This is a genomic window from Mesorhizobium sp. WSM4844 (assembly GCF_055811775.1).
In genome coordinates this window covers 1-57,671 of record NZ_JBVVQB010000018.1, presented here as the reverse complement: position 1 = coordinate 57,671, position 57,671 = coordinate 1, and the positions used below count along the sequence as shown (strand labels likewise).

The 57,671-nt window shown below is 62.9% G+C and carries 48 protein-coding genes and 2 tRNA genes (1 of these 50 running past the window's edge); 22 read left to right on the top strand and 28 right to left on the bottom strand.

What is annotated here, in order from left to right:
* Nucleotides 1–334, bottom strand: the 5' end (the start) of a protein-coding gene (locus tag AC0L2A_RS16515; protein ID WP_473609670.1) for a KpsF/GutQ family sugar-phosphate isomerase. 668 nt of this gene lie to the left of the window's left edge; the window shows 334 of its 1,002 coding nt (coding positions 1–334); it begins with the start codon at nt 332–334; its stop codon lies off the left edge, out of view.
* Between the two features lie 162 nt (nt 335–496).
* Between AC0L2A_RS16515 and AC0L2A_RS16510 the strand changes: the two genes are divergently transcribed.
* Nucleotides 497–2,227, top strand: coding sequence for an outer membrane beta-barrel protein (locus AC0L2A_RS16510; protein ID WP_473609668.1), 1,731 nt, complete (start codon nt 497–499; stop codon nt 2,225–2,227).
* Between the two features lie 69 nt (nt 2,228–2,296).
* Here AC0L2A_RS16510 and galU read toward each other — a convergent pair whose 3' ends face one another.
* Nucleotides 2,297–3,202 carry a UTP--glucose-1-phosphate uridylyltransferase GalU gene (gene galU, locus AC0L2A_RS16505; protein WP_473609667.1) on the bottom strand — a complete coding sequence of 302 codons (906 nt, stop codon included), beginning with the start codon at nt 3,200–3,202 and terminating at the stop codon, nt 2,297–2,299.
* A 211-nt stretch (nt 3,203–3,413) separates the two neighbouring features.
* Here galU and AC0L2A_RS16500 point away from each other — a divergent pair, with 211 nt between their 5' ends.
* Both AC0L2A_RS16500 and AC0L2A_RS16495 read left to right on the top strand, forming a co-directional pair.
* Nucleotides 3,414–4,637 carry a lytic murein transglycosylase gene (locus AC0L2A_RS16500; protein WP_091594951.1) on the top strand — a complete coding sequence of 408 codons (1,224 nt, stop codon included), beginning with the start codon at nt 3,414–3,416 and terminating at the stop codon, nt 4,635–4,637.
* Between the two features lie 127 nt (nt 4,638–4,764).
* On the top strand, nt 4,765–6,000 hold the full coding sequence (locus AC0L2A_RS16495) for an SGNH/GDSL hydrolase family protein (protein WP_473609665.1): 1,236 nt from the start codon (nt 4,765–4,767) through the stop codon (nt 5,998–6,000).
* Between the two features lie 110 nt (nt 6,001–6,110).
* On the opposite strand, the gene AC0L2A_RS16490 is transcribed toward AC0L2A_RS16495, so the two are convergent.
* Together AC0L2A_RS16490 and gltB are read right to left on the bottom strand one after the other, a co-directional pair.
* Nucleotides 6,111–7,565, bottom strand: a complete 1,455-nt coding sequence (locus AC0L2A_RS16490; RefSeq protein ID WP_023798073.1) for a glutamate synthase subunit beta — start codon at nt 7,563–7,565, stop codon at nt 6,111–6,113.
* A 144-nt stretch (nt 7,566–7,709) separates the two neighbouring features.
* Nucleotides 7,710–12,458, bottom strand: coding sequence for a glutamate synthase large subunit (gene gltB, locus AC0L2A_RS16485; protein WP_473609664.1), 4,749 nt, complete (start codon nt 12,456–12,458; stop codon nt 7,710–7,712).
* Between the two features lie 603 nt (nt 12,459–13,061).
* Between gltB and AC0L2A_RS16480 the strand changes: the two genes are divergently transcribed.
* Complete coding sequence (locus AC0L2A_RS16480) at nt 13,062–14,114, top strand: threonine aldolase family protein (RefSeq protein WP_473609663.1); 1,053 nt, start codon at nt 13,062–13,064, stop codon at nt 14,112–14,114.
* A gap of 71 nt (nt 14,115–14,185) precedes the next feature.
* On the opposite strand, the gene AC0L2A_RS16475 is transcribed toward AC0L2A_RS16480, so the two are convergent.
* The gene (locus AC0L2A_RS16475) at nt 14,186–14,650 is read right to left on the bottom strand and encodes an Hsp20 family protein (protein WP_473609661.1); all 465 of its coding nucleotides are present in this window, start codon (nt 14,648–14,650) and stop codon (nt 14,186–14,188) included.
* A 565-nt stretch (nt 14,651–15,215) separates the two neighbouring features.
* Between AC0L2A_RS16475 and AC0L2A_RS16470 the strand changes: the two genes are divergently transcribed.
* Nucleotides 15,216–16,190 carry an alpha/beta fold hydrolase gene (locus AC0L2A_RS16470; RefSeq protein ID WP_473609660.1) on the top strand — a complete coding sequence of 325 codons (975 nt, stop codon included), beginning with the start codon at nt 15,216–15,218 and terminating at the stop codon, nt 16,188–16,190.
* A 115-nt stretch (nt 16,191–16,305) separates the two neighbouring features.
* On the opposite strand, the gene AC0L2A_RS16465 is transcribed toward AC0L2A_RS16470, so the two are convergent.
* The 3 genes from AC0L2A_RS16465 to AC0L2A_RS16455 all read right to left on the bottom strand — a co-directional run bounded on the left by AC0L2A_RS16465 (nt 16,306) and on the right by AC0L2A_RS16455 (nt 19,169).
* A complete protein-coding gene (locus tag AC0L2A_RS16465) occupies nt 16,306–16,848 on the bottom strand; it encodes a DUF1579 domain-containing protein (protein WP_473609659.1) in 543 nt (180 codons plus the stop codon).
* 122 nt (nt 16,849–16,970) lie between these two features.
* Complete coding sequence (gene hisN, locus AC0L2A_RS16460; RefSeq protein WP_473609657.1) at nt 16,971–17,744, bottom strand: histidinol-phosphatase; 774 nt, start codon at nt 17,742–17,744, stop codon at nt 16,971–16,973.
* A 468-nt stretch (nt 17,745–18,212) separates the two neighbouring features.
* Nucleotides 18,213–19,169, bottom strand: coding sequence for an N-formylglutamate amidohydrolase (locus AC0L2A_RS16455; RefSeq protein WP_473609656.1), 957 nt, complete (start codon nt 19,167–19,169; stop codon nt 18,213–18,215).
* Nucleotides 19,170–19,316: 147 nt separating this feature from the next.
* Here AC0L2A_RS16455 and cpdR point away from each other — a divergent pair, with 147 nt between their 5' ends.
* Nucleotides 19,317–19,679, top strand: coding sequence for a cell cycle two-component system response regulator CpdR (cpdR, locus tag AC0L2A_RS16450; protein WP_006199474.1), 363 nt, complete (start codon nt 19,317–19,319; stop codon nt 19,677–19,679).
* A 119-nt stretch (nt 19,680–19,798) separates the two neighbouring features.
* Nucleotides 19,799–19,873, top strand: a tRNA-Val gene (locus AC0L2A_RS16445).
* A 536-nt stretch (nt 19,874–20,409) separates the two neighbouring features.
* Here AC0L2A_RS16445 and AC0L2A_RS16440 read toward each other — a convergent pair.
* From AC0L2A_RS16440 to AC0L2A_RS16425, 4 genes are all read right to left on the bottom strand, one after another.
* The gene (locus AC0L2A_RS16440) at nt 20,410–20,925 is read right to left on the bottom strand and encodes a hypothetical protein (protein WP_473609654.1); all 516 of its coding nucleotides are present in this window, start codon (nt 20,923–20,925) and stop codon (nt 20,410–20,412) included.
* Entirely contained in the window at nt 20,922–21,083 is a 162-nt protein-coding gene (locus AC0L2A_RS16435) for a type I restriction-modification system subunit M N-terminal domain-containing protein (RefSeq protein WP_473609653.1), read from the bottom strand. Before AC0L2A_RS16435 ends, AC0L2A_RS16440 begins: the two co-directional genes overlap by 4 nt.
* A 501-nt stretch (nt 21,084–21,584) precedes the next feature.
* Nucleotides 21,585–22,547, bottom strand: a complete 963-nt coding sequence (gene fcl / locus AC0L2A_RS16430) for a GDP-L-fucose synthase (protein ID WP_473609652.1) — start codon at nt 22,545–22,547, stop codon at nt 21,585–21,587.
* A 143-nt stretch (nt 22,548–22,690) separates the two neighbouring features.
* Complete coding sequence (locus tag AC0L2A_RS16425; RefSeq protein WP_473609650.1) at nt 22,691–23,845, bottom strand: dihydrodipicolinate synthase family protein; 1,155 nt, start codon at nt 23,843–23,845, stop codon at nt 22,691–22,693.
* 242 nt (nt 23,846–24,087) lie between these two features.
* Here AC0L2A_RS16425 and AC0L2A_RS16420 point away from each other — a divergent pair, with 242 nt between their 5' ends.
* From AC0L2A_RS16420 to AC0L2A_RS16360, 13 genes are all read left to right on the top strand, one after another.
* Nucleotides 24,088–25,131 carry a LacI family DNA-binding transcriptional regulator gene (locus AC0L2A_RS16420; RefSeq protein ID WP_473491118.1) on the top strand — a complete coding sequence of 348 codons (1,044 nt, stop codon included), beginning with the start codon at nt 24,088–24,090 and terminating at the stop codon, nt 25,129–25,131.
* Nucleotides 25,128–26,147: a Gfo/Idh/MocA family protein gene (locus AC0L2A_RS16415; protein ID WP_473609649.1), complete on the top strand. Its 1,020-nt coding sequence runs from the start codon at nt 25,128–25,130 to the stop codon at nt 26,145–26,147. The genes AC0L2A_RS16420 and AC0L2A_RS16415 overlap by 4 nt, the downstream gene beginning before the upstream one ends.
* 10 nt (nt 26,148–26,157) lie before the next feature.
* Entirely contained in the window at nt 26,158–27,759 is a 1,602-nt protein-coding gene (locus AC0L2A_RS16410) for an acyl CoA:acetate/3-ketoacid CoA transferase (RefSeq protein ID WP_473609648.1), read from the top strand.
* On the top strand, nt 27,752–28,528 hold the full coding sequence (locus tag AC0L2A_RS16405; protein WP_473609646.1) for an enoyl-CoA hydratase/isomerase family protein: 777 nt from the start codon (nt 27,752–27,754) through the stop codon (nt 28,526–28,528). The genes AC0L2A_RS16410 and AC0L2A_RS16405 overlap by 8 nt, the downstream gene beginning before the upstream one ends.
* Nucleotides 28,529–28,548: 20 nt before the next feature.
* The gene (locus AC0L2A_RS16400; protein WP_473609645.1) at nt 28,549–30,060 is read left to right on the top strand and encodes an aldehyde dehydrogenase family protein; all 1,512 of its coding nucleotides are present in this window, start codon (nt 28,549–28,551) and stop codon (nt 30,058–30,060) included.
* Between the two features lie 59 nt (nt 30,061–30,119).
* Nucleotides 30,120–31,373, top strand: coding sequence for an ABC transporter substrate-binding protein (locus AC0L2A_RS16395; RefSeq protein WP_473609644.1), 1,254 nt, complete (start codon nt 30,120–30,122; stop codon nt 31,371–31,373).
* Nucleotides 31,374–31,538: 165 nt separating this feature from the next.
* Nucleotides 31,539–32,495: a carbohydrate ABC transporter permease gene (locus AC0L2A_RS16390; protein WP_091600425.1), complete on the top strand. Its 957-nt coding sequence runs from the start codon at nt 31,539–31,541 to the stop codon at nt 32,493–32,495.
* The gene (locus AC0L2A_RS16385; RefSeq protein ID WP_091600410.1) at nt 32,492–33,436 is read left to right on the top strand and encodes a carbohydrate ABC transporter permease; all 945 of its coding nucleotides are present in this window, start codon (nt 32,492–32,494) and stop codon (nt 33,434–33,436) included. The genes AC0L2A_RS16390 and AC0L2A_RS16385 overlap by 4 nt, the downstream gene beginning before the upstream one ends.
* A gap of 4 nt (nt 33,437–33,440) precedes the next feature.
* A complete protein-coding gene (locus AC0L2A_RS16380; RefSeq protein WP_091600409.1) occupies nt 33,441–34,556 on the top strand; it encodes an ABC transporter ATP-binding protein in 1,116 nt (371 codons plus the stop codon).
* A 5-nt stretch (nt 34,557–34,561) separates the two neighbouring features.
* Nucleotides 34,562–36,064: a GMC oxidoreductase gene (locus tag AC0L2A_RS16375; protein ID WP_473609642.1), complete on the top strand. Its 1,503-nt coding sequence runs from the start codon at nt 34,562–34,564 to the stop codon at nt 36,062–36,064.
* Between the two features lie 208 nt (nt 36,065–36,272).
* Complete coding sequence (locus tag AC0L2A_RS16370) at nt 36,273–37,034, top strand: 3-ketoacyl-ACP reductase (RefSeq protein WP_473609641.1); 762 nt, start codon at nt 36,273–36,275, stop codon at nt 37,032–37,034.
* Nucleotides 37,035–37,046: 12 nt separating this feature from the next.
* Nucleotides 37,047–38,675, top strand: coding sequence for a GMC family oxidoreductase (locus tag AC0L2A_RS16365; RefSeq protein ID WP_091600406.1), 1,629 nt, complete (start codon nt 37,047–37,049; stop codon nt 38,673–38,675).
* Nucleotides 38,676–38,685: 10 nt separating this feature from the next.
* Nucleotides 38,686–39,000 carry a Dabb family protein gene (locus AC0L2A_RS16360; protein ID WP_091600405.1) on the top strand — a complete coding sequence of 105 codons (315 nt, stop codon included), beginning with the start codon at nt 38,686–38,688 and terminating at the stop codon, nt 38,998–39,000.
* 130 nt (nt 39,001–39,130) lie between these two features.
* Here the strand turns inward: AC0L2A_RS16360 and AC0L2A_RS16355 are convergent, their stop codons facing one another.
* From AC0L2A_RS16355 to AC0L2A_RS16290, 14 genes are all read right to left on the bottom strand, one after another.
* Nucleotides 39,131–39,976, bottom strand: coding sequence for an EamA family transporter (locus tag AC0L2A_RS16355; RefSeq protein WP_091600404.1), 846 nt, complete (start codon nt 39,974–39,976; stop codon nt 39,131–39,133).
* A 7-nt stretch (nt 39,977–39,983) separates the two neighbouring features.
* Nucleotides 39,984–40,898: an endonuclease/exonuclease/phosphatase family protein gene (locus tag AC0L2A_RS16350; RefSeq protein WP_091600403.1), complete on the bottom strand. Its 915-nt coding sequence runs from the start codon at nt 40,896–40,898 to the stop codon at nt 39,984–39,986.
* Nucleotides 40,899–40,993: 95 nt separating this feature from the next.
* Nucleotides 40,994–42,544: a cation:proton antiporter gene (locus tag AC0L2A_RS16345; RefSeq protein ID WP_091600402.1), complete on the bottom strand. Its 1,551-nt coding sequence runs from the start codon at nt 42,542–42,544 to the stop codon at nt 40,994–40,996.
* 195 nt (nt 42,545–42,739) lie between these two features.
* The gene (locus tag AC0L2A_RS16340; RefSeq protein ID WP_091600424.1) at nt 42,740–43,804 is read right to left on the bottom strand and encodes an ABC transporter ATP-binding protein; all 1,065 of its coding nucleotides are present in this window, start codon (nt 43,802–43,804) and stop codon (nt 42,740–42,742) included.
* A gap of 31 nt (nt 43,805–43,835) precedes the next feature.
* A complete protein-coding gene (locus AC0L2A_RS16335) occupies nt 43,836–44,627 on the bottom strand; it encodes an ABC transporter permease (RefSeq protein WP_027153283.1) in 792 nt (263 codons plus the stop codon).
* A complete protein-coding gene (locus AC0L2A_RS16330; protein WP_027153284.1) occupies nt 44,624–45,613 on the bottom strand; it encodes an ABC transporter permease in 990 nt (329 codons plus the stop codon). Before AC0L2A_RS16330 ends, AC0L2A_RS16335 begins: the two co-directional genes overlap by 4 nt.
* Nucleotides 45,614–45,770: 157 nt before the next feature.
* Nucleotides 45,771–46,877, bottom strand: coding sequence for an ABC transporter substrate-binding protein (locus AC0L2A_RS16325; RefSeq protein ID WP_091600400.1), 1,107 nt, complete (start codon nt 46,875–46,877; stop codon nt 45,771–45,773).
* A gap of 243 nt (nt 46,878–47,120) precedes the next feature.
* Nucleotides 47,121–48,293, bottom strand: coding sequence for an iron-containing alcohol dehydrogenase (locus AC0L2A_RS16320; RefSeq protein WP_473609639.1), 1,173 nt, complete (start codon nt 48,291–48,293; stop codon nt 47,121–47,123).
* 18 nt (nt 48,294–48,311) lie between these two features.
* Nucleotides 48,312–49,751 (bottom strand): aldehyde dehydrogenase family protein, encoded by a 1,440-nt coding sequence (locus tag AC0L2A_RS16315; RefSeq protein WP_473609638.1) that lies wholly within the window; start codon nt 49,749–49,751, stop codon nt 48,312–48,314.
* Nucleotides 49,729–50,142: a type II toxin-antitoxin system VapC family toxin gene (locus AC0L2A_RS16310; protein ID WP_473609636.1), complete on the bottom strand. Its 414-nt coding sequence runs from the start codon at nt 50,140–50,142 to the stop codon at nt 49,729–49,731. Before AC0L2A_RS16310 ends, AC0L2A_RS16315 begins: the two co-directional genes overlap by 23 nt.
* On the bottom strand, nt 50,142–50,594 hold the full coding sequence (locus AC0L2A_RS16305; protein WP_473609635.1) for a DUF7662 domain-containing protein: 453 nt from the start codon (nt 50,592–50,594) through the stop codon (nt 50,142–50,144). The genes AC0L2A_RS16310 and AC0L2A_RS16305 overlap by 1 nt, the downstream gene beginning before the upstream one ends.
* 60 nt (nt 50,595–50,654) lie before the next feature.
* Nucleotides 50,655–52,025 carry a glutamine synthetase family protein gene (locus AC0L2A_RS16300; protein WP_473609634.1) on the bottom strand — a complete coding sequence of 457 codons (1,371 nt, stop codon included), beginning with the start codon at nt 52,023–52,025 and terminating at the stop codon, nt 50,655–50,657.
* 94 nt (nt 52,026–52,119) lie between these two features.
* Complete coding sequence (locus AC0L2A_RS16295) at nt 52,120–53,634, bottom strand: amino acid permease (RefSeq protein ID WP_473609632.1); 1,515 nt, start codon at nt 53,632–53,634, stop codon at nt 52,120–52,122.
* Between the two features lie 21 nt (nt 53,635–53,655).
* On the bottom strand, nt 53,656–54,477 hold the full coding sequence (locus tag AC0L2A_RS16290; RefSeq protein WP_473609631.1) for an N-formylglutamate amidohydrolase: 822 nt from the start codon (nt 54,475–54,477) through the stop codon (nt 53,656–53,658).
* 152 nt (nt 54,478–54,629) lie between these two features.
* Between AC0L2A_RS16290 and AC0L2A_RS16285 the strand changes: the two genes are divergently transcribed.
* Together AC0L2A_RS16285 and AC0L2A_RS16280 are read left to right on the top strand one after the other, a co-directional pair.
* Nucleotides 54,630–55,457, top strand: coding sequence for a MurR/RpiR family transcriptional regulator (locus tag AC0L2A_RS16285; protein WP_473609630.1), 828 nt, complete (start codon nt 54,630–54,632; stop codon nt 55,455–55,457).
* 182 nt (nt 55,458–55,639) lie between these two features.
* The gene (locus tag AC0L2A_RS16280) at nt 55,640–57,193 is read left to right on the top strand and encodes a Fic family protein (RefSeq protein WP_473609628.1); all 1,554 of its coding nucleotides are present in this window, start codon (nt 55,640–55,642) and stop codon (nt 57,191–57,193) included.
* A gap of 164 nt (nt 57,194–57,357) precedes the next feature.
* Here the strand turns inward: AC0L2A_RS16280 and AC0L2A_RS16275 are convergent.
* Together AC0L2A_RS16275 and AC0L2A_RS16270 are read right to left on the bottom strand one after the other, a co-directional pair.
* A tRNA-Met gene (locus tag AC0L2A_RS16275) sits at nt 57,358–57,434 on the bottom strand.
* Nucleotides 57,435–57,671 (bottom strand): hypothetical protein (locus tag AC0L2A_RS16270; RefSeq protein WP_473609627.1); only part of this gene is annotated, 237 nt, incomplete at its 5' end. It lies immediately after the preceding tRNA gene.

The following is a 57,671-nucleotide window of genomic DNA, read 5'->3' as shown; positions in this document are numbered from 1 at the left end:
ATATGGCGATGATGGCGTCGTCCCTGGCGATCATGCCGAGATCGCCATGATTGGCTTCGGCAGAATGGACGAAGAAAGCCGGCGTGCCGGTCGAGGCGAGCGTCGCCGCGATCTTTGAGCCGATATGGCCGCTCTTGCCGACGCCGGTGACGATGACGCGGCCGGCGATATGCGACACCATATCGACGGCGCGCGCGAACGGTTCGGTCAACCCGTTCTCGAGCGCGGCCGCCAGCGCCGCGACACCGGCCTGCTCGGTCGCTACCGTTCTAAGCGCCGAGGCGATCGAAGCCTGCCCATTGAGCCGCTTCTTGTCTGGGGATCCCGCATGCATGGCTGATGCGATTAGCGCTTTGCTGCGCGCCTGTCCAACGGAATTGCCATCCGTTAGCCGTCAAGTGGGCTTTGATCGACCGCCGCCTCAACCCAACGTTAACCATCTCCGTTTACGGTTCGGTAAGTATGGCGCGCGTGCGCCGCGCAAGCAGTGGTAGCGATGTCCGGGGCCCCGCCTGAAAAGAAAAGAAGACGAAACGGCAAGGCGGTCTGCGCCTTGCTGCTGGCGACCAGCGTCTTCGCCTTGCTGCGGCCTGCGCAGCCCTATGCCCAGGTAACCGAGCTGCGCGGCGAGGTTTCGGAATCGGCGATTCTGGACGACCAGCAGCGCAAAACCAGGCAATTGAGCATCGCCCCGGATCAGACGGCGCAGGCCGGTGCAACCATCCAGAGCACTGCGCCGACGCCCACCTATCAGCCGGCCAGCCCGGGCGCCGTGCAGGACGACGACGCGGCACCCGCGACCGGCAGCATTTTTGATCCGCCGGAAGCAACCGACGATCCGTTTGCGGACGCACCGGTTCCCGTCCCGCCGCGCCGGCCATCGAGCGCAACCCAGAGCGCAGCCGATCAGGACGAAGCCGCCGAGACACAGGCCGCCACCGCGACGACGGCCCCGACGGATGACGAGGACACCGCCGAGACGGACCCAATCAATTCCCGTGCCGTGACCATCGATTCCGCCGACAGGCAGCAACTCGATCCGGGCGCCGAGCGCGCCGAAGCCATCGAAGGCCGGGACAGGAGGGCCGAGGACGACCCGTTCGCCGCCAGCGGCATCAAAGTCGGCTCCTTCGTGATCAGGCCGACGCTCGAGCAAGGCCTGAAGGCCTCATCGAATGCCGATTCAAGCAGCGAAGGCAAGCCGGCCCTGCTGTCGGAAACGACGCTGCGCTTCAACGCCATCTCAGACTGGCGGGAGAATTCGGCTATCGTCGACGGCTACGGCACCTTTCTCAAGACCCTATCGGGCGACGAGGTTGAGGAGGCGCGCGGCCGTGTCGAAGGCACGCTCAATGTCGACTTCGACAACGATCTGCGCGCTATCGCCAAGCTCGGTTACGAGGCGGCGCCGGAATCGGCTTCCTCGCCGGTCGTCATCGAAGGCACCGCCGAGCAGCCGGTGCGCCAGACCATTGATGGCAGCCTGGCGGTCGAGAAGGATGCCGGCAAGATGCGCTTCGCCCTGACCGGCGCAGTCGAACACGACATCTACGGCGACGCCAGGCTTTCGACGGGCGGAACGCTGTCGCAGAAAGACCGCGATTCGACGCTCTATACCGCCACCTTGCGCACCGGCTATGAGATTTCGCCCGCCATCATCCCTTTCACCGAGGTCGAAATCGGCCGCCGGGTCTATGATTTGCGCGTCGACAGCAATGGTTTCGAACGATCCTCGACGCGGCTTGGGGTTCGGGCCGGCGCCGAGCTCGACCTCGGCGAGAAGCTTGCCGGCGAGTTCTCGGCCGGCTGGCTGCGCGAGGCGATCGACGATGACCGCCTGCCGGCAATTTCGGGCGCCACGGTGAACGCCGACCTCAGATGGTCGCCGCAACGCGGCACCACGATCGGCCTCACCGGGCAGACGATCGTCGAGGGCATGACAACCGCCGACGAAAGCGGCACCATCCTTTACTCCGGCCGCCTCACCGCCGAGCGGGAAATCCGTGCCAACCTGGTCGGCAACGCAGCTCTCGGGGTAGACTGGCGCGACTACATCGGGTCGGACGGCCATGATCTGACGCTGAGCGCCGAGGTCGGACTGACATGGTGGCTGAACCGATATGCCGGACTGACCACCCGCGCCAGAACTGAAAAACAGACCAGCAACATCGAGGGCCGCGACTACACCGCCCACAGCATCTTTGTCGGGGTGACGCTGCAGCCTTAAACCAAGCCGCCGCGCACCCTCGGTTCAGGCCCGAGGGCATGCTTTTGCGCGCATGCATTAGCCCGGGGGTTAGAACGCCGCGCCCCGCTGCTCTGACGGTTTCATCTCGTCGAGAAGCTTGCTGATAACGCCTGCCATGCGTCCGTTCATGTCGCTGCGCCACAGCGCGAAGGCGACGTTGGCCTCGACAAAGCCTTCCGGCGATCCGCAATCGAAGGTGCGCCCCCGGTAGTGGCAGCCATAGAAGGGCTGCTGCTTCTCCAGCTTCAGCATCGCATCGGTGAGTTGTATCTCGTTGCCGGCGCCCTTCTCCTGGCCTTCGAGTATCCCAAATATCTCCGGCTGCAGGATGTAGCGCCCGTTGATGTATAGGTTGGAGGGTGCCGTGCCGGTCTTCGGCTTTTCCACCATGCCGGTAATGCGGAAACCGTGATGCGTATCCTCGCCGCGGCCGACGATACCGTATTTATGGGCGTCGGCGGGGTCGCATTCCTGAACCGCGACGATGTTGTTGCCGGTCTCGGCATAAAGCTCGACCATCTCCTTCATGCAGCTTTTTTCGGACTGCATGATCATATCGGGCAAAAGCAGCGCGAACGGCTCGTCGCCGACCAGCTCGCGGGCACACCAGACGGCATGGCCAAGGCCAAGCGGCACCTGCTGACGGGTGAAGCTGGTCTGCCCTGGCGAAGGTTGCAGCCGCTGCAGGCGGGCGAGCTCGTCGTCCTTGCCGCGTTGGGCGAGCGTGTCATAGAGTTCGAACTGAACGTCGAAATGGTCCTCGATGACCGCCTTGTTGCGTCCGGTCACGAAGATGAAATGCTCGATGCCGGCTTCGCGTGCCTCGTCGACCACATACTGGATGACTGGCCTGTCGACGACGGTCAGCATTTCCTTGGGTATGGCCTTGGTGGCCGGGAGAAAACGCGTGCCGAGGCCAGCGACCGGGAAAACTGCCTTGCGAACTCTCTTCATGCTATCAAATATCCGCTTCTAAGGCTGTTCGGCAATCCCGCTTCAAGACATTTTCGTGCCGGAATCTGGGATTATGGAACGGCTGGTCAGAAAAATCTGTAGTCCGTAAAGCACCAACCCGCCTTTTCGTTCCCAACGGCACCTATGGTAAACTAAATGCTAACCGGGTTCGGCGATGAATGATCTTCCTGTGATGAAGAAGGAGGAAAAGATGTCCGTTCGCGACGCCGCAAAGCGCTTCACCAGCATCGTTGCGGCCGCCAGTCTGTCGCTTGCCTTGCTGATGCCCACCGGATCGGCTTTTGCCGACGCCGGTTTTCGGCAATGGGTGGCGAGCTTCCGCGCCACCGCGGTGCGGAGCGGCGTTTCCGGCGCCGTTTACGACCGCGCATTCGAGGGCATCAGCGATGCCGACCCGGTCGTGCTGGAAAAAGCGCGTTATCAACCCGAATTCACCGCGCCCGCCTGGGACTATTTCGACAACCGCGTCCATGACCAGTCGGTCGCTGTTGGCAAGCAGATGGCCAGGAAGTGGAAGCCGTGGCTGGACAGGATCGAGGCAAGATACGGCGTCGACCGTCACATCCTGCTGGCGATCTGGTCGATGGAATCGAACTACGGCGAAATCCTCAAGCGCGACGATGTCATGCGCAATGTCGTGCGTTCGCTGGCCACGCTTGGCTATGCCGATTCGAGACGATCGAAATTCGCCCGCACGCAGTTGATCGCGGCGCTGAAGATCCTGCAAAGGGGCGACATCGATAAAAGCCACCTCAGTGGCTCATGGGCCGGCGCCATGGGCCATACCCAGTTCATTCCCACCAGCTACCAGGCCTATGCGGTCGACATGGACGGCGACGGCAAGCGCGACATCTGGAATTCGATTCCCGATGCATTGGCAACGGCCGCCAATCTGCTCAGGAAGAACGGCTGGCAGGCCGGCAAGACCTGGGGCTATGAAGTCAGCCTTCCCGACGGAAAGAAGTTCCCGGCCGGATCGAAGTCGTTGTCGCAATGGCAAGCGCTGGGTGTCACGCGTGCCAACGGCAAGCCGTTCAAGAGTGGGGAGAAGGCCACGCTGAAGGTGCCAGGCGGCCGCGGCGGCCCGGCTTTCCTGATGGTCAAGAATTTTTCGGTCATCAAGCGTTACAACAATGCCGACAAATATGCGGTTGCCGTTGGCCTTCTTGCCGACGAAATCGCCGGTTATGGTGGGCTTGTGCAGGACTGGAAGCGGCCTTTCACGAAGCTCTCCTTCGAGGAGAGGCAGGAGCTTCAGCAACGGCTTTCCCAGTACGGCTACTATGACGGCAAGTTCGACGGCAAGATCGGCGAGGGATCGAAAGCCGCCATCATGGCCTTCCAGGCGAAGGCTGGCTTGACCCAGGACGGACATCCGAGCATGGAAGTGCTCAAATGGCTCAGGCAGAACTAGCCTCGCATAGGGCAGACCTGGAGCATCGGACCCAAACCGGTTTTGAGGAAATCCGATGCTCAACTTAAGGTAGAGCGGCGGCACGGTTGTATCAGAGTCCGGCGCTCTTAAGGGATGGAGACGGTAATTGGTTTCGGCTGCGCGTATCCGTGCGATCCTTCGTCGCGTGCCGATCGTGATTCTGGCTATTGCCGTCCTGGCCGTCGGCACTGCCGCCGTCTTTCACACGCCGGCCGTGGCGCAGGAAGAACAAAGGCGTGGCTGGTCGCTGCGCGACTTGTTGTTTCTGCGCCGAAGCGAGCGGGTGGAACCGCCGCGACTGATTGAGCCGCGACGGATTCAGAGGATCGGGCCACGCAAGCCAAAAGTCAGAAAGTCGCGTGCCGCGCCGCGCCGGCCGGCTGAGCCGGCAGCCCCCTTTGTCGAGAAGGCGCCGGATGCCCGCACCGTTCTGGTGGTCGGCGATTTCATGGCGACCGGCCTCGCCGAAGGTCTCGACACCGCCTTTGCCGAAAACAACAAGGTCAGGATCGTCGTTCGCAGCAATGGTTCGTCCGGTTTCGTGCGTGACGATTTCTACAACTGGCCCGAACAGATCAAGTCGCTGATCGAGGCCGAAAAACCGGCGGCCGTGATCGTCATGCTGGGTTCCAACGATCGGCAGCAGATGCGCGTGAACGGTGAACGCGAACAGCCACGGTCCGAAGCGTGGACCAAGGAATACGAACGCCGTACCGAAGCGTTCGGCAGGGCCATCGCATCGGCCAAGGTGCCGTATCTGTGGGTCGGCATGCCGGCCTTCAAGGCGCCGAAGATGACCTCCGACATGCTGGCTTTCAACGACATCTACCGCTCGACGGCCGAGAGCCATGGCGGCGAATTCGTCGACATCTGGGACGGTTTCGTCGACGAGGAAGGCGCCTTTGTCACCAGCGGGCCTGATATCAACGGCCAGCCGGTGCGCCTGCGCACCGACGACGGCATCCGTGTGTCGAAAGCCGGCAAACGCAAGCTCGCCTTCTATGCCGAAAAACCCTTGCTGAAGATCCTTGGAATGACCTCGCCTCCGGGCACACTGGCAGCTTATGCGCCAGCCGGCGCTCCGGTCGGGGCGCCGACACCGACACCCATGCCCGTCGATCGCACCGTGCCGATGCTGCTCAGCGATCCGGCACTCGACGGCGGTACGGAACTTCTCGGCGCCGCAGCGCCGGCAAAGGCGGACGGGCCTGGCGAAAAACTCTTCGTCGAGGGCAAGGTATCAGCTGCTTCGCCCGGACGCGCGGACGATTTTTCCTGGCCGCCAAGGAAGCAGCCTGCGGCGGCGGCCGTGCCCGAAACGACCACGGCGGTCACTCCGTAAGTAAACTGCTCCGGGCACCGGCCTACGCCGGCCGTAGCTTTAACTGCCACGACCGCTCGCAAGTGCTTCGGCCGGCGAAGGCCGGAAGCGCAGAAAAGCCTCAAACGGTCTCAGCGCGGCAGCACGCTCGATCCCATCAGCGCCTCGTCGATCGAACGCGCTGCCTGACGGCCCTCGCGGATCGCCCAGACGACCAGCGATTGACCGCGGCGCACATCGCCCGCCGCATAGAGCTTTTCGACGCTGGTCTTATAGTCGCGATCATTGGCCTCGACGTTGTTCGAGCGGCGGCTGTCGATGGCGATCTTCATCTGGCCAGCCAGTTCCGACACCGGCCCGACGGCGGCCGGCCCGGCAAAGCCGATAGCGATGAAGGCGAGATCCGCGCGGATGACGAATTCCGTGCCGGCGATCGGCTTGCGCTTTTCATCGACCTCGCAGCATTTGACGCCGGTCAACGCGCCGTCCTCGCCGATGAATTCGAGCGTCGCCACCTGGAACTCGCGCTCGGCCCCTTCCGCCTGCGAGGACGAGGTGCGCATCTTCGTCGCCCAGTAGGGCCAGACCGAAAGCTTGTCTTCCTTTTCCGGCGGCTGCGGCCGGATGTCGAGCTGGGTGACGCGCACGGCGCCCTGGCGGAAGGCGGTGCCGACGCAGTCGGACGCGGTGTCGCCGCCGCCGACGACGACGACATGCTGGCCGCCGGCGACGATCGGCGGCGACGGCCACGCCACCGACTGGATCGGCTCGCCACCGATGCGCTTGTTCTGCTGCACCAGGTAAGGCATCGCGTCATGCACGCCGTCGAGATCGTCGCCGGGAATGTTGGCCGGGCGCGGCGTTTCCGAACCGCCGCAATAGAGCACCGCATCATATTCGGCGAGCAGCTCCGCCACCGGCTTGTCGACGCCGACATTGATCCCGCAATGAAAACTCACGCCCTCGCCTTGCATCTGCTCGATGCGCCGGTCGATGTAGTGCTTCTCGATCTTGAAGTCGGGGATGCCGTAGCGCATCAGCCCGCCCGGCCGGCTCTCGCGCTCGTAGACGTGAACGTCGTGGCCGGCGCGGCCAAGCTGCTGGGCGGCCGCCATGCCGGCCGGCCCCGAGCCAATGATTGCGACGCGCCTGCCGGTCTTCCTTTCCGGCGGATAGGGCCGGATATGACCGGTTTCATATGCCTTGTCGGCGATCGCCTGCTCGATCGTCTTGATGGCGACCGGAATGTCCTCGAGGTTCAGCGTGCAGGCTTCCTCGCAAGGTGCCGGACAGATGCGGCCGGTGAATTCCGGGAAATTATTGGTCGAATGCAGGTTGCGGATCGCATTGTCCCAGTCGCCATTGTAGACGAGGTCGTTCCAGTCCGGGATCTGGTTGTGGACCGGGCAGCCGGTCGGCCCGTGACAGTACGGAATGCCGCAATCCATGCAGCGCGCGGCCTGTTTCTCGACCTCCTTGTCCGACATCGGCAGCGTGAACTCGCGAAAATGCCGGATGCGGTCGGAAGCCGGCTGGTACTTGTGCACCTGCCGGTCGATCTCGAGAAACCCTGTTACCTTGCCCATAGTCCAGTCCCTGCTGTCCAGATGGCGCGCTCGACGACGCACCCGTTAACCTCATAAGGCAGCCATGGCAACCTTCAGTCCGAGGCCAGGATTGTTGATGAAGGCGTCGCCCGGGAAGCTTGGCTTCCCGGCAACTCCCAAAGCCTATTCCGCCGCAACGCCCATGCGCATGCGTTCCATTTCGATCAGCGCACGGCGGTATTCGACCGGCATGATCTTCCGGAATTTCGGCCGGAAAGTCGCCCAGTTGTCGAGGATTTCGCGGCCACGCACCGAACCCGTGTAATGGACGTGGTTCGAGATCAGCTGATAGAGCCGCTCCTCATCATGGCTGGTCATGTCGCCGGACACGTCGACGCGGCCTTTGTGGTCGAGATCGCCGCCATGATGGAGCAGTTTCTCCATCAGGTCGTCTTCTTCGGGAACGGGTTCCAGTTCGACCATCGCCATGTTGCAGCGCTCGGCGAAATCACCCACCTCATCGAGCACATAGGCGACGCCGCCCGACATGCCGGCGGCAAAGTTGCGGCCGGTCTGCCCGATGACGACGACAATGCCGCCAGTCATGTATTCGCAGCCATGGTCGCCAACACCTTCGACGACGGCGGCCACGCCCGAATTGCGAACCGCAAAACGCTCGCCGGCGACGCCGCAGAAATAGGCCTCGCCCTCGGTCGCACCGTAGAGCACCGTGTTGCCGACGATGATCGACTCGGCGGCGACGATCTTCGTGTTCTCCGGCGGGCGGATGACGATGCGGCCGCCCGACAGGCCCTTGCCGACGTAGTCATTGGCCGCACCGACCAGCTCGAACGAAACCCCACGCGCCAGGAAGGCGCCGAAGGACTGGCCGGCGGTTCCGGTGAGTTTTACCGAGATCGTGTCCTCGCGCAGGCCCTTGTGCTTGAAGCGCTTTGCCACTTCGCCCGACAACATGGCACCGGTCGAACGGTCGACATTGCGGATCGGCAGCTCGATGCTGACCGGCTGCCTGGCGTCCAGCGCCGGCTTGGCCAACTCGATCAGCTTGCGGTCGAGCACGTCGTCGATCGGATGCTTCTGCCGCTCGGTCCAGTGCACCGCCTCATGCGGGGCATCCGGCTTGAAGAACATCTTGCTGAAATCAAGCCCGCGCGCCTTCCAGTGCTGGATTAGCACCCGCTTCTCCAGGAGTTCGGTGTCGCCGATGATCTGGTCGAGATGGGTGTAGCCCATCTCGGCGAGCAGCGCCCGCACCTCTTCCGCCACATAGAAGAAGAAGTTGATGACATGTTCCGGCGTGCCCTTGAAGCGCTTGCGCAACACCGGATCCTGCGTCGCGACGCCGACCGGGCAGGTGTTGAGATGGCACTTGCGCATCATGATGCAGCCGGCCGCGATCAGCGGCGCGGTCGAGAAGCCGAATTCGTCGGCGCCAAGCAGCGCGCCGATGACGACGTCGCGGCCGGTGCGCAGGCCGCCATCGACCTGCAGCGCGACGCGCGACCTGAGGCCGTTGAGCACCAGCGTCTGGTGCGTCTCGGCAAGGCCCATTTCCCACGGGCTGCCGGCGTGCTTGAGCGAGGTCAGCGGCGATGCGCCGGTACCGCCGTCATAGCCGGAAATGGTGATGTGATCGGCGCGCGCCTTGGCGACGCCGGCCGCAACCGTGCCGACACCGACTTCCGAAACCAGCTTGACCGAGACATCAGCCGCCGGATTGACGTTCTTGAGGTCGTAGATGAGCTGCGCCAGATCCTCGATCGAGTAGATGTCGTGATGCGGCGGCGGCGAGATCAGGCCGACGCCGGGCGTCGAATGCCTGACCTTGGCAATGGTGGCATCGACCTTGTGACCGGGCAGCTGACCGCCCTCGCCAGGCTTCGCGCCTTGCGCCACCTTGATCTGCATCACATCGGAGTTCACCAGATACTCCGCCGTCACGCCGAAACGCCCGGAAGCGACCTGCTTGATCGCCGAACGCTCGGGGTTCTTGCCGCCGTCCGGCAGCGGCAGGTAACGGTCGGCCTCTTCGCCGCCCTCGCCGGTGTTCGACTTGCCGCCGATCGTGTTCATGGCGCGCGCCAGCGTGGTGTGCGCTTCCCTGGAGATCGAGCCGAAGGACATCGCACCGGTCGAGAACCGCTTGACGATATCGGCAGCCGACATGACCTCGTCGAGCGCGACCTTCTTGCGCCCGGTTTCTTCGGCCAGCCTGATCTTGAACAGGCCGCGAATGCTCTGCGCCCGCGCCGTCTCGCTGTCGATCTGAGCGGAATAGTCCTTGAACGTCTGCCATGATCCCTGGCGCACGGCGTGCTGCAGGGTGGCCACCGCATCGGGCGACCAGATATGCGCTTCGCCGCGCATGCGGAACATGTATTCGCCGCCGACCTCGAGGCTGTTGCGCAGCACCGGGTCGTTGCCGAAGCCGTCGGCGTGGCGGCTGACCGTCTCGGCCGCGATCTCTTCCAGCCCGACGCCTTCGATCAGCGTCGCGGTGCCGGTGAAATATTTTTGCACGAAATCGGTCTTCAGCCCGATGGCGTCGAAGATCTGCGCGCCGCAATAGGACTGGTAGGTCGAGATGCCCATCTTCGACATCACCTTGAGAATGCCCTTGCCGATTGACTTGATGTAGCGGGAGACGACCTCATTGGCGTCGACTTCGGCCGGCAGCTCGCCGCGCTTGTGCATGTCGAGCAGCGTGTCGAAGGCGAGATAGGGATTGATCGCCTCGGCGCCATAGCCCGCAAGGCAGCAGAAATGATGCACCTCGCGCGGTTCGCCGGACTCGACCACCAGCCCCACCGACGTGCGCAATCCCTTGCGGATCAAATGATGGTGGACCGCCGCCGTCGCCAGCAATGCCGGGATGGCGATGCGGTCCGGCCCGAGCTGACGGTCGGACAGGATGATGATGTTGTAGCCGCCGGCGACCGCCGCCTCGGCGCGCTCGCACAGCCGGTCGATGGCGCCCTGCATGCCGGCCGCGCCTTCGTTCGAAGCATAGGTGATGTCGATCGTCTTGGTGTCGAAACGGTCCTCGGTATGACCGATGGAGCGGATCTTCTCAAGATCGCCATTGGTCAGGATCGGCTGGCGCACTTCGAGCCGCTTGCGACGCGAATTGCCGACGAGGTCGAAGATGTTAGGCCTCGGCCCGATGAACGACACCAGGCTCATCACCAGTTCCTCGCGGATCGGGTCGATCGGCGGGTTGGTGACCTGGGCGAAGTTCTGCTTGAAATAGGTGTAGAGCAGCTTCGATCTGTCCGACATCGCCGAAATCGGCGTGTCGGTGCCCATCGAGCCGACCGCTTCCTGGCCGGTGGTCGCCATCGGCGACATCAGCAGCTTGGTGTCTTCCTGGGTAAAGCCGAACGCCTGCTGACGATCGAGCAGGCTGACGTCCCTGCGCAGCGCCCGCGGCTCGACCGGCTTCAGGTCTTCGAGGATGAGCTGGGTGTTGGCGAGCCAGCTCTTGTAGGGATGCCTGGTCGCGATCTCCGACTTGATCTCCTCGTCGGAAACGATGCGGCCCTTCTCCAGGTCGATCAGCAGCATGCGGCCGGGCTGCAGCCGCCACTTCTTGACGATTCTTTCCTCCGGCACCGGCAGCACGCCGGCTTCCGAGGCCATGATGACGCGATCGTCGTCAGTAACGATGTAGCGCGCCGGGCGCAGCCCGTTGCGGTCGAGCGTGGCGCCGATCTGGCGGCCGTCGGTGAAGGCCACCGCCGCCGGCCCGTCCCACGGCTCCATCAGGGCGGCGTGGTATTCATAAAAGGCCTTGCGATCTTGATCCATCAGCTTGTTGCCGGCCCAGGCCTCAGGGATCAGCATCATCATTGCGTGAGCGAGCGAGTAGCCGCCCTGCGTCAGGAATTCGAGCGCATTGTCGAAACAGGCGGTGTCCGACTGCCCCTCATAGGAGATCGGCCACAGCTTGGAGATGTCGTTGCCGAACAGTTCGGAATCGACCGAGGCCTGCCGCGCCGCCATCCAGTTGACGTTGCCGCGCAGCGTGTTGATCTCGCCATTGTGGGCGACCATGCGATAGGGATGCGCCAGCTTCCACGACGGGAAGGTGTTGGTCGAGAAACGCTGGTGGACGAGGATCAGCGCCGTCTCGAAACGCGGATCGGTCAGATCCTTGTAATAGGCGCCGACCTGATAGGCCAGGAACATGCCCTTGTAGACGATGGTCCGCGATGACATCGACACGACGTAGAAGCCATTGTCGACGCCCTTGGTCTCTTCATGGATACGACCGGAAATGACCTTGCGCAGGATGTAGAGCCGCCGTTCGTAATCGTCGTCGCTCTCGATCTCGGCGCCGCGACCCAGAAATACCTGCCGCTGGACCGGTTCGGAAGCAGCGATATCAGGCGCCTTTGACAGCGATGAATTGTCGACCGGCACGTCGCGAAAGCCGAGCAGCGGCTGGCCTTCGAGCTGCGCGACTTCGGCGATGATGCCTTCGATATGCGCCTGAAGCTCAGGATCGCGCGGCATGAACACATGGCCGACGGCGTAATGGCCGGGCTTGGGCAGTTCGACGCCCTGGCTGGCCATCTCCTCGCGGAAGAAGCGGTCGGGAAGCTGCACCAGAACGCCGGCGCCGTCGCCCATCAGCGGGTCGGCGCCAACGGCGCCGCGATGCGTCAGATTTTCGAGCACCGCCAGGCCGTCCGTGACGATCTGATGCGACTTCACGCCCTTCATATTGACGATGAAGCCGACGCCGCAGGCATCGTGCTCGTTGCGCGGATCGTAAAGGCCGTGGGCGGCGAACCCGGTAGGGGTCCGCCCGATCCTGGTCAGGCCAGTGGCGATGGACGGATTTTTGACGGCTGGCGCTTTCGTCTGCGCGGCCGGGCCGTTCGTCGCAGATGGCGTCACTTCCGTCATCGTCCTGTCCTCCATGCCAGCCCTTCGGGCGCTGGTTTCCGTTGGGAAGCGCATGAGCTTCCCTCTCATCCTTGCGGCACGTCTTGCGAAATCCCGTCTTGCGAAGTCCTTGCCGAACCAGGCGGCCTGGTTCGCATCCGGCAATCGTACAGGCCAGAGCCGGGCTGTCTACCTGTCGCTCGCGGCAACGGCCGGAGAGGCCCAATGATACGCCAATCCAGCCTGTTTTGTGCGACAAAATAAGACAGCACTACTGTCCTAAATTTTTATGACAGAAATTGCGGATGCGCACAAGACCGATTCACAACAATTGTGGGCATCCAGAGACAGAAAATTACGCGCCACCCCGTCAAAACGCAACCTTCAGTCGTCCGCCTTAATGCATGCCGCGCAAAAGTGTGCAGCGGTTTTGCGATAACGACTTGCGATAACGACATGCATGAAAACAAAAACCTAAAGCGCGTCGCATGAGGCCGGCCGAACGCGACGCGCTTTAGGTCCCCGGCCTCTCGCTGGCTTTACCGCTTTTCCGGCGCTTGGCACTTGCGAGCGGCATGCGAAAGCGGCCAAGGTCGCCTTGATTTTCCCAGCACAGGCAAACGCATGAATTTCGCTTCCGACAATTGGGCAGGCGCCCATCCCAGCATCGCCGCGGGCCTGTCGGCCCGTGCCGGCGGCTTTTCCGCCGCCTATGGCGACGGCGCCCTCGACGACGCCGCATACCAGCGCTTCAACGAAATCTTCGGGCGCGAGGTCGCGGTGTTTTTCGTGGCCACCGGCACCGCCGCCAATTCCCTGTCGCTGACCGCCTACAACAAATCGGGCGGCATTTCCTTCTGCCATCGAGAGTCGCATGTCATCGAGGATGAATGCGGCGCCCCGGAATACTTTACCGGCGGCTCACGGCTCCATCCCGTCGACGGCGCGCTGGGCAAGATCGATCCGAATAAGCTGGACAGGGCGGTCGACCGGTTCGCGGCTGAAATCGTCCATTCCGGGCGCCCGATGGCGGTGTCGATCACCCAGTCGACCGAGGTCGGCACCATCTACACACTGAACGAAATTGCCAGGATTTCGGCGATCGCCAAGCATCACAAACTGCCGCTGCACATGGATGGCGCCCGCTTCGCCAATGCGCTGGTCGCGCTCGAAACAACACCGGCGCAGATGACCTGGAAGGGCGGCGTCGACATCCTCTCTTTCGGCGGCACCAAGAACGGCTGCTGGTGCGCCGAGGCTATCGTGCTGTTCGACCTCGACCGCGCCAGGGAACTGGCCTTCCTGCGCAAGCGCGCGGCGCAATTGTTCTCGAAATCGCGCTTCATCGCAGCGCAGTTCGAAGCCTATTTCAAGGACGACCTGTGGCTCGACACGGCCCGGCATGCCAACGCCATGGCAGCACGCCTCGCAGCACTGATCGAGGATTCCGCGTCGGCGCGTCTGGCCTGGCTGCCGCAAGCCAACGAAGTGTTCGCGGTGATGAAAAAGGCCAAGGCTGAACGGGTGCATTTGGCCGGTGCCGCCTTCTACGACTGGCACAAGCCGCACGACTTTGACGGCCATATCGGCGAGGACGAAGCGCTCTATCGTTTCGTCACCAGCTTTGCGACCACGGAAGAAGAGGTCGACCGCTTTGGCGAGCTAATTGCTGGATAGCGGCACCTATCCAAAAAAAAGGGCGGCGCAGGCGCCGCCCTTCGTCCCTTAGGTCGTCTTTGTGACGCAGCTTACGCGGTGGTCTTGGCCTCGATCTGCTTGGCCTTCGCCGAAGACGCGGTGATCGCGATCTTGCGCGGCTTCAGTTCCTCGGGAATATTGCGCTTGAGGTCGACGAAGAGCAGGCCGTTCTTCAGCGAGGCGCCGACGACATCAACATGGTCGGCAAGCTGGAAGCGGCGCTCAAAGGCCCTGCTGGCGATACCGCGATAGAGCAGTTCGGAGCCTTCGCCATTAGCCTCCTTGCGCTCACCCTTGACAGTCAGAACGTTGCGGTGAGCCTCGATCGAGAGCTCATCGTCCGAGAAGCCGGCGACCGCCATCGAGATGCGATAGGAATCCTCACCGGTGCGCTCGATGTTGTAGGGCGGATAGGTCTGCGCACCTTCGGGCTGCGCAAGCGAATCGAGCATGGTGAACAGCCGGTCGAAACCGACGGTCGAACGATAGAGCGGGGAAAAATCAACGTGACGCATAGTGTGTTCTCCTGTTGAGCAACAAGGTTTGCGTATGGCCGGTGCGAAACCCGTGACGGCGTTCCGGATAGGCCAGCGGCCCCGACATTGGCGGCCGCAGCAAACATTTGGGGAGAACGAGAAGGCATTTCAAGATTCTGCCGCCTCGATGAACGGCAGATGAACCGCGGCTTCGGCGGACGTTCAGCTAAGTCGCGCTAATTTGCTTCCAGGATCAAGGAACAGGCGGCAGTTACAGCGTCGCGCGTCCTCCCGGACATGCAAAAGGAAGCTGTAACACTTTGATTGCGCATGATTCACGGCGAAATCGGCTGCGGTTTTCGCGGTTATGCGCGAGATGCCGCAACGGGGCCGACCGGGTGTAACGTCCCTTCCTCCCGGATCGACGGGGGGCCGGAAGCACGCCGCAAGCTGCTTTCGGCCTCACTCGCCGGCTGGCTCGTTCAGCCTTCCAACGCGTCCGGAATTCCTTTGCTTTTGCTGCCCTTTGCTTTTGCTGCATGGGGCGTCTATGCCTACCAAAGCTTGCGCCATCCAGGCAGCGACACTTGAAACGCGGCGCCGAATGACGGATCTCCTCGACAAAACTTCCCTCTTCCACGAAATTCCGGGCAATCCGCTACCGGAAAATGCGGCCGGTGGTTTCTTCACCACGCGCGACGGCAAGAAAATCCGCTATGGCCTCTTTGCCGCCGTTGCCCGCCCGATGAAGGGCACCGTGGTCGTCTTGACCGGCCGCAACGAGTGCATCGAAAAGTATTTCGAGACCATCCGCAACCTCGCCGACCGCGGCTTTGGCGTCGCCACCTTTGACTGGCGCGGCCAGGGCGGTTCCGACCGGCTGATCAGCGATCGCGAGCGTGGCTATGTCCGCAGTTTCTTCGACTACACCGGCGATCTGGAACAGTTCTTCGAGGAGATCGTGCTGCCCGACTGCCGGGGGCCGTATTACATACTGGCCCATTCGGCCGGGGCGGTGATCACGCTGCTTGCCGGGCCGTCGATGGTGAACCGCGTGCGGCGCATGGTGCTGATCGCGCCCTTCCTGGCGGTGCCCGACCTGCCGGTCTCGACAACCACCGTTCGCCGCCTCTGCTCGCTGTTCTGTCTGCTGGGCCTTGGCAAGCTTTACGCCGCCTGGGGTCCGCGGCCCAGAAAAACCATACCCTTTGCCGTCAACAAGGTGACATCGGATCCCGAGCGGTATCGGCGCAACACGCTGCTCTACGAAACCTACCCGCAGCTGGCGCTCGGCGGCCCGACGATCCGCTGGCTGAAAGCGGCGGCGCAGGCCTCCGAGGTCATCAGCGATCCCGACTTCATGGCCAGGATCCGGGTTCCCTTGCTGGTGGTCGCCGCCGGCGCCGACCAGGTCGTCTCGACGAAAGCGGTGGAAACCTACACCAGACGCCTGCGTCTCGGTTCGCTGCTGGTGATCGATGGTGCGCGCCATGAAATATTGCAGGAGACCGACTTCTATCGCGAGCAGTTCTTTGCCGCCTTCGATGCCTTCATCCCGGGAAGCGACGACAACGCCTGATTGAGTGCCGTGCTCCTCCGGACGCGCAAAAGACCGCTCCAAATCATTGAAATCCATGACTTGGCTTGAAAGAATGACTTGGCTTGAAAAAATGCTTTCCAGGTCGATCGTCGGCCTACACTTGCCGGGCGAAATCCATGATCCAATTGGTCTCCCAGGCCTTGCCGCCATCCGCTGAAAAAGCCTGCTCCCAGCGCGCCGATTTTTCAGTGATCCGCGACCACAGGAAGCGAACCTGGATATCGCGTCCGTCAAAAACGTCTTCACACAGGAATGTGCCGACGCCTGCTTCGAAGGCGCCGCGCATCGGAATATCGATGGTCGCCGGGTTGCGGCCGTCGATCCACCAGATCGACCATTGTCTCGTCGCCGGATCGAAGGTCCGCAGCGTGGCGGCGCGATAGGCGCCGCCGGGCAATTCAATCACATTGTCATCGACATTGCCGAGCCCGCCAAGGATCGGGCGCGCCTCGCATGTCCCGCCAAACACGTCCCAGTTCGTGTCGCCTTGCAGGCGCTCCTGCAACCTTCGATGGTTGACGTTCCAGCGTCCGAAGAAGAAATCGAAATCGGCCCGCCCATCTCCCAGGGCATTTTCTGCCGGCGCATTTTCTGCTGGAGCATCTTCGGAACGGCTGGTCGTTGACTGCGTCGGCATGAGGCTCCCTTTCCCGTGACATTGTCTCCATAGCCGAGAGCTGCTGACACCCTGCCGTCAGGAACATGGGGTATCGTCGCCGTGGGCACTTCAGTCCGTAATGGCCAGCTGCCCCAGCCGGTTCAGCCACGCAACGCCGCCATCGCGGCGGCATGAAGCTCCGGCGTCGCCGCAGCCAGGATGTCGCCGCCCCTTTCCGCCGGCCCGCCCTCGAAGGTGGTGACGACGCCGCCGGCCTTCTCGATGATCGGGATCAGCGCGACGACATCGTAGGGTTTCAGACCGGGGTCGGCGACGATGTCGACGCTTCCCGCCGCGACCATGGCGAAGGCATAGCAGTCGGTGCCGTAGCGGGCGAGTTGGACCTGCCGCTCGAACAGGTCGTAGCGCAGGCGCGCGTCTCCCTTGAACAGTGCCGGCGTGGTGGTGAACAGCGTCGCCTCGGCGAGGCTTGTCGTCTTGCGTGTGGTCAGCCGTCGCGGTCCGCCCGGGCCTTCATAATGGGCGCCGGACGCGTTGGCGTAGAAAAGCTCGCCGGTGAAGGGCTGCGACATCATGCCGGCGACGGCATCGCCGTCGACCGTCAGCCCGACCAAGGTTCCCCACACCGGCAGGCCGGAAATGAAGGCACGGGTGCCGTCGATCGGATCGATCACCCAGACATGCCTGCTGGACATGTTCTCGCTGCCATGCTCCTCGCCGAGGATGCCGTGATCGGGATATTCCGCTGAAATAAGCGCCCGGATGACCCGCTCGGCCTCGCGGTCGGCCTCGGTGACCGGGTCGAAGCTGCCTTGCTCCTTGTTGGCGACTGCGCCCTGGCTGCGGAAGCGCGGCAAGGTTTCGGCTGCGGCGGCATCCGCAATGCGCCGCATGAAATCGATGCTGATGTCCAACTGATTCTCCCGCGTAATGCATGTCGCGCAAAAGTGTGCAGCGGTTTTGCGATAACGACATGCATAAAACAACAACCTAAAGCGCGTCGTCCGGTCAAACGCGAGGCGCTTTAGCGTGCTGGAACCATCGTCTGCCTGTGGATTTCCGCCAAAACAAGGGCGTGCGGGACTTTTGCGCATCGACGACTGTTGCTCGAATGCAACGCTGGCGCCCTCGAAACGCAGTTTCCACATCATAGTGAATTAAAAACGCCGCTCGGCGGCTTGACATTTGTGCATCGCACAATAGATTTGTTCTCGGACAGGTTCTCCTGTCCATGCCCTCCTTGGGCGTTTCCTCCCTAGACTTCGACCGTGTCGTGCAAACGATGCGGTCTTTTTTTCGGCGCGGCACTCAGCCGATTGCGCGTCCCGACCCGCACGCCGATGCCTTTATCCGGCGCAAGATCTCGTTTCGTTTTTCGGCAATCATTCGGCGGCAAGCGGCAGGTCGATAAAATTGTGGTCGGGCATTGCCATCAGGTCGGCCGAGAATTGCGCCAGATCGTCGGCGAGCGCATCGAAGCCGGCGGATTTCTGGAACGTCCGCTCGTCCATGTAGAGCCCGCGATTGACCTCGATCTGCAGCGCATGGAGATGGCGCACGGGGCGGCCATAGTGCTCGGTGATGAAGCCTCCGGCGTAGGGCTTGTTATGGGCGACGGTATAGCCCATGCCGATGAGCAGGCCGATCGCCGTCTCGGTCAACGCTGCCGCAGCGGACATGCCGAAACGGTCGCCGACGATGAAGTCGGGCCTGACACCGCTGTCGCCGACCCTGATGCTCGCCGGCATCGAATGGCAATCGATCAGCACGGCAAAGCCGAACCGCGCATGGGTCCTGGTTAAAAGCCGTTTCAGCGTCTCGTGATAAGGCTTGTAGACGGCCTCGATACGCGCGACGGCTTCCGCCAGCGGCAAGCGGCCGGCATAGATGTCGAGCCCTTCTCCCACCAGCTTGGGCACGGTGCCAAGCCCGCCGGCGACGCGCGCCGAACGGATGTTGCAGAACGACGGCACCGGTTCGGCGAACATGCGCGGATCGAGTTCCCACGGCTCCCGGTTGACGTCGAGATAGGCGCGCGGGAAGTTTGCCGCCAGCATCGGCGCGCCGAGCGCAACGGCGCCACCGAACAATTCGTCGACATAGCAATCTTCGGAGCGGCGGATGGCGTTTCGGTCCAGCCTTGCCATGGCCAGGAACCGGTCCGGATAGTGACGGCCGCTATGCGGCGAGTTGAAGAGGAAGGGAACACGCTGTTCGGCGCCCGACCGGATTTCGAAGGGGGGAACGACCGAAAAATCCTCGGCTGCCGTTTTCAATTTGAACGAACCCGGAAACACCAATGCATCATGGTTGGAAAGGTGCCACCTCCCCGGCCGCATGTCCAGCGTTTCGGCGTCCAGACCGCTTTGTCAAAGCCGGATCGGGCCTTTATCGTTCACTTGATGTTTACCCTCACCTCCTCATATACAGGATGGTTAACGGGCTGCCCTACGGCAGTCTCGGGCGGGTGATTCGGACGGGATAAGATGGCACGCATTCTACTGGCGGAAGACGACGATGACATGCGCCGGTTCCTCGTCAAGGCGCTGGAGCGTGCCGGCTACCAGGTCAGCGATTTCGACAATGGCGCCAGCGCCTATGAGCGGCTGCGCGAAGAGCCTTTCTCGCTGCTCTTGACCGACATCGTCATGCCGGAGATGGACGGCATAGAACTCGCTAGACGCGCCACCGAGATCGATCCCGACCTCAAGGTCATGTTCATCACCGGCTTCGCCGCCGTTGCGCTCAATCCGGATTCCAAGGCGCCGAAAGACGCCAAGGTGCTGTCGAAGCCGTTCCATCTGCGTGACCTCGTCAACGAGGTCGAAAAGATGCTGCAGGCAGCCTGACACGTTTTCCGCCGTCGGCTTCCGGCGCGCCTTCGACGGTGCGGCAAGACGAAGCTTTTCTTTCCCTTTTCCTGCTATTGACGCGCCGTGGCAAAAATGGTGTATGCGCGGCTTCGGATGGGCGTGTAGCTCAGCGGGAGAGCACTGCATTGACATTGCAGGGGTCACAGGTTCAATCCCTGTCACGCCCACCATCCTAAGCCCTGGCTCCCCTTAAAATCAGGAACGCGGCACCTCCTGAAGACCGCTTGAAATTCGCTGCTGGTCACACTCTGGTCACGGCATGGTTCCGTCATGGCTACAATTCGCAAACATCGGGACAATACCAGATTCAGATTCGCAGAAGGGATTCCCCGCCCGTATCCTGTTCATTCCACAAGTTGGCCAACGCCAAGGAATGGGCGAGACACATGGAGACGCAAGCTGACCGGCACGAACTCGCGCCGAGCTGCAAAGAACTCAGACGGTTCACCCTGGACCTCGTTCGACGCTACCGGAACGTGTCCAGTGTCTTACGCAACCTGAACAGCTGAGCTGAGAGGACCCTACGGGCGGCAGCGTCTGAACAACTGCTTATCTTGTCCGTTAGCGAAGTGGCCCTTTGCACCATCCACGCAGGTGGGGGCACTCTTGCGAGAAGTTTCTGGCCACGAGCCTTTTTCACGCCGCTAACACGACATCGCCGGGAAACAGTGCACGCGCGCGGTTGAACCGATCTCCCTGTGGAGGGTCATTTCTTCTTCGCCCGCAACCCAAGTGCCGTGAAGCCTTCCGCCACTTCCGGCTTGATGGACCAGCGGTTGTCGGCTGAGAGATTGGCAAGGATACCGCAGTAGAAGTTTGCGTCGCGGACTACCGCCGGCTCAGCAGGCCACAGACGCGTTTCCCGCTTCTTGCACATCTCTCCAAAGTGCATGTGCCAAGTCTGCCCACCCCATCCCAAGGCACTACTCAGGCCCGTAGACGTTTCGCCAGGACGGTCGAGCAGCACCTGGACGATGTTGCGCTCGTTTTCAGTCATGGACGAAAACGCTTCGACCACCCGCTTCGCGACCGGCAGGTTCGACACGCGATCGGAGAGCGCAGCCGCTTCTCTTGCCTCCTGAGCGTCCAGTTCCTCAATCACCCGACGAGCGTCTGCGCCCATATGCGCATCGTCGCGCTTCCTTTCCGCATTGCTCCGCGTTTCAGCGCGACGTTTGGCGTCCATGCCGTGGATCGATGCAATGATCTTGTCGAGGCTCATGCGGGCTCCAGCTCTACGCTCGCGATTTCACGGACATCGATCTTGCCTGTGAAGAGCAGAATTACCTTGCCGTAGTCGGCTTGCTTGTAGTCCCCCCTGAGAAGGTCCGCGACGGACCAGATGAACGACGAAAGCTGCTGCTGGTTCAAACTCGCCATTCCCCCAAAATCACCTGTGGCCGGAAACTAAAGACCAGAGGCAAACAAATGGCAACGATTGGGTAGTGCTTCAGCTTGAAATTTGATGCCTCGCCTGTCGCGATCCGACACATCTTCCTCTACGCTTCGCGGCAAGGGAGGGTCCCAGTTCGGTTCCGCATAAAATCAACGCTTCATTACGCAGCATCGTCCGCAGCCGGTGTGCAACAAATGCATCGCGGTCGGCGTTGGCCTATCCAACGACCCGGCGCAAGTGACCGGCGCTCCGGCGACCACCAACGACTTTGTCCAGGAGTACGGCATCTGCTCGATTTGCAAGAACAGCAAGAAGGTGATTCGACGTGCCTAAAGGTCCTATGGCCAAAAGCGACCCGCCGAAGTGATTGGCATGCCGTGAAGGTCATAGCAGCCGACGATATGCAGGACGACAGAACGAATGCCGTTGTGGGACGGCGTCCAACACGGGAGGCCCGGATGGCAGCAATCAGCGCCGATTGAGGCTCAAGCCGCGCCGAGGCGGAGGTCGCCTGTCTCGATATGCTGGAGAAACCAGGCATAGGTCTGCTCCAATCCGCTCTCAAGCGAGTAGCGCGGGCGCCAGCCCGTGGCAAACAGGCGCGACACGTCCATCAGCTTGCGCGGCGTGCCGTCCGGCTTCGTCGCATCGAATGTGAGCGCCGCCTCGGCGCCGACGACGGCGAGCATGGTGCGGGCCAGTTCGGCAATGGTGATGTCTTCGCCCGAGCCGACATTGACGTGGCTGTCGCCGGCATAGTTTTTCAGCAGCCAGACCAGAGCGTCGGCGGCGTCGTCGACATGCAGGAACTCGCGCATCGGCGTGCCCGATCCCCAGACCTCCAGGGTTTTGTCGCCGGCGCGCTTGGCCTTGTGCGCCTTGCGCATCAGGGCTGGTACGACATGGCTGGTGGAGAGGTCGAAATTGTCGCCGGGGCCATAGAGGTTGGTCGGCATCGCCGAGATGTACTCGACACCGTATTGGCGCCGATAGGCCTGGCACAGTTTCAGCCCAGCGATCTTGGCGATCGCGTACCATTCGTTGGTCGGTTCGAGCGGACCGGTCAGCAAGGCATCCTCGGCGATCGGCTGCGCCGCAAACTTCGGATAGATACAGGACGAACCGAGAAACAGCAATTTCTGCACTTCGTTGCGGAAGGCGCTCTCGATGACATTGGTCTGCATGATGAGATTGTCCTGCAGAAAATCGACCGGCAACCTGTTGTTTGCCAGGATACCGCCGACCTTGGCCGCCGCCATCACCACCGCATCCGGCCTGTGGTCTGCCATCCAGCGCCGCACGCCGGCCTGGTCCATCAGGTCGAGTTCATCGCGCGATGCGGTCAGGACCTCGCAGTCCTCGTCCGCCAGCCTGCGCAATATGGCCGAGCCGACCATGCCGCGATGCCCGGCCACGAAAACGCGCTTGCCCCTTAGGTCGAAATCCATTGGCGTATCCCTATGCAGAACGGCCGCTATGACCATCTTGCGTCGGCGTGCCGGATGGTCCTGCGTCGGACGCATAGCGCATACAGATTTGCCGAGACAAGCCAAATCGGAGATTCGGGCGAGCTCTTCTTGTGGTATGGCGGTCAGACACCCGCCACGGCGCACAGGCTCTTCATTCTGGCGACGGCAAGCTCCGGGTCGGCCAGCAATCCGGCCTGGTCGGCGAGGCGGAACACATCGGCATAGTGGCAAATGCCGCGTGCCGACTGCATGCCGCCGACCATCGAAAAATGGTCCTGGTGGCCGTTCAGCCACGCCAGCAAGACGATACCGGCCTTGTAGTATTCGGTTGGCGCCTCGAAGATTTTCCGTGACAGGGGTACCGTCGGCGCGATCAGCGCGTCATAGCCGGCGCGATCGTCGTCGGTCAGCCTCGCCAGCGCGGCATTGGCGACCGGCGCGATAGCGTCGAAAATCCCGAGCAGCGCATGCGAGTGTCTTTCGCCATCGCCGGCGATCAGCTCGGGATAGTTGAAATCGTCGCCGGTGAACATGACCACCCCTTCCGGCAGCCGGTTGCGCAGGGCAACCTCTTTGCCGGCATCGAGCAGCGATATCTTGATCCCCTCGACCTTGCCGGCGTGGCGTTCGATGATGGCGACGACCGTGTCGAGGGCAGTGTCGAAATCATGGCTGCCCCAATAATTCTTCAGCGCCGGATCGAACATGTCGCCCAGCCAGTGCAGGATGACCTTGCCGGAGGCTTGGCGAAGGATGCGGTCATAGACGCTGGCATAGTCTTCGGGACCCTTGGCGACAGCCGCCAGCGCGCGGCTGGCCATCATGATCGCCTTGCCGCCGAGACCTTCGATGAAACCGAACTGCTCCTCATAGGCCGCGATGACATCGTCGATCGTCCTGGCGGCGCCTGGCGCCAGATGGTCTGTTCCGGCGCCTGAGGCGAGGTCGGCGCCCTCGACGGTTCGCGCCTCGGCGATCGAGCGGCGGACCAATTCCCTGGCGTTTGCCCAGTCGAAACCCATGCCGCGCTGCGCGGTATCCATCGCCTCGGCGATGCGGAAGCCGAGCCGCCACAGATGATGGCGGAACGCCATCGTGCGCTCCCAGTCGACCGCAGGATGAGCCCACGGATCGGTCATCGCGAGGGGATCGGCAACGACATGGGCGGCGGCATAGGCGATGCGCGAAAACCGCGCGCCGATCACCGGTTGTGCCGGCTGGCCGACAAGGCGGTAGCGAGTGCTGCGACCGCCCTCCCCGGGCAAGGCAATGTCCATCGATCTCTCCCTTGGTCGCGCTATTAAATGGAACGTTCCAACAAATCAAGGACCTTTGTGGATTCTCGATCCATACCCCAGAATGCTGCATCGCAGCAGCGAAGAAAGCCGCTTAAGAGCGGCATTTAAGGGCCGATTGTCAGAATTTTCGAATTCGGGAAAAATCCTGATTGACTCAAATCCGGCCCAGAATTAGAACGTTCCAATAAATTCGGCCAGAAAACAGCGGAGGACGTATCTGAATGGCCAGCAGGCCCAAGGCGACGATACTCGACATTGCCCGTGAGGCGGGCGTGTCCAAGTCGACGGTGTCGCTGGTGCTGCAGGGCAGCGGCCTGATCCGGCCTGAGACTGCGCTGAAGGTTCGCAAGGCGATCGAGGATGTTGGCTATGTCTACAACCGCGGCGCCGCCAATCTGCGCAAGGCCCATTCCAACGTCATCGGCATGGTCATCAACGACCTTACCAACCCGTTTTTCGCCGAAATGGCGGTCGGCATGGAGCGTGTGTTCCAGTCGGCTGATATCGTGCCGTTCATCGCCAACACGGCGGAAAACCCGGTGCGCCAGGAAGAGGTGCTGAAATCGCTGATGGAGCAAGGTGTCGCCGGGCTGATCGTGTCGCCGGCGCGCGGCACGACCCCTGGTGCTTTCCGTCGCATCGAGATGGCGGGCCTTCCGATCGTCTTCACCATGCGCCGGCTTCCTGAAAGCCGCATCCCGGTGATAGCGCCCGACAATCATCGCGGCGCCTGGCTCGCCACCGCCCATCTGATCGGCAAAGGGCATCGCCGGCTGGCCTTCTTCGGCGGCTCATCGGATCTGGTGGTCTATCACGAGCGGCTGGGCGGTTTTCGCGAGGCCTGCGAGGGGCTCGGCATCGCCAAACGCGACACGCTCGTCGTCGAAGGCGAAACCAGCCGCAAGGGCGGCATTGCCTGCCTGGAGACGGCCCTCGCCATGGCCGAGCCGCCGAGCGCGGCGCTGTGTTTTAACGATGCGGTCGCCTTCGGCGTCATGCTGGCGCTGCGCAAGCGGGGACTCGAGCCCGGCGCGGATTTCGCAGTTGTCGGCTTCGACGACGTGATCGAAGCCCAGCACTACATGCCGGCGCTGACCAGTGTCGCGGTGGATTCGGCAGGCCTCGGCGAGCGCGCCGCCCATGTCATGCTGAAGATGATCCAGTCGCGCACCACCCGCGCCGAGGATCATATCGGCGCCGTCAACCTCGTCGTCAGGGACAGTTGCGGTCCTGATCGCCGTGCCGGAATGGGAGACGCGGCATGACCGTCAGATGGGGACTGATCGGCGCAAGCACGATCGCCAGGCAATTCGTGATCAACGCCATCCGCGCGCAACCGAACAGCGAGATCGCGGCGGTGATGAGTTCCAGCCCGGAGCGCGCCGCTGCCTATGCCAAGGAGAACGGCATTGCGCTCGCCGTCTCGACGCTCGATGCATTGCTCGGCTCCGGCATCGACGCCGTCTACATCTCGACCACCAACGAACTGCATCTCGAACAGGCATTAGCCGCCATCAGAGCGGGAAAACATGTGCTGTGCGAAAAGCCGCTGGCGCTGACCAGCGCCGATGCGCGGAAGATGGTCGCCGCCGCCAAGGCGGCCGGTCTCGTGCTCGGCACCAACCATCATCTGCGCAATGCCGGCTCGCACCGGGCGATGCGCGAAGCCATTGCCGGCGGCCGCATCGGCAAGCCGATTGCCGCGCGCGTCTTCCACTCGGTCTATCTGCCTGAGAACCTGCAGGGCTGGCGCATCACCAGGCCGGAAGCCGGTGGCGGCGTGGTGCTCGATATCACCGTGCACGATGCCGACACGCTGCGCTTCGTGCTTGGCGACGATCCGCTCGAAGTTTCGGCGTTCACCCAGGCCGCAGGCATGGCCAGCGGCGGGCTGGAAGACGGCGCCATGTGCATCTGGCGCTTCAGATCGGGCATCATCGCCCAGTCACATGAAGGCTTCACCACCAAATTCGCCGGCACCGGCTTCGAGGTGCATGGCAGCGAAGGCTCTCTGATCGCGAAAGATGTGATGACGCAGAAGCCGATCGGCTCTGTGCTGCTGCGCACGGCAAAGGGCGAGGAGGAATTGAGCTTCGACCGCGAAGATCTCTATGTCCGTTCCCTGCGCCAGTTCCACGCGGCGATCGGTGGCGAAGGCCAGCCGTCGGCCACCGGCGAGGACGGCGTCTGGTCGCTGACATCAGCCGAAGCCGCGTTGCAATCCGCGAAGTCCGGAAAATCGGTCGCGATCGATCCGAATCCCCTATCGATCCAAAAATAAGGGGCGCAGCGTGAGCAAACTCGTCTCCGCAGCGCAAGCCGCCAGCCTGATCATGGACGGCATGGTCGTTTCGGTGTCGTCGTCGAGCGGTCTCGGCTGCCCGGATGCGGTGCTCGCCGCGATCGGCGAGCGCTTCGACGCGGAAGGCCATCCGAAGAACATCACAACGCTGCACCCGATCGCCGCCGGCGACATGTACGGCATCAGGGGTATCGACCATCTGGCCAAGCCCGGCCTGTTGAAGCGCACGCTGTGCGGCTCCTATCCGTCCGGCCCTTCATCCTCTGAACCGCCGCAGATCTGGAAGATGATCGGTGACAATTCGGTCGCCGCCTACAACGTGCCCTCAGGCATCCTGTTCGACATGCATCGCGAGGCCGCTGCCAAGCGCCCCGGCGTGCTGACCAAGGTCGGCCTCGACACCTTCGCCGACCCGCGTCATCAGGGCTGCGCCATGAATGCGGCGGCCAGCGAGCCGATCGTTTCGGTGCAGCAGTTCGACGGCGAGGAATGGCTCTATTTCCGCTCGATCGTGCCTGATGTCTCCATCATCCGCGCCACCACCGCCGACGAGCGCGGCAACCTCACCTACGAGCACGAGGGCGCCTATCTCGGCGGGCTGGAGCAGGCGCTCGCCGCCCGCAACAATGGCGGCATCGTCATCGCGCAGGTCAAGCGCGTCGTCGAGAACGGCACGCTGAAGCCGCATGACGTGCGCGTGCCCGGTGTGCTGGTCGACCATATCGTGGCGGCGCCCGACCAGCTGCAGACGACGCTGACACCCTACGACCCGGCAATCTCCGGTGAGATCTTCCGGCCGCTGTCGACTTTCCGCAACGCCGAGATGAGCGTCCAGAAGGTCATCGCGCGCCGCGTCGCCATGGAGCTTGCCGACGGCATGGCCGTCAATATCGGTTTCGGCATCTCGGCCAACGTGCCGCGCATCCTTATCGAGGAAGGCCAGCATGGCAAGGTCACCTGGGTGATCGAACAGGGCGCGGTCGGCGGCGTGCCGCTGCTCGACTTCAAGTTCGGCTGCTCGTCGAACGCCGACGCGTTCATGCCTTCGCCACACCAGTTCATCTATTTCCAGGGCGGCGGTTTCGACGCCTCGCTGCTGTCCTTCCTGCAGATCGACCGCCACGGCTCGGTCAACGTGTCGAAGCTTTCGGCCAGACCGCATGTCACCGCCGGCGCCGGCGGTTTTGTCGACATCACCGCGCGGGCCAAGAAGATCGTCTTTTCCGGTTTCTTCAATGCCGGCGCCAAACTGTCGCTGGCCGATGGCGGCATCCGTATCGACGGGGAAGGCAAGGTCAAGAAGGTGGTCGGCGAGGTCGAGCACATCTCCTTCTCCGGCAAGCGCGCAGTCGCGCAAGGACAGGACATCACCTATGTCACCGAGCGCTGCGTCATGAGGCTGACGCCTGCAGGGCTGATGGTGACGGAGCTGGCACCCGGCATCAACCTCGAGCGCGATGTGCTGGCGCAGGCCGAGTTCCCGCTCGCCGTCGCTAACGACCTGAAGGTCACGCCGGACGCGCTCTATCGTGACCGGCCGATCGGACTGTCGCTCAATGGCGGCGCCTCGCTTGGAGGCGCGCATGGCTGAGCGTCTCGTCAGCTTTGAAACCGACGGCGACCTCGGCATCGTCACGCTGCGCCGGCCGGAGAAATTCAACGCGATCGACATCCCGATGCTGCGCGCGCTGGAAGCCGCGCTCGATACGGCGGAAGCTGCGGACAGCGTTCGTGTCGTGCTGCTGTGCGGCGAAGGCAAGGGCTTTTGCGCCGGCGGCGACGTCGAAGCCTGGTCGCAAATGAGCGCCGCCGATTTCCAGGTGCAATGGGTTCGCTACGGCCACCGCGTCTTCGATCGGCTGGCGCGGTTGCGGCAGCCGACGATCGCCGTTCTGTCCGGCCATGCACTGGGTGGCGGGCTGGAACTGGCGGCGGCTACAGACTTCCGCGTCGCCGAGGCGCAGGTCAAATTGGGTTTTCCGGAAACCTCGATCGGCGTGGTGCCCGGCTGGTCCGGCACGCAGCGCGCGGTGCGCCGCTTCGGCGCCCAGACGGTGCGGCGCATGGCGCTTGGCGGAGAACTGTTCGTGGCTGCCGAAGCACTCGCTCTGGGCATCGTCGACCGGGTGGTCGAAACGGGCAACGCATTCACCGAGGCCAGGGCCTGGGCCGGCAAGATCGCCGAGCGCGGCCCGCTGGCAACCGAAGCCGCCAAGCTGATGATCGCGATCGCCGAAGGCGAGGACAGTGCCGCCGCAACCGAGGCGCTGGCCAGCGGCTTCATCACGCTGACCGGCGATCTCAAGGCCGGTGTCGACGCTTTCAAGGCCAAGCAGAAACCAGCGTTTTCAAGATCATGAGAATGCGAGCGGAACCTCACATGAACTTGCCCCTCACCATCGCCATGCCCGCCGAGGCATCCGCGGCACCGAAGACCTACCGGCTGCTGATCGACGGCAAGTTCGTCGATGCCCGCGACGGCCGCACGCTGGAGCGCAACAGCCCCGGCCACGGCTTCACCGTTTCGCGCTATGCGCAAGCCGGCGCGGCGGAAGTCGAGGCGGCGGTGACCGCCGCGCACAAGGCTTTCGAGACCGGCCCCTGGCCGGGGATGAAGGCCGGCGAGCGCGCCGCGATCCTGCTCAAGGCGGCAGACCTGATCGAGGCGCGGCTCGAGGAGATTGCCCGGCTCGACGCGCTGGAATCCGGCAAGCCGATCGCCCAGGCGCGGGGCGAGATCGGCGGCGCCGTCGACATCTGGCGCTATGCCGCAGCACTTGCCCGCACGCTGCATGGCGAAACCTACGCCAACCTCGGCGATGCCATGCTGGGCGTCGTGCTGCGTGAACCGATCGGCGTCGTCTCGATCATCACGCCGTGGAATTTTCCGTTTCTCATCGTCAGCCAGAAACTGCCGTTCGCGCTCGGCGCCGGCTGCACGGCGGTGGTCAAGCCGAGCGAGATGACCTCGGCCTCGACCTTCGTGCTCGGCGACATCCTGATGCAGGCCGGCTTGCCGGATGGCGTCGTCAACATCCTCGCCGGCCTGGGCGCCGATGTCGGCGCGCCGATGGTCGCCCACCCGCTGGTCGAGATGGTGTCGTTCACCGGCTCCACCCGGGTCGGCAAGATGACCATGGCGTCGGCTGCGAACGCGCTGAAGAAGGTCTCGATGGAACTCGGCGGCAAGAACGGCCAGATTGTCTTTCCAGACGCCGACCTCGAAGCCGCCGCCGACGCGGCGGTGTTTGGCGGCTTTTTCAACGCCGGCGAATGCTGCAACGCCGGCAGCCGGCTGATCGTCCACGAGGCGATCGCCGACGACTTCCTCGGCGCGGTGAAGGCGCTGACCGCCAGGGTCACCGTCGGCGATCCGCTCGACGACAGTACCAAGGTCGGCGCGATGATCTCTTCCGAGCACCTTTCCAAGGTCACCGGCTACGTGGCGGAGGCGGCAAACGACGGCAGCAGCGTCTATAGCGGCGGCAAGCAGATCGCCTCCAATGCCGGTCAGTATCTCGACCCGACTATCCTTCGCGGCGTCACCGAAGACATGGCCATTGCACGTGAAGAAGTGTTCGGCCCGGTGCTCTCGGTGCTGACGTTTGAATCGATTGAAGAGGCGTTGCGCATCGCCAACAACACGCCCTATGGTCTATCGGCGGGTGTGTGGAGCGCCAGCATCGACACCTGCATGTCGGTGGCGCGGAGTGTGCGTTCGGGAACCGTTTGGGTGAACACGTTCATGGAAGGTTATCCCGAGCTGCCTTTCGGAGGCTACAAGCAATCCGGTCTCGGACGCGAACTCGGCAAGCGCGCCGTCGAGGATTATACCGAGGAAAAGACAATCCAGTTTCATCGCGGCCAGCGCACCGGATGGTGGGTCGGCTGAGCTGTGAAGAACCCGGCGGACAGCCGCCGGTCGTGTAGCTGCAACAAGGGAGGAAGTACATGTTGCGCAAATTGCTTATCGGAACGGCTCTCGGCTCGGGTCTTGCGTTCGCGGCCCATGCCCAGGACGTCAAGGAAGTCGAGATGCTGCATTGGTGGACGTCTGGCGGCGAAGCGGCTGCCTTGAACGTGCTCAAGGAGGATCTGGCCAAGCAAGGCTTTGCCTGGAAGGACGTGCCCGTGGCCGGCGGCGGCGGCGACGCCGCCATGACCGCGCTGAAGGCGATGGTTGCGGCGGGCAACTACCCGACCGCCTCGCAGATGCTCGGCTATACCGTGCTCGATTACGCCGCGGCCGGCGTGATGGGCGACCTGACCGAGACGGCGGTAAAGGAAGGCTGGGACAAATCCGTGCCGGCCGCCCTGCAGAAATTCTCGGTCTATGACGGCAAGTGGGTCGCGGCTCCGGTCAACGTCCACTCGGTCAACTGGCTGTGGATCAACAAGGCGGTGATGGACAAGATCGGCGGCACCGAGCCCAAGACCTTCGACGAATTCATCGCGCTGCTCGACAAGGCCAAGGCGGCGGGCGTCATCCCGCTCGCGCTTGGCGGCCAGAACTGGCAGGAAGCCACCATGTTCGATTCTGTCGTGCTGTCGACCGGCGGACCTGAGTTCTACAAAAAGGCCTTCAACGACCTCGACGAGGAGCAGCTGAAATCCGACACGATGAAGAAGTCGTTCGACAACCTTGCCAAGCTCGTCACCTATGTCGACCCGAACTTCTCCGGCCGCGACTGGAACCTCGCCACCGCCATGGTCATCAAGGGCGATGCTCTGGTGCAGGTGATGGGCGACTGGGCCAAGGGCGAATTCAACGCCGCCAAGAAGACCCCGGACACCGACTTCCTGTGCTATCGCTTCCCGGGCACCGACGGCAGCGTGGTCTACAACTCCGACATGTTCGGCATGTTCGACGTTCCGGAGGACCGCAAGGCCGCCCAGGCCGCCTTGGCCACCGCAACTTTGTCGAAGAGCTTCCAGTCGGCCTTCAACGTCGTCAAGGGCTCGGTCCCGGCCCGCACCGACGTGCCCGACACCGATTTCGACGCTTGCGGCAAGAAGGGCATGGCCGACCTGAAGGCCGCCAACGAAGGCGGCACGCTGTTCGGTTCGCTGGCGCAGGGCTATGGCGCGCCGCCGGCCGTCGCCAATGCCTACAAGGACGTCGTCTCGAAATTCGTCCACGGCCAGATCAAGACCTCGGACGAGGCCGTGACCCAGTTGGTCAACGCAATCGAAGACGCCAAATAAGAACCAGGCATGAAAGGACCTTCCCCGCTCCGGTGGGGAAGGTTCCACCAAGCCAGGATGGTCGGCTTCTGGTCGGAATGGCGCCGGCGATCAACCAACACGCCCCGTCTCGACGGGGCTATCCTTCCCCGCCTGGCGGTGAAGGGACCCGCGAGGGAGGAGCCCATGACAACGGTCGCGACCCAGATCAAGCTGACGCCGGAGCATAATGCGCGCCCGGGCGCGTCGGTGCGTTCGCGCCTGCAGGACGCGCTGCCGAAGATCGTGCTGGCGCCAAGCTTTGCGATCACCATCGTCTTCGTCTACGGCTTCATCCTGTGGACGGTCTATCTGTCCTTCACCAACTCCAAGACCTTCCCGTCCTATGCGCTGACTGGGCCGCGTGCCTATCAGAGGCTATGGCGCTGGACCTTCGAGAGCGACCCGCCGTCGAGCTGGTACACGTCGATCACCAATATGGGCATTTTCGGCTTTCTCTACATCTTCATCTGCCTGGCGCTCGGCCTTTTCCTGGCGATCCTGCTCGACCAGAAGATCCGTGGCGAAGGCATGTTGCGGCCGATCTATCTCTACCCGATGGCACTGTCCTTCATCGTCACCGGCGTCGCCTGGAAATGGTTCCTCGATCCCGGCCTTGGCCTCGAGCAGACGCTGCATCAATGGGGCTGGACGAGCTTCCATTTCGACTGGATCAAGAACAAGGATTTCGTCATCTACACCGTGGTGATCGCCGGCGTCTGGCAGGCCTCGGGTTTCATCATGGCGATGTTCCTGGCCGGCCTGCGCGGCATCGACGGGGAGATCATGAAGGCGGCGCAGATCGACGGCGCAACCACGGTCCAGCTCTATCGCCGCATCGTCATCCCGCTGCTGCGGCCGGTGTTCCTTTCGGCCTTCATCGTGCTCGCCCACCTCGCCATCAAGTCCTACGACCTGGTCGTAGCACTGACCAGCGGCGGGCCGGGCGGCTCGGCCTGGCTGCCGTCGAACTTCATGTACGAGTACACTTTCAAGCGCAACGAAATGGCCGTCGGCTCGGCCAGCGCCGTGATCATGCTGATGACTATCACCGCGATCATCGTGCCCTATCTCTATTCCGAGCTCAGGGAGCGACCGCGATGAGCGTCATTGCCACGCCCACTCGCCAGAGCACTGGCGGCATCAGCGCCAGGACCGTCAACCGCATCGTCATCTACGGCCTGCTGGCGCTGTTCGCGCTGTTCTACCTGATGCCGCTGTTCGTCATGCTGGTGACCTCGTTCAAGACAATGGACGAGATCCAGAACGGCAACATGCTGGCGCTGCCGCAGGCGCCGACCTTCGAGCCGTGGCTGAAGGCGTGGGGCGAGACCTGCGTCGGCCTGACCTGCGCCGGCATCAAGGGCTATTTCTGGAATTCCATCAAGATGGTGGTTCCAGCGGTGCTGATCTCGACGCTGCTCGGCGCGCTCAACGGCTATGTGCTGACCAAATGGCGCTTCCGCGGCCACACGCTGGTTTTCGGGCTGATGCTGTTTGCCTGCTTCATTCCGTTCCAGTCGGTGCTGTTGCCGATGGCGACGATCCTCGGCAGCCTCGGCCGCTTCGGCGTGACGCTGCGAAACGCAACGGGATTTTCATTCGGCTTGGGCAATCCGACGGTCAATCTGGTCTTTGTCCACGTCGTCTACGGGCTTGGCTTCACCACTTTGTTCTTCCGCAATTATTACGAGGCGTTCCCGACCGAACTGGTCAAGGCGGCACAGGTCGACGGAGCCAGCTTCTTCCAGATTTTCCGGCGCATCATGCTGCCGAATTCGATGCCGATCTTCGTCGTCACCGTCATCTACCAGTTCACCAACATCTGGAACGATTTTCTGTTCGCCTCGGCCTATGCCGGCACCGGTGACGCGATGCCGATGACCGTAGCGCTGAACAACGTCGTCAACACCTCGACCGGTGTCGTCGAATACAACGTCAACATGGCGGCGGCGATGATCGCCGCACTGCCGACCCTTCTCGTCTATGTGGTCGCTGGCCGCTATTTCGTGCGCGGCCTGATGGCCGGCGCCGTCAAAGGATAATCGAATGGCTTTTCTCGAAATTGATGGGCTGAGGAAGCGGTTCGGATCGGTCGAGATCCTGAAGGGCATCGACGTTGATCTCGAAAAGGGCGGCTTCCTCGTGCTGGTCGGCCCGTCCGGCTGCGGCAAGTCGACCTTGCTCAACACCATCGCCGGCCTGGAAAGCATCACTGAAGGCGAAATCCGCGTCGACGGCCGCACGATCAACGATCTCCACCCTTCGAAGCGCGACATCGCCATGGTGTTCCAGAGCTACGCGCTCTATCCGAACATGACCGTCGCGGGAAACATTGCCTTCGGCATGGAGATGCGCGGCGTGCCGGCCCACGAGCGCCAGAAGGCGATCGACAAGGTGGCGAAGGTGCTGCAAATCGGCCACCTCCTGCAGCGCAAGCCGAGCCAGCTTTCCGGCGGCCAGCGCCAGCGCGTCGCCATGGGCCGGGCGCTGGTGCGCGACCCCAAGCTGTTTCTCTTCGACGAGCCGCTCTCCAATCTCGACGCCAAGCTGCGCGTCGACATGCGCATCGAGATCAAGCGGCTGCACGCAACCACCGGCACCACGATCGTCTACGTCACCCACGACCAGATCGAGGCGATGACGCTGGCCACCAAGATCGCGGTGATGCGCGACGGCGAGGTGCAGCAGTTCGGCACGCCTGCCGAAATCTACAACAACCCGACCAACCTGTTCGTCGCCGACTTCATGGGCTCGCCGGCGATGAACCTGATCCCGGCGACGATCGGCGGCAATGGCAACGCGCTTTCCGTGGTGCTGCAGCGCGAGGCGCGCGAGCCGATCTCGCTGCCGCTGGCCGATGCGCCGACTGGTCTGTCGGCATTCCACGACAAGCCGATCATTTTTGGCGTCCGTCCCGAGGCCCTGACCGATCCTGAAGGAGCCGAACGCAACGCATCGAACATCGCCACCGCCGATTGTCACATCGAGGTCGTGGAGCCGGCCGGCTCCGACACCTTCGCCGTCACCAATCTCGGCGGCAAGGCGGTGGTGGCGCGTCTGCGCGCCGACGCCAACATCCAGCCCGGCACCAGCACGCCGCTCGCCTTCAACCTGACCAAGGCGGTGTTCTTCGATCCGGCGACCGAGAACCGCATCCTCTGACAGCCATGACAAACCCGGACATCGTCATCATCGGCTCCGGCATCGGCGGCGCCACGATCGCTTCCGGCCTTGCCGGCAGTGGCGCCTCGATCCTGATGCTGGAGCGCGGCGAACCGCTGCCGGCGACGCCGCACACGCGCGACACGCGCGCCATCTTCGTCGACGGCCACTACCGGCCGAAGGAGATGTGGCGCGAGGCCGGGGGTGCTGCGTTCAATCCCGGCAATTATTACTATGTCGGCGGCAATTCGAAATTCTATGGCGCGGTGCTGATCCGCTACCGCAGGCAAGACTTTTCTGTCATGGAGCACTATGGCGGCGTCTCGCCGGCCTGGCCGTTCTCCTATGACGAATTCGAGCCCTGGTATTCCAGGGCCGAGCAGCTTTTTCGCGTGCGCGGCGCACTCGGCGAAGACCCGACCGAACCGTTCCACTCGATCCCCTACCCCTTCGGGCCGGTGCCGGACGAGCCGCCGATCGCCCGCGCCCGCGCCGAACTCATGGGCCTCGGCCTGCATCCGGCATCGCTGCCGCTCGGAGTCGACATCGATGCCTGGCTAAAGGACGGCAAGACAGGCTGGGACGCGTTTCCCAACACCGGGACCGGTAAGGTCGACGCCCAATCGGGGCCGCTGACAGCGGCACTTGCCGACCGGAACATCAGGCTCGAGACCGGTGCTCATGTCGAATACCTCGAAGCCTCATCGGATGCCAGGACGATCGCCGCCGTTCACTATCGCCAGGATGGCAGGCTGAAGAAAGTGACGCCGAAACTGGTCATCCTCTCGGCCGGCGCGGTCAATTCCGCCGCCATCCTGCTGCGTTCGCCGTCCCCGAACGGAAACGGCCTTGCCAACCGCTCCGACCAGGTCGGCCGCAACTTCATGAACCACAATTCGAGCGCCATGCTGGCGATCGATCCGCGCCGCAGGAACACCTCCGTCTACCAGAAGACGCTGATGCTCAACGACTACTATCTATCCGACGGCAAGGGCGGCAAGCCGCTCGGCAATGCCCAGCTTCTCGGCAAGATCGACGGTCATATGCTGAGGGCCAACGTCAAGCTTGCGCCCAAATTCGCGCTGGACTTCATGGCCGGCCACGCCGTCGACTGGTATCTGATGTGCGAGGACCTGCCGGACCCCGAAAGCCGCATCATGGTCGACGGCAAGGACATCGTCATGCAGTGGCGGCGCTCCAACATGCAGTCGCTCGACGGGCTGACCAGGGTGATGCGCGAGAACTTCCACGCCTGCGGCTATCCGATCGTCCTGTCGCGGCCTTTCGACAAGCGCACGCCGTCGCACCAGTGCGGCACGGTCAAGATGGGCGACGATCCGGCGACCTCGCCGCTCGACCCGTTCTGCCGCTCGTTCGACCACAAGAACCTGTTTGTCGTCGACGCTGGCTTCCTGCCGAACTCGGCCGCGGTCAATCCGGCGCTGTCGATCGCCGCACAAGCGCTGCGCGTTGCCGACCACATCCGCAAGAGCGAGCTTGTCCTATGATCGGTCTGCGCCGCCCCTCATCCGCCTGCCGGCACCTTCTCCCCGTGAACGGGGAGAAGCCCGCTGGCCGCAACCCCGGCGCCTTTTTTGCAACGCTGGCGATTGGCGAAGCAGGCGATGAAGGCGTCCTTGTCCCCGTCACTATACGGGGAGAAGTGCCCGGCAGGGCGATGAGGGGCGGCGCTGACGTCCAAAGGAACATCTTCACATGAGCCGTCCGGCAGCCATCATCACCGGCGGCGCGCGCGGCATCGGCCTTGCCTGCGCCGAGGCGCTGGCCGATGCCGGCTTCGATATCCTTGTCGTGGACCTTGCCGAAAAGGCCGGCGACGGGGTTGCCGCTGACATCACCGCCCGCGGCGCGAAATTCGCCTACCATTGCGGCGACATTGCCGACCTCGACGACCATGCCGCATTGGTCGATGCCGCGACGAGCGCCTTCGGCCGCATCGACTGCCTGGTCAACAATGCCGGCATCGGCGCCGTGGTACGCGGTGACCTGCTGGAATTGAAACCGGAAAACTTCGACCGGATCCTCGCCATCAACCTGCGCGGCACCGTCTTCCTCAGCCAGGCCGTTGCCAGGGCGATGCTTGCGGCGCCGGGTGACCACCCGAAATCGATCATCACCATCACCTCGGTCAGCGCCGAAATGGCCTCGCCGGAACGTGCCGACTACTGCATCTCCAAGGCCGGACTTTCGATGTGGGTGAAAACCTTGGCGCTACGCCTCGCCGCCGAAAACATTGGTGTATTCGAGCTGCGGCCGGGCATCATCCACACCGACATGACCGCGGGGGTAACCGCCAAATACGATGCGCTGATCGACGGCGGGCTGGTGCCGGCCAAGCGCTGGGGCGAAGCCGCCGATGTCGGCGCCGCCGTAGTGGCACTCGCCGGCGGCAAACTCGGCTTTTCGACCGGCTCGATCATCAATGTCGACGGCGCGCTGTCGGTGCCGAGGCTGTGAAAAGGTGACGCCATGACCGACTACATCATCGTCGGCGCCGGCCCGGCCGGCTGCGTGCTGGCCAACCGGCTGAGCGAAGAGCCATCGAATTCAGTGCTGCTGCTCGAAGCGGGCGGCAAGGACTGGCACCCGCTGATCCACATGCCGGCCGGTTTCGCCAAGATGACCAAGGGCATCGCCGCCTGGGGCTGGTCGACCGTGCCGCAAAAGCACATGAAGGACCGCGTCTTCCGATACACGCAGGCCAAGGTGATCGGCGGCGGCTCCTCCATCAACGCCCAGATCTACACACGCGGCAATGCCCGCGACTACGACGCCTGGGAGAAGGAAGAAGGCCTTGCCGGCTGGGGCTATCGCGACCTGCTGCCCTATTTCAAGCGGGCCGAGAACAACCAGCGCTACGCCAACGATTTTCACGGCGACCAGGGTCCGCTCGGCGTGTCGAACCCGATTGCGCCGCTGCCGATCTGCGAGGCTTATTTCCGCGCTGGGCAGGAGATGGGCATTCCCTTCAATCCCGACTTCAACGGGGTAGCCCAGGAAGGCGTCGGCTATTACCAATTGACGCAGAAGAACGCGAGACGCTCCTCCGCCTCGGTCGCCTATCTCAGGCCGATCCGCGCGCGAAACAACCTGACCGTCAGGACCGATGTGCTGGTGACGCGCATTGTCATCGACAAGGGCCGCGCCGTCGGTGTCGAGATCGTCGACAGGCCGGGCGGCCAGCCGACGACCTTGCGTGCCGAACGCGAAGTCATCGTCTCGTCCGGCGCCATCGGCTCGCCGAAGCTCTTGATGCAGTCGGGCATCGGCCCGGCCGACCATCTGAAGTCGGTCGGCGTGACGCCGGTGCACGATCTGCCCGGCGTCGGTTCCAACCTGCAGGATCATCTCGACCTGTTCGTCATTGCCGAATGCACCGGCGACCACACCTACGACAACTACGCCAAGCTGCACCGGACGGTATGGGCCGGCCTGCAATACCTGCTGTTGAAAAAAGGCCCGGTTGCCTCCAGCCTGTTCGAGACCGGCGGCTTCTGGTACGCTGACCCGACCGCCGCCTCGCCCGACATCCAGCTCCATCTCGGCCTCGGCTCCGGCATCGAGGCCGGTGTCGAAAAACTGAAAAATCCGGGCGTGACGCTGAACTCGGCCTTCCTGCGCCCGCGTTCGCGCGGCACGGTGCGGCTGAACAGCGCCGACCCCGCCGACCACCCGCTGATCGACCCGAACTACTGGTCCGATCCCTACGATCGTGACATGTCGATCAAGGGGCTCAGGCTGGCACGCGAGATCATGCGGCAGAAAGCGCTAGCCCCCTACGTGCTGCGCGAGGTGCTGCCGGGACCGGCACTCACCAGCGACGACGAGCTGTTCGACTATGCCTGCCGCAGTTCCAAGACCGACCACCACCCTGTCGGCACCTGCCGCATGGGCCATGATGCGATGAGCGTGGTTACGCCCGATCTCAGGCTGCGTGGCATCGAGGGCCTGCGCGTCTGCGACGCCTCGGTGATGCCGCGCATCCCCTCCTCCAACACCAATGCGCCGACGATCATGGTCGGCGAAAAGGGCGCCGATCTGATCCTTGGCCGCGAACCACTGCCGCCGGCCGTGTTTTCCACCAACCAAGCGGCATGAGATTCCAAGAATGATCAGGCACTGTGTTTTCGTTCGATTCCGCAATGACGTCACCGACGACGAGCGCGCGGCAATCCATGCCGATCTTGAGGCGCTGCGGTCGGTGATCGACGGCATGGCCAAGGTCGAATTCAGCGCCAATGTCAGCCCAGAACCGTTCGCGCGCGGCTTCACGCACGGCTTCACCATCGACTTCAGCGATGCCGCCGCACGCGACGCCTACCTGGTGCATGAGGCTCACAGCCGAGCCGGCGCTCGGCTGGTCGCGGCGCTTGAAGGCGGAACCGACGGGCTGATGGTGTTCGACCTCGAGATAGGCGCTTAATGCATGTCGCGCAAAAGCATGCCCTCGGGCACTGACCCGAGGGTGTGCAGCGGTTTTGCGTTAACGACATGCATAAAACAACAATCCAAAGCGCGTCGCGTGAGGTCGGTCGAACGCGACGCGCTTTAGCCTATCCAAGCCTCAGCGCGACGACGCCGGCAACGATGCTGAGCACGGCGGCACCCCGCCAGGCGGTCATCTTCTCGCCGAGCGCAAACACCGAGATCATCATGGCGAACAGGATCGAGGTTTCGCGCAGCGCCGCAACCGAGGCGATCGGCGCCTTGGTCATCGCCCACATCACGATCCAGTAGGCGGCGCCGCTGAGCACGCCGGTGTACACGCCCGCCTTCCAGTCGCGCGCCAGCACCGGCAGCGCCTTTGGTCCGCGAAAGATCAGGCACAGCACCAGCGCCCACAGCGCATCGCAGACGAACAGCCATGCGGCATAGCTCGACGCCGTCGCGGCCAGCCGCGCGCCGCTGCCGTCGGACAGCGTATAGCCGGCGATGAAGATCGAGGTGCCCAGCGCAAAGCCGACGGCGCGCAGGTTCAGCCTTTCCAGATGCGCGCCGCCGCGAAACGACAGCACCAGCGTCCCGGCCGACAAGAGAACAATGCCGAGGATGGCGAGCGGCGCCGGGACTTCGGCGACCACCACGATGCCGCCAAGTGCAGCCAGCAGCGGTGCGGTGCCGCGCGCCAGCGGATAGGTCTGGGCGAAATCGCCGGCCCTGTAGGCGGCGATCAGGAACGTCCTGTAGCCCATGTGGAAGATTACCGAGGCGATGATATAGGGCCACACGTCCGCTTTCGGCACCTCGACGAAAGGCAGCGCCAGAAGCGCCACGGCGCCCATGCCGAGCGTCATCAGCGTGATCGACAAAAAGCGGTCGAGATGAACCTTGACCAGCGCGTTCCAGATCGCGTGCATGGCGGCGGCAGCAAGCACCGCGAAGAAGACGAACAAGGTCATCGGCGGCTCATGCGCCTTCGGCCCCCGTCCCGAACGGCGTTTCCAGGTCGATCTCGACCCGCAGCGGAAAATGGTCCGAGGCGATTTCGTCGATATCGGCACTGGCCGAGCGGACCCGTCCCGCCAACATCCCGCCGACGAAGCAATGGTCGAGCCGTCGCTTTGCCAGCCTGCCGTCGATGGTCTTCACATGGGTATGGAACTCCGCCGTCGGGTCGCTGGCGACGGCGGCGGCATCGACAAAACCGTTGAGATAGGCAGCACCGCGATGGTACGGCGTGCTGCCAACGATGCGCCGGTACTCGGCACTGCCCGGCTCCATGTTGAAATCGCCCATCCAGATCGCCGCCAGCGGGTTTTCCGGCTCCGGCTCGCCATTGCTCCAGTTGCGCACGGGCTCATCGTCGGCGCCGCTCCACGGGCCGCCGTCGGACGGCGCGCGGCGATGCTCGGCGAGCAGATAGTCGATCTGCTCCAGCCGCTCTTCGGCGGCGATATGCGCCAGATGCAGCGACAGCACCCGCACCGGACCGGCAGGGGTGTGGATCATGCATTCCAGCGCTGCGTTGCGGGTGTTGAGCGGACGCACGGTGCGGCGCAGCGGCAGCGTGTGCAGGCGCGACCAGACGATCGGCAGCTTGGACAGGACCATGGTGCCGAATTGCCGCCGCCGGTTGACGATGCGGCCGTCACGCCGCTCGCTGGCGTCCATGTCGAAGGCCGGCCCATAAACCCAATAATGTTCGGGCAGCAGTCGCGAGAGAAGTTCCGGCTGGTCGTCCTCGTTGCTGCGCAGCCAGTGCCGTTCCACTTCCTGCAACGCGATGATGTCTGCGCCAGCGACAACCTCGGCGGAACGCGCGAGATCGTAGCGGCCGTCGCTGCCGAAACCGTATTGGATGTTGTAGCTGACCAGCTTCATTGCTTAACCGGCTCAATTTCGTGATGGCAGTAGCGGTTTGGCGGATTGGTTGCAATGTGCAGCCGGATGCAGAGAGCTTGGGCCAGATAGCGCAGCTAAGTCGTCAGCGGCTGGAATCGTCCCGGCGGAGAGGCGGCCAGTTCCGACCAGTCGATTTCCTCCTCCAGGCGATGATACGCTTCGTCGCCGATCGTCCCGTCGATACGCAATTGCTCCAGCGCGTCACGCTGGCTCTTGATGGCATAGAGGCGCAACCTGTCGTACTCGGTCGCTGCCTGGGCGTCGTCAGGGTTTTCAGCGATCGTGCGCTGCGCGGCAAATTGCTCGCGGACCACGGCCGCGGCATTCGATGTCTTGCCGCTCAACACCTCCAGCGCGGCCTGCATGATGGCGACGCGTGCCTGCGCGACCTCGCGGTCGACAGTTCCGTCCGGATCGAGACGAAGCAGGCGCAGCAGCGGCTTCAGGCTGATGCCTTGCAGCACCAGGGTGCCGAGCACGACCGAGAAAGCGGCGAGCACGATCGGGTCGCGGCCGGGAAAGTCGGCCGGCAAGGCAAATGCTGCTGCAAGCGTGACAAGGCCGCGCATGCCGCACCAGCCGATCAGTACGCCGCCGCGAAATGACGGGGCCTCGGCCTGCCGTTCCGCGTCACCGAAGCTGGCGAGCCACCTCATGATCGCGCCGCATCCCAGCACCCAGACGAGACGCGAGACGATGACGACAGCCAGCACGGCTGCGGCAAAGACAAACGCTTCGACCTGCCCCTGCTCGGCAAGCCGGCCGACGATCGACCGTGCCTGAAGTCCCATCAGGACGAAGGCAAGCACGTTGAGCACGAACACCGCCGTCTCCCAGACCGAGTAGGAGCTGATGCGATTTCTGGCCGGCATGTGGCGCGGCGCGGTACGTGCGATGGTCATGGCATAGACGACGATCGTTATGATGGCGGAGAGCCCGATCCTGTCGGCCAGGATCCAGACGCCGAACGTCCCGGCAAATTGCACCACCGTGCCGCTTGCCGGATCTCTGATGCGGCTGAGGGTGACGAGAGACAATCGGCCGAGCACGTAACCAGCGGCAAGGCTGCCGACCGTCGACAGCAAGATCATCGGAACCGCGCTGCTCAGCAGGATGGAGCCGGCGGCTGCGGAAACCGCCATGCGGTAGATCAGCAGTGCCGTGGCATCGTTGAGCAGGCTTTCGCCTTGCAGGATCGCGGTGACGCGGTGCGGCACCTTGAACTGTCCAAGCACGGCCGACGCCGCCACGGCATCGGGCGGCGCCACGATCGCGCCCAGCGCAATGGCCGCAGCGATCGGCAGGCCTGCCATCGTCCATCCAACGAGCGCCACGGCAGCGGTGGTGAAAACGACGGCGCCAAGCGCCAGCAAGAAAAGCGGCAGTCTGTAGCGATTGAGATCGCGCAGCGACGTGTCGTAGGCCGCGTCAAGAAGCACCGGCGCGATGAACAAGGCAAGCGCCAGTTCGGGATCGATCTCGATGGTCGGCGCAAACGGCAGGAAGGCGATGCCCGCGCCTGCCAACGCCAGCAACGACGGATAGGGAACCTGGAGACGCCGCGACAACGCCGTCAGCGCGACGGCGATCAGCAGGAGAATAAGGGTCAGCTCGAAAAGCGCCATGCCTCATCGTAGCGGCGAAGCCGGGCGATTGGCAGGCAAAAAAACGGCGACGAGTTTGGCTGGTGAATGGTGAATGGTGAATGGTGAATGGTGAATGGTGAATGGTGAATGGTGAATGGTCGCTTGCAGAGAAATCTCGGCGCGTAAAGCGCCTTCTTGCTATTCACTATTCACTATTCACCATTCACTCTTCCCCTAATGCAGCACCAGCATGTCACCCGACGAGAACGAAATCTCGGCCTTTTCGCCGACAGCGGGCGGCGGCGCGGCCGGGCTGTTGAACGTGTCGAGCGACACCGTGCTGCCGCCGATGCCGACGCGAACCCGGATGACCGAGCCGAGGAAGTGCACTTCGGTGATCTCGCCCGAAAGACTGGAGTCGCGGCCGGGATGGCGGCCGAGCGAAATCGCCTCGGGCCGCAGCGCCAGCGACAGCGTGTCGCCGGACTTTGAGCCGTTTAGCTTTCCCTGCAGCGAGACCTCTTGCGAATTGACGCGCACCTTGCCCGAGGCTGCATCGGTGACGGTGCCTTCGAGCACGTTCAGCGTGCCGACGAAATTGGCGACGAACTTGGTTGCCGGCCGGTTGTAGATCTCGAACGGCGTGCCGACCTGCTCGGCCTTGCCGCCATACATGACGGCGATGCGGTCGGAGATCGACAGCGCCTCTTCCTGGTCGTGGGTGACGAAGATGGTGGTGATGCCGAGCCTCTTCTGGATCGAGCGGATTTCCTCGCGCAGCGACACGCGCACCTTGGCGTCGAGCGCCGACAGCGGCTCGTCGAGCAGCAGGAGCTTCGGCTTCGGCGCAATAGCCCGCGCCAGCGCGATGCGCTGCTGCTGGCCGCCGGAGAGCTGATAAGGATAGCGGTCGCCCATCTGCGGCAGCTTGATGAGGTCGAGCATCTCGGCAACGCGCCTGTCGGCATCGGCCTTGGGCATGCCCGCGACCTTCAGCCCGAAGCCGATGTTTTGCGCCACCGTCAGGTTGGGAAACAGCGCATAGGCCTGGAACACCATGCCGACATTGCGCTGGTTGGGCTTGAGCCGGGTGATGTCCTTGCCGGCGACGACGATCTTGCCGGCGCTCGGCTCCTCGAAGCCGGCGACCATACGCAGCACCGTCGTCTTGCCGCAGCCCGATGGCCCGAGGAAGGAGACGAATTCGCCCGGCTCGACGTCGAGGTTGAAATCCTGGACCACGGTGGTGGCGCCGAAGGATTTTCGCACATGCTGGATGGAGAGGAATGGCTCGGCCATGGCTTTTTTTCTTTCGGTCAGTACTTTTCGGTCAGTTTGGCCGGTTCGCCGATCGCGGCGCAAAACGCGACAGGATCTGGATCAGCGACATGCACGCCCAGGTAATGGCGAAGGCGATGATGGCAAGTGCCGCCGGCTCATAGGCGCGATTGGCGCCGATGTTCTGCAGGTAGGGACCGAAGGCCGGCCGATTGAGCAGGCTGGCCATGGTGAATTCGCCGAGGACGATAGCGAAGGTAAGGAAGGCGCCCGACAATACCGCGATCAGCACATTGGGCAGAATGACACGGGCGATGATCGTGCCCCAGCCGGCGCCGAGGATCTGCGCCGCTTCCGTCAGCGTGCGCACGTCGATAGTGCGAAGCCCGGTGTCGACGGCGCGGTACATATAGGGCAGCGCCAGCGTCGCATAGCCGATGACCAGCAAGGCGTTGGTGCCCGTGTCGCTCGCCAGGAACGGCAGCGGCGAGTTCGATCCGTACATTCTGATGTAGCCGAAGACGATGACGATGGCGGGGATGACCAGCGGCAGCAGAGTGATGAACTCGACGACCGGTCTCAGTTGCGGCAGCCGTAGCCGGATCCAGTAGGCGGTGGGCACAACAATGAGCACGCCGAGGATGATGGTGAAGATGGCGGCAAGCACCGAATAGCCGAAGGTCGCCTGGAAGCGGGGATCGCCAAGCACGACCTCGTAGGCATCGAAGGAATAGACCCCGCGCCGCATGCGCATCGAGAATTCCACGGTCGCGATCAGCGGAATGAAGAAATAGGCCGCACCCAGCGCGAAGACGACCCAGGCCCAGAAACGTCCGCTCTTCATTTGAGCCACCTTTCGCTGCGCGTCCGGAACCAGATGTAGAAGACGTTGGCGAGGCCGGTGATGACGATCATGCCGAAGGCAATGGCATAGCCGAGATGCGGGTTGTGCAGCACGTCGCCGCGGATCTGTGCGTAAAGCACGATGGGAATGATGTTGAGCGACGAGCCGGTCAGCGCATAGGCGGTGGCGATAGCGCCAAAGGCGTTGGCAAACAGCAGGATGACGGTGCCGAGAAAACTCGGCCATATCACTGGGATGACGACCATGCGCCAGTATTGCGCCGTGGTGGCGCCAAGCGTCGCGGCCGCCTCGCCCCATTCCTTCTTCAGTCCGTCGATCGCCGGCGTGATGATGACCACCATCAGCGGGATCTGGAAATAGACATAGGTCAGCGTCAGGCCCCAGAACGACAGGATGTTGAAGCCGTGGGCGTAGATGTTGAGGCCGAACACGGTGTTCAGGATCACCGTCGCGAGGCCGAGCCGGCCGAGCGTAGCGAGGAACGCAAAGGCTAGCGGCACGCCGGCGAAATTCGAAGCCACGCCGGAAAAGGTCAGCGTCGCCGAACGTATCCAGTTCGGCAGGCCGCCGCGCACGATGGCAATGGCAATGGCCAGACCGGCAAATGCCCCGATGAGCGACGAAGCGAGGCTGATCTTGATCGAGATCCAGTAGGCGGCAAGGATCGTGGGCAGCCTGCAGTTTCCGTCGACCCAGGAGATCCAGGAATCATATTGGCACTGTATGTAGTTCGACAGATTGGGTGGGTCGAAGATACCGACAATGTTGTCGAAGGTGAACGTGCCGGCAGCGTTCTGGAAGGCGCCAAGCACCAGATAGAGTGTGGGCAGGACCAGGAACATGATGGCGAAGATGAAGAACGGCGCCACGCCCAGCCATTGCGTCGGCAGCCGAAACGCGCGCGCCTCGCTGGGCGGCGCCGTCTTCCCGGCAATCGCGTGATCGGAAAGCGAGAGATCGGTCATGCGCCGGCTACCGTCTTATCGCATCGGCCCGAAAATCGAACTCGATTTTCGGAAAGCACGATGCGGAAATTTGAGTTCTAGAGCGTACTTTGCGCGTCTGACGCACGTCGCTCTAGCGGGAATACCGGGCGGCGGTGAAGCCGCCCGGCTTTCAACCTTACTGAACGTTGGCGCCGACGACGGCGTCCCAGTTCTTGGTGATGACTTCCTTGGCCTTGCCCTGCTCATCGAGCGACGGGAACACCGCGGCCTCATAGGATGCGGCCGGCGGCAGCTTGGCCATCACGTCCTCCGGGATTTTGCCGTTCTTGGCGAGATCGTTGAAGCGGATCGGGTGGCAATAGCCCTTCAGCCAGCCGATCTGGCCTTCGTCGGAATAGAGATATTCCAGCCAGAGCTTGGCAGCGTTCGGATGCGGCGCGTAGGCGCTGATCGCCTGCACGTAGACGCCGGCGACGACACCGGTCTTCGGCACGACGACGTCGACCGGCGGATTGCCTTTCAGCGTGTCGCGGCCGGCAAGCGCGTTGTAGTCCCAGTTGATCAGGATCGGTGTCTGACCCTGTGCAAGCGTCGCCGGCTTGCCGATGACCGGCACGAAATTGCCGGCGGCATTGAGCTTCTTGAAGAACTCGAGGCCGGCAGTACCTGCGGCTTCACCGGCCGCGGCGCCGCTTGAAAGACCAGCGGCGTAGACCGCCTGGATTGCCTGATTCGAGGCGCGTGGATCACCGGCGAGCGCGACGGCGTTGGCGTATTCCGGCTTAAGAAGATCGGCCCAATCAGCCGGCACTTCCTTGACCAGATCCTTGTTCACCATCATCGCCAGCACGCCGTAATAGTCGCCGGTCCAGTAGCCTTCGGGATCCTTGGCGCTGTCGGGGATCGTGTCCCAGGTCGACACCTTGTAGGGTTGGATCAGGCCGTCGGCCTTGGCGGTCGGGCCGAAGGACAGGCCGACGTCGATGACGTCGGGTGCCTGCGGGCCCTTATTGTCCTTGTTGGCCTTGATCGCCTCGATCTCGTCTCCGGAGCCGGCATCGGGGTTGAGCTCGTTGACGGTGATTTCCGGATATTTCGCCTTGAAGCCGGCGATCACCGCGCCATAGCCGCACCAGTCATGCGGCAGCGCGATGGTGGTGAGCTGGCCTTCCGCCTTGGCGGCGGCGACCAGTTCATCCATTGACTGCGCCGACGAGATGGCAGAGGTCGCCATCAGGGCGACGGCCGTAAGGGAAAGTACTTTTCCCGTGAATTTGAACATGTGTTCTCTCCGTTGAACTGACGCCGTTGGACGCCTGCGATGCGGTATCGTTTTCGTGTGACAGCCCGATGAATGCTTTGTGAAAGCGATGCCCTGCAGTACGAAAAAGTAAACTCTTTTTAACCGGCTGTAGCAATCGCTCCGCGATTATTTTTCCGGCTAACGAGTTTCCGTCATACCTTTCATCTTTCCCCCTTTCTTTGCCCCTAGTTTCCCGGATCAGTTTCCGGCGCGAATACTGTGTCAGGCGGTGCCGGCAATGGCGTTTTCGAGCAGCGTCAGCGCCGCCTTCCTGGTCAGCTTGACCGGGTTGCCGCCGGCGGTCGGATCGACCACCGCCATGTCGGCGATCAGGCCCTTGCGCTTCTTGTCCATGTCGAGCCCCTGGATCAGGCCCGGCAGCGCGTGCGGCACCTTCAATTCCTTGCGCAGCTTGGTGACGGCCTTGGCGAAGCCGTCGAAGCCGCCCTTGATGCCGCAATAAGCCGCGAGCCGGGCGATGCGCGCCTCGATGGCGTCGCGGTTGAAGGCCAGCACATAAGGCATGAACACGGCGTTGGTCATGCCGTGATGGGTGTCGTAGAGCGCGCCGATCGGATGCGACAGCGAGTGGATGGCGCCCAGCCCTTTCTGGAAGGCGGCGGCGCCCATGGCGGCCGCGCTCATCATGTGGGCGCGGGCTACAAGATCCTTGCCGTTGGCATAAGCTTTCGGCAAGTTTTCGAAGACCAGCCGCACGCCTTCGACCGCGATGCCGTCGGCCATCGGATGATAGCCCGGCGCGCAATAAGCCTCGAGGCAATGGGCGAGCGCATCCATGCCGGTGCCGGCGGTGATGAAGCCGGGCATGCCGACCGACAGTTCCGGATCGGCGATGACGATGGCCGGCAAAAGTTTCGGATGGAAGATCACCTTCTTGGTGTGGGTCGCTTCATTGGTGATGACGCCGGCGCGGCCGACTTCCGAGCCGGTGCCGGCCGTGGTCGGCACGGCGATGATCGGTGCGATCGCGTCGGCGTTGGCGCGCGTCCACCAGTCGCCGATATCCTCGAAATCCCAGACCGGCCGCGTCTGGCCGGCCTGAAAAGCGATCAGCTTGCCGAGGTCGAGCGCCGAGCCGCCACCGAAGGCGATGACGCCGTCATGCTTGCCCTGCTTGAACACCGCAATGCCGGCGATCAGGTTGGAGTCCACCGGGTTCGGCTTGACCTCGGAAAACACGCCATAGGGTACCTTGGCATCGTCGAGGATCTTCAACGTCGAAGCGACGACCGGAAGTTTGGCCAGCCCCGGATCGGTGACGAACAGCGGCCGCTTGATGCCGGTGGCATCAAGCACATCAGGCAATTCCTTGATGCGTCCCGCGCCGAAGCGCACGGTTGTCGGGTAGTTCCATTTGGAAATCAATTTTGTCATTTTTGTCTTTCGAGAAAATCAGATGGCTTCACGCAGATGATATGATTTCGGCCTCGTCAGATTGTCGTAGCCGATGGCCGAGAGTGCGGCGCCCTTGCCGGTGTCCTTGACGCCGGTCCAGACCAGCGCCGGATCGAGATAGTCGCAGCGGTTCATGAACACGGTGCCGGTCTCGACGCGATCACCGATCGCCGCCGCATGCTCGGTGTCGCTGGTCCAGATCGAGGCCGTCAGACCGTAGGGGCTGTCGTTCATCAGCGCGATCGCCTCTTCGTCGTTGCGCACCTTCATGATGCCGACGATCGGCCCAAAGCTCTCCTCGCGCATGACGCTCATCTGGTGATCGACTTCGGTCAGCACTTCCGGCGCCAGATAGGGCGAGCCTTGCTCGTCGTTGGCCACCCTCATGTTGATATGCGCCCTGGCGCCCTTGCGCAGCGCCTCGGCCTTCTGCTCGCGGATCAGGTCGGCAAAGCGCGCCTGTGCCATCGGCCCCATCGTCGTCGCCTGGTCGAGCGGGTTGCCGACGACGTAGTTCCTGGTTTCGGCGATGAAGCCTTCGACGAATTCGTCATAGACCTTCTCGTGGACATAGACGCGCTCGATGCCGCAGCAGCACTGGCCGGAATTGTAGAAGGCGCCGTCGACCAGGTTGGCGACGGCATGGTCGATCTTGGCGTCGGCCAGGACATAGGCCGGATCCTTGCCGCCGAGTTCAAGGCCGAGCGTCATGAAGGTGCCCGCTGCGGCCTTTTCGATGGCGCGGCCGCCGGCAACCGAGCCGGTGAAATTGACATGGTCGATCTTGCCCGAGCCGAGCAGTGTTTCGGTCTGCGCATGGTTCATGACGAGGTTCTGGAACAGACCCTTGGGCAGGCCTGCTTTGTCGAACGCCTGTTGAAAGCGTTCGCCGACCAGAAGCGTCTGCGCCGCATGCTTGAGGATGACGGCGCTGCCGGCCATCAGCGCCGGCACGATGGTGTTGACGGCGGTGAGATAGGGATAGTTCCACGGCGCGATCACCAGGACCACGCCGAGCGGCACCTTCTTCACATAGCGGCGAAACCCGTCTTTGGGATTGGAGGCCATCACCGGCTTGAGTGCCGCTTCCGCAATCTCGACCATGTAGCTGGTGCGTTCCCTGACGCCGCCGAACTCGCCGCCATAGCGTACCGGGCGGCCCATCTGCCAGGCCATCTCCGGCACGATCTCGTCGGTCATGGCGACCAGCGCTTCCAGCATGGCGAGCATATACTTGCCGCGCTCGACGATCGGCGTCTCGGCCCATTTCTCCTGCGCCGCCTTGGCACGCTCGACCGCGGCATTGATCGCCTGGTCCGTGGCGATGGGCCGTTCGGCATAGATCGAACCATCGACGGGGGATTTGAGTTTTACGGTTTCCAAGTGGGCGTCTCCATATATCGAAGGCAAAGCGTCAGCAGGCAAGGGCGCGAACATGCCCGGCTCTTGCATAATCCAGTATTGACTGATCGCGCGTCACGAGCGTCAAATCGAACGCCCGCGCTGTCGCGATCAATATCCTATCCGCCGGATCGCCGTGGAGCGATCCAGGCAAGAAAGACGATTCAATCAACAATTCCGGCGAAAGAGCCTCGACCTTGATGCCTGGCGTGGCGATCACTTCCCCAAAAATGCTTGCTGGCGACTTTGCTGCCGCCAACCGGCCCTTGGCGCTCAGCAGGCCCAACTCCCAGGCCGAAATGGGGGAAACCCGGACCTTCTCGTCAACAGCCGCGGCGCTGTTGATGGCAATCTTGGCTTCCGGCGTGATTGGCTCGTTCAGCGCTATCCATATGATCGCGCAAGTGTCGAGCAGCAGCCTGTGCATCACGGCAGCACGTCAGGCTCAAAGGCCGGCCTCGTGTAATCATGTCCTTGGAGAAGCGTGACCTTGCCCGTCCATATGCCGAAAAGAGGATGGTCGGTATTTCCCTGCGGAAGTTCGTAGCTGGCTTGCGCTTGTTCCGCCATTCCTGAACGAGTCTTGTCTGTGGTAGCCATATTCGGCTTTCGATAACCTTCGGGCCATCCCTCCAGTTTGAAATCCACCCGCTCGTTCGCAAGATCGACACGAGATGCCCGGTAGTTTGCGCGCAACCAAGCGCGCGCCTGGCTGTGCCCGCTCGGGCTGTTCGCCCACCATTCCTCCCGCTGTCGTGCCGACGGCGGCAAGCGGCCACCGATAACTTGCTCGATCTCTGCGAAGCTCATCGACATCTGGCCCTGGCCCGAGAACAGGAGATGCTCGAAAAGCGGATGGTATTTGGTTCCTTCGGTCATCGCACAACCTAGCTCAAGCCGCATTTTCGGTCAAGGTATTGATAGTATCTTACTATCTTTCTAATAACGCTCGAACCCCCTGTGCAGTTCCCAATCGGTAATGCGACGGTCGTATTCGAACTGCTCCCAGTGCGCCGTATGGACATAATGCTCGAGCACGCCGTCGCCGAGCGCCTGCTTCAGCATCTCCGATTTCGCCAGCGTCTCGGTGGCGTCACGCAGGGTCTTCGGAATTTCCGGCAGCTGCGAGGCCTGATAGGCATCGCCGACGAAGGGTTTTTGCAGTTCAAGCTTTTCATCGATGCCGGCAAGGCCGGCCGCGATCAGCGCGGCGAAGGCGAGATAGGGGTTTAGGTCGGCGCCGCCGATGCGGCACTCCATGCGGATGCCCTTGGTGCCCTCGCCGCACAGGCGAAAACCGGCGGTACGGTTGTCCTCGCTCCACATGATCTTGGTCGGCGCGAAGGTGCCGGCCTGGAAGCGCTTGTAGGAGTTGACGTAGGGGGCCAGGAACCAGGTGAATTCCCTGGCATATTTGAGCTGGCCCGCCGCCCATTGCTGGCCAAGCGTCGACAACGTCCATTCGGCCTTTTTGTCGTAGAAAAGCGGCGTCTCGCCGTCGGCGCTCCACAGCGAATTGTGGATATGGCTGGAATTGCCGGCCAGCCCGTAATTGTACTTGGCCATGAACGAGACCGCCTTGCCTTCAGACTCGGCGATTTCCTTGGCGCCGTTCTTCAGGATGACGTGGCGGTCGGCCATCTCGAGCGCCTCGGCATAGCGGACATTGATTTCTTCCTGGCCCGGACCCCACTCGCCCTTGGAGTTCTCGATCGGAATGCCGGCCGCCTGCATCTCGTTGCGCAGCCGGCGCATGACGCCTTCTTCCTTGGTGGTGATGCCGATCTGGTAGTCGCCGATATAGGGCGAGGCTGTGTCGAGGCCCTGCCAGTGCTTCTTGCGGGCGGAATCGTAGGTTTCGCTGAACAGATAGAATTCGAGCTCGGAGGCGAAATAGCCGAGATAGCCCCGTTCGCTCAGCCGCCTGACCTGCTTCTTCAGGATGGCGCGCGGCGAATGCGGCAGGTCGTCATGGGTGTGGTGGTCGAGCACGTCGCAGATCACCAGCGCCGTCTTTTCCAGCCATGGAATGCGCCGCAGCGTCGACATATCCGGCTTCATGACGAAGTCGCCATAGCCTTTCGACCAGCTCGCCGCCTTGTAGCCAGGCACCGGTTCCATATCGATGTCGGCGGCCAGGAGGTAGTTGCAGCCATGCGTCTCGTCATGGGCGGAATCGACGAAATACTGTGCCAGGAACCGCTTTCCCGCCAGCCGCCCCTGCATGTCGACAATGCACGCCAGCACCGTGTCGACCTCACCGCTGGAGACCGCCTTCTTCAACTGATCGAACGAGAAATTTCCGGCCATTCTTGCAAGCTCCGCCGCCCTTATGGCGCTTCGAGAGTTCAAATCTGGACCCGGCCGCGGAAGCGCGGCCGGGTAGTTGAGATACCAAAACAGGTCAGGCTTTCTGCGCGTGCTCCAGCGCGAACTCTTCTTCCGGCGACAGGATCAGCTTGTGACGGCCAACCAGCCCGAAATAGACGATCGCGATGGCGAACCACAGCGCCACCCAGACCACGCCCTTGGTGAAGTTCGCGTCCTGAATCTGGTAGAGCAGGGTGACCACGCCGATGATGATCGTCAGCACGGCGCCCGGGACGCCGAGCGGGCTGCGATAGGGACGTTCCATGTTCGGCTGGTTCTGGCGCAGCAGGATGAAGGACACCGCCTGCAGGATGTAGGAGAACATCGCGCCGAACACCGCCATATTCAGCAACACCGAGCCGATAAGCGAACCGGCCGTGGTGCCGCCAAGCGCGAACCACATGATCAGCATGATGCCGAAGCCGACGATGGCGCCCGCAAACATCGCCACATACGGCGTCTTGTACGATTTGTGGGTCACCGACAGCGCCGACGGGAAATAGCCGGCGCGGCTCAGCGAATAGACCTGGCGGCCCATGGCGAAGATGATGGTGTGGAAGCTTGCGATCAATCCAATCAGCGCGATGACGCCAAGCAGCACTGCGCCCGAGTCGCCATAAATCGCCCGGAACCCGTCAAGCAGAGGCTCGCCGGAAGTCGCGAGCTTGAACGAACCAACGCCGACGACCGACGGGTTGAGCAGCACGATCATGAAGGCCGAGACCATCAGCGTCAGCATGCCGGCGATAATGCCGCGCGGCATGTCGCGCTTGGGATCGACCGATTCTTCCGCCGCCAGCGGAAGCTGCTCGATCGCCAGGAACAGCCAAACCGCAAAAGGCAACGTCGCCAGCACGCCGGAGAAACCGAACGGGAACATCGAGCCATTGCCTTCGGGAAGCTCCATCGCCGCTCCGTCCGGACCGACGCCGATGTTCAACGCCCAGCGCGAAAAGTCCATGCTCGGGATGGCGCTGATCCAGAACACGATCAGCACGGCCAGCGACAGCAGCGTGACGATCAGCGTGACGCGGAAGGACAGCGCGACGCCGAAAATATTCAAAGCCAGGAACACGGCATAGGTCACCAGCCACCAGAGCGGCGGCCAGACGCTGGAGTCGGGAAAGGCGACCGACCAGATGCCTCCCATATAGGAGCCGATGAAGAAGGCGATGACGGCGGGCGTCACCACATACTCGACGTTTTCGCAAAGCCCGGTGATGAAGCCGCCCCACGGCCCCATGGCCGTCCGGGCGAAGGAGTAGGCAGCGCCGGTGTGCGGCAAAGCCGGGCTCATCTCGGCGATCGAGAAGACGAGGCCGACATACATGATGGCGATGATGATGCCGGCCACCAGCATGCCGCCCCAGCCGCCTGTCCCGAATCCGAAATTCCAGCCCGAAAAATGCCCGGATATGACGGCGCCGACGCCGAGCGCCCACAGATGCCAGACATTGGTGTGACGCACCAGTTGCCGGTCCTCGAAATAAGATTTGTCGCGCTTCGCATATGCGACGCTGCCAACTTGCTTCGTATTACCGCCTGCCATTTGAAAGTCCCCTTCTTCTTGTCAGTTGACCGGTTCCACCGGATGGCCGAGCCCGCGCCGGCCAGATCCCTGGGATCCGGATGACGGCTCGAGATCGGAAAAAATCCCCGTGAGCAGATCCGCCCATTTTCGCTGCCCGGCTTCGTCAGATATTTCGTCGTTGCGGATTTCGATCATCGCGCAGGGTAGCTCCCGCGGGCGCGCGTGCCGTTCCAGCGTGAAATAGACACGGTCGGCCGGCGAATAGGGTTCGTTGATGCCGACTGTGACACCGGCGAGCCGCTGCAGCGCGGCGACAAGCGGCGCTGCCAGCCGACGATCCTCGTCATGGATGACGCCGATGTGCCAGGGCCGGCTCTTGCCGTTGTAGACCGGGTTGAAGGAATGGATTGAAACCAGCCGCGTCTCGAGCCCGCGCGCCAGCCTTGTGTCGATGATGTCAGCGACCGCATCGTGAAAAGGTTGCCAGGACAGGGCGATGCGCGCGGCGCGCTGCTTTTGCGACAGGCCGGCATTGCCCGGAATGGTTGTGGTCTCGCTAACCGGCGGCACCAGATCGGGTGCGTCGAGCGGGCGGTTGCAGTCGATGACAAGCCGCGAAATGCGGGTCTCGACCAGCGTCGCGTCAAGCGCCGCGGCCATGCGGCGGGCCACCGGCAACGCGCCGGGATCCCAGGCGATGTGGCGGGAAAGCGCTTCGGCAGCAAGGCCGAGCGTTCCGAATTCCGGCGGCAGGAAATTGGAGGCGTGGTCGCAGGTCAGCACGAAAGGGCTCGATCCGCCGGGGTTCGTCACCCCTACGGCTTCAGGCGATGCAAGGCTGGCGGGCCGTGCTGTCTCCATTATCCTGTCGTCCCCGGGGAGCGCTGTATCGTATGTTACGTATTTTGCCTCATTGCGTCCCTGTGGATGATTTCATACAGTTTGTCCGGCTTTGTCAAACGCGATTTCGGGTCAAATGCGATTTCGGCAAAACGGCCGGGCATGGGGAAAAGATGATTTCGAGCATTGCCGAACTGATCTCGGACCGCATCGGCACGATGCCGGCGGGCGAGCGCCGCGCAGCGCAGACGCTGATCGCGAGCTATCCGCTGATCGGCCTGAAGACGGTCGCCGAATTCTCAGCTGCCGCTGGCGTCTCCTCGCCGACGATCCTGCGTTTCGTCGCCCGCCTCGGCTTCCAGAACTACCCGGAATTCCAGTCGGCGCTGCAGGACGAACTCGCGGCGCAACTGCAGTCGCCGGCATCGCGCACTCTCAACCCGCCATCGCCGAACGGCGGCGCGGTGTCGCCGATGCTGGAGGCGACGCTCGACAACATGCGCGAAACGTTCAGGCACCTGTCCGACAAGCAGCTTGCCGACATCGTCGCAAAGCTTGTCGACCGACGCGGCAAAACCTTCCTGATCGGCGGCCGCTTCACCGATCCGCTGGCGCGCTACATGGCCGCCCACCTCGCCATCATCCAGCCCAACGTCTTTCACCTCGCCGGACAGGAAAGCGTCTGGCGCGATCGGCTGATCGACATGGGCAAGCGCGATGTGCTGGTGATCTTCGACATCAGGCGCTACCAGGACAGCCTGGTCCGCTTCGCCGAGACGGCACACCAGCGCGGCGTGCAGATCGTGCTGTTCACTGACCAGTGGCTGTCGCCAATCGCCCGCTTTGCCCGCCATGTCATCGCCGGGCGCACCGCCGTGCCCTCGGCCTGGGATTCTTCGGCAGCCCTTTTCGTCGTGGCCGAAACGCTGATCGGCGCCGTCACCCGGCAGCTCGAGGCCGACGGCGCCAAACGCATCCGCGAGTTGGAAAGCCTGCGGTAGAGGCGCGGGCTGAACAGACGAACCCGACCAGCAGCAAAAAGTATTTTCAAGCAGTTTTTCAGCTACCCTCAGAATCACTTTTCGTGAGATACGCATTTGACGCATCATTTCTCATAAGTTAGAATCATTTTTCAGGGATTTTGGTGGATCGTACCAAAATTCGAACGCGAGGTACGGTTTTCATGGCTGCTCCGCAGGAGCATCAATTTTCAGGGCCGGTGAACGTTTTTCAGGAACTGCGCCTTCCTGAAACCGCGACTCTTGCCGGCTACAGCGCGCTGATCGGGGCCTATGGGCTTGCCGTGCCTCTGCCGCGGACTCTCTCCGCTACCGGCGAGCATCACCGCATCACCGAGCGGGACGGCTGGCGCATCATGACGCCCCGGCATGCGCCGCATTCAACCCTTGAAGGCCACCTGACCTTCGCTCTCAAATACGAAGGACTGGACCTGGCAATCCTCAAGCAGCTGTTTCTGGCGACCGGAACCGCACCGATTGAAGCGCTTGTTCGCAAAAGCCCGACCGGCAGCTACGCCCGCCGGATCTGGTTTCTCTATGAGTGGCTGACGGACACGCGCCTCGATCTCCCCGACGCGACCGCCGGACGCTATGTTCCTGTTGTCGACCCCGAACTGCAATGGGCGGCGCGGGGCAAGACCGCTCCGCGCTACCGCGTGAAGGACAACCTGCCCGGCACGCCGTATTTCTGCCCGCTCGTGTTCCGCACCAAAGCCCTTGAAGAATTCATCGGCCTCGACCTGCCTCGGCGTGCGCAGGCGATCGTCGCGAACGTGCCGCGCGACCTGCTTGCTCGGACGGCCGCTTTCCTTCTGCTCAAGGACTCGCGATCAAGCTATGCGATAGAGGGCGAGCGTCCGCCGCAGGACCGCATCCAGCGCTGGGGCCGCGCCATCGGCGAGGCCGGTCGTCAGCCGCTTGACCGCGATGAACTGCTGCGCCTGCAAAGGATCGTGCTCGGCGATGCCCGCTTCGTGAAGCTCGGCTTCCGGCAGGAGGGCGGCTTCGTCGGCGGGCATGACCGCGACAACCGCATGCCGCTGCCCGATCACATCAGCGCCCGGCCCGAGGACCTGGAATCGTTGATCGACGGCCTGGTCGCGTTCGACCGCGGCCCCGCCCAAAGCCTCGATGCGGTCATCGTCGCGGCGATCCTCGCATTCGGCTTCGTCTACATCCACCCGTTCGAAGATGGAAACGGCCGCATTCACCGCTACCTGATCCATCATGTCCTTGCCGCGCGCGGCTTGAACCCGCGAGGATTAGTGTCCCCTGTTTCGGCCGCGATACTGGAGAAAATCGACGAGTACCGGGGCGTGCTTGAGAGTTATTCGCAGCGCCTGCTGCCGCTGATCGAATGGCAGCCGACGCCGCAATTCAATGTCCGCGTCCTGAACGACACTGGGGATTTCTACCGCTTCTTCGACGCGACGCCCCACGCCGAATTTCTCTACGCCTGCGTCCGGCGGACGATAGAAAAGGATATTCCCGACGAGACCGCCTTCCTGCGCCGCTACGATCAGTTCCGGCAGCAGGTCGATGCCTTCATCGACATGCCCGAGCGTCTAACCGATCTGCTCTTTCGCTTGCTTCATCAGAACGGCGGCCGCCTTTCGAACCGCGCCCGTGAAAGGGAATTCGCCGCTCTAACGGATGACGAGGCGGAGCGGATCGAGGCGATCTACCACCAAACCTTCGGACCCGGCCTGCAGGCATGATTGTTCCATGGGTAACATCTATCGCGGCGCTTTCGTCACTTCCGGCAATCGAACCGCTCCGTTGGCGACCTCAACTCGACCGCCTGATCGCTTCCGCGCCGGAGAAGGCGTGCGCGCCAGGCTGCAAACGCAAAACGGCCCGCGTGATGCGGGCCGTTTTTGTTTGGTTGCGGGGACAGGATTTGAACCTGTGACCTTCAGGTTATGAGCCTGACGAGCTACCGGGCTGCTCCACCCCGCGTCAACCAGACGGCGAATGCCGGCCGGGCAGCCCGGACTTTTTGTTTTGTCCGTCCTCGAGGCCTTCGGCCTTTGCGGGCGGACGGGGCGCTGCTCCACCCCGCGTCAACGTCAGAAGTAAGCCTTGGCTCACTGGAATCAAGCTTTCGCCAACTGAAAGGGCCGCTTGCGCGGCCCGAGTTCCCGATTGGCGGGCCTGTTTTGTAAGGAGAAGACTGGATTTTTGCAACGTGCGTTT

Excerpts from the sequence above, each read along its gene's own strand:
- AC0L2A_RS16325 (WP_091600400.1), bottom strand. The coding sequence starts at position 46,877 with ATGTTCAAATTCACGGGAAAAGTACTTTCCCTTACGGCCGTCGCCCTG.
- AC0L2A_RS16405 (WP_473609646.1), top strand. The coding sequence starts at position 27,752 with ATGGCTGAGCGTCTCGTCAGCTTTGAAACCGACGGCGACCTCGGCATC.
- AC0L2A_RS16345 (WP_091600402.1), bottom strand. The coding sequence starts at position 42,544 with ATGGCGCTTTTCGAGCTGACCCTTATTCTCCTGCTGATCGCCGTCGCG.
- AC0L2A_RS16455 (WP_473609656.1), bottom strand. The coding sequence starts at position 19,169 with ATGCGGCCGGGGAGGTGGCACCTTTCCAACCATGATGCATTGGTGTTT.
- AC0L2A_RS16490 (WP_023798073.1), bottom strand. The coding sequence starts at position 7,565 with ATGGGCAAGGTAACAGGGTTTCTCGAGATCGACCGGCAGGTGCACAAG.
- AC0L2A_RS16375 (WP_473609642.1), top strand. The coding sequence starts at position 34,562 with ATGACAAACCCGGACATCGTCATCATCGGCTCCGGCATCGGCGGCGCC.
- AC0L2A_RS16415 (WP_473609649.1), top strand. The coding sequence starts at position 25,128 with ATGACCGTCAGATGGGGACTGATCGGCGCAAGCACGATCGCCAGGCAA.
- AC0L2A_RS16400 (WP_473609645.1), top strand. The coding sequence starts at position 28,549 with ATGAACTTGCCCCTCACCATCGCCATGCCCGCCGAGGCATCCGCGGCA.
- cpdR (WP_006199474.1), top strand. The coding sequence starts at position 19,317 with ATGGCACGCATTCTACTGGCGGAAGACGACGATGACATGCGCCGGTTC.
- AC0L2A_RS16355 (WP_091600404.1), bottom strand. The coding sequence starts at position 39,976 with ATGACCTTGTTCGTCTTCTTCGCGGTGCTTGCTGCCGCCGCCATGCAC.
- AC0L2A_RS16305 (WP_473609635.1), bottom strand. The coding sequence starts at position 50,594 with ATGACCGAAGGAACCAAATACCATCCGCTTTTCGAGCATCTCCTGTTC.
- AC0L2A_RS16425 (WP_473609650.1), bottom strand. The coding sequence starts at position 23,845 with ATGGACATTGCCTTGCCCGGGGAGGGCGGTCGCAGCACTCGCTACCGC.
- AC0L2A_RS16370 (WP_473609641.1), top strand. The coding sequence starts at position 36,273 with ATGAGCCGTCCGGCAGCCATCATCACCGGCGGCGCGCGCGGCATCGGC.
- AC0L2A_RS16335 (WP_027153283.1), bottom strand. The coding sequence starts at position 44,627 with ATGAAGAGCGGACGTTTCTGGGCCTGGGTCGTCTTCGCGCTGGGTGCG.
- AC0L2A_RS16295 (WP_473609632.1), bottom strand. The coding sequence starts at position 53,634 with ATGGCAGGCGGTAATACGAAGCAAGTTGGCAGCGTCGCATATGCGAAG.
- AC0L2A_RS16470 (WP_473609660.1), top strand. The coding sequence starts at position 15,216 with ATGACGGATCTCCTCGACAAAACTTCCCTCTTCCACGAAATTCCGGGC.
- AC0L2A_RS16350 (WP_091600403.1), bottom strand. The coding sequence starts at position 40,898 with ATGAAGCTGGTCAGCTACAACATCCAATACGGTTTCGGCAGCGACGGC.
- AC0L2A_RS16465 (WP_473609659.1), bottom strand. The coding sequence starts at position 16,848 with ATGCCGACGCAGTCAACGACCAGCCGTTCCGAAGATGCTCCAGCAGAA.
- AC0L2A_RS16285 (WP_473609630.1), top strand. The coding sequence starts at position 54,630 with ATGATTTCGAGCATTGCCGAACTGATCTCGGACCGCATCGGCACGATG.
- galU (WP_473609667.1), bottom strand. The coding sequence starts at position 3,202 with ATGAAGAGAGTTCGCAAGGCAGTTTTCCCGGTCGCTGGCCTCGGCACG.
- AC0L2A_RS16420 (WP_473491118.1), top strand. The coding sequence starts at position 24,088 with ATGGCCAGCAGGCCCAAGGCGACGATACTCGACATTGCCCGTGAGGCG.
- AC0L2A_RS16435 (WP_473609653.1), bottom strand. The coding sequence starts at position 21,083 with ATGGCGAGTTTGAACCAGCAGCAGCTTTCGTCGTTCATCTGGTCCGTC.
- gltB (WP_473609664.1), bottom strand. The coding sequence starts at position 12,458 with ATGACGGAAGTGACGCCATCTGCGACGAACGGCCCGGCCGCGCAGACG.
- AC0L2A_RS16340 (WP_091600424.1), bottom strand. The coding sequence starts at position 43,804 with ATGGCCGAGCCATTCCTCTCCATCCAGCATGTGCGAAAATCCTTCGGC.
- AC0L2A_RS16440 (WP_473609654.1), bottom strand. The coding sequence starts at position 20,925 with ATGAGCCTCGACAAGATCATTGCATCGATCCACGGCATGGACGCCAAA.
- AC0L2A_RS16320 (WP_473609639.1), bottom strand. The coding sequence starts at position 48,293 with ATGACAAAATTGATTTCCAAATGGAACTACCCGACAACCGTGCGCTTC.
- AC0L2A_RS16500 (WP_091594951.1), top strand. The coding sequence starts at position 3,414 with ATGTCCGTTCGCGACGCCGCAAAGCGCTTCACCAGCATCGTTGCGGCC.
- AC0L2A_RS16315 (WP_473609638.1), bottom strand. The coding sequence starts at position 49,751 with ATGTTCGCGCCCTTGCCTGCTGACGCTTTGCCTTCGATATATGGAGAC.
- AC0L2A_RS16395 (WP_473609644.1), top strand. The coding sequence starts at position 30,120 with ATGTTGCGCAAATTGCTTATCGGAACGGCTCTCGGCTCGGGTCTTGCG.
- AC0L2A_RS16360 (WP_091600405.1), top strand. The coding sequence starts at position 38,686 with ATGATCAGGCACTGTGTTTTCGTTCGATTCCGCAATGACGTCACCGAC.
- AC0L2A_RS16380 (WP_091600409.1), top strand. The coding sequence starts at position 33,441 with ATGGCTTTTCTCGAAATTGATGGGCTGAGGAAGCGGTTCGGATCGGTC.
- AC0L2A_RS16475 (WP_473609661.1), bottom strand. The coding sequence starts at position 14,650 with ATGCGTCACGTTGATTTTTCCCCGCTCTATCGTTCGACCGTCGGTTTC.
- AC0L2A_RS16290 (WP_473609631.1), bottom strand. The coding sequence starts at position 54,477 with ATGGAGACAGCACGGCCCGCCAGCCTTGCATCGCCTGAAGCCGTAGGG.
- AC0L2A_RS16310 (WP_473609636.1), bottom strand. The coding sequence starts at position 50,142 with ATGCACAGGCTGCTGCTCGACACTTGCGCGATCATATGGATAGCGCTG.
- AC0L2A_RS16330 (WP_027153284.1), bottom strand. The coding sequence starts at position 45,613 with ATGACCGATCTCTCGCTTTCCGATCACGCGATTGCCGGGAAGACGGCG.
- AC0L2A_RS16385 (WP_091600410.1), top strand. The coding sequence starts at position 32,492 with ATGAGCGTCATTGCCACGCCCACTCGCCAGAGCACTGGCGGCATCAGC.
- AC0L2A_RS16390 (WP_091600425.1), top strand. The coding sequence starts at position 31,539 with ATGACAACGGTCGCGACCCAGATCAAGCTGACGCCGGAGCATAATGCG.
- AC0L2A_RS16510 (WP_473609668.1), top strand. The coding sequence starts at position 497 with ATGTCCGGGGCCCCGCCTGAAAAGAAAAGAAGACGAAACGGCAAGGCG.
- AC0L2A_RS16300 (WP_473609634.1), bottom strand. The coding sequence starts at position 52,025 with ATGGCCGGAAATTTCTCGTTCGATCAGTTGAAGAAGGCGGTCTCCAGC.
- AC0L2A_RS16365 (WP_091600406.1), top strand. The coding sequence starts at position 37,047 with ATGACCGACTACATCATCGTCGGCGCCGGCCCGGCCGGCTGCGTGCTG.
- fcl (WP_473609652.1), bottom strand. The coding sequence starts at position 22,547 with ATGGATTTCGACCTAAGGGGCAAGCGCGTTTTCGTGGCCGGGCATCGC.
- AC0L2A_RS16280 (WP_473609628.1), top strand. The coding sequence starts at position 55,640 with ATGGCTGCTCCGCAGGAGCATCAATTTTCAGGGCCGGTGAACGTTTTT.
- AC0L2A_RS16480 (WP_473609663.1), top strand. The coding sequence starts at position 13,062 with ATGAATTTCGCTTCCGACAATTGGGCAGGCGCCCATCCCAGCATCGCC.